Below are 47,836 nucleotides of genomic sequence, written 5' to 3'. Positions count from 1 at the left end.
CGATGGCGTTTACGGGGCAGCGGTCGTTCCGTCACGACTGAACGGGGTGGGCGTGTTCGAAACGCGGAACCCGTCCCGCGTCTTCCGCTGGGTCCGACGCGGGCGAAAGCGCAAACAGCGGGACCGTCCTCGAGTGACGACGATCGAGCACCCGGTAGAGTTGGTTCCCCGAGCGGTATCGATGGCCGATACTGCCCGGTCGATGGAGAAGAAATATTGACCAGTAGCAGTCATAATTTGATGAATGAAGGAGCGGGGAACGCACGGGCTCTCGCGGCGGACGCTGCTCGGTGTCGGCGGGGCCGCGGTTGCGACCGGGCTGGCAGGCTGTATCTACCACGGGCCGTTCAAGTACACGCGGCTCGACGTCTCAGTTCGGGAGTCGTTCGAATCCGAGCCGCCGGTATCGGTTCCGCTGACGGTCGACGTTACCGTCCAGAACGTCGACTCGAAAGACGTCGCCCTGCGAGGCGTCGAACTGGTCTGTTACGATGCGGCTCGAGAGGAACTGGCGAGCGAGACGCTGGGAGACTTCGACTGGCGGGAGACCACACCAGAGCAACGCGAGCGCACGGACCACGATACCGGCTGGACGCAGTCGACCGTGACCGCGTACAGCGCCGACTGGACCGTCGATACCTCGCTCGAGGTCGATGCCGTCCCGGAGTGGCTCTCGTTTCGGGTCGCGGAGGTATGGTTCGGCGAGGATCGCGATCCCGAACGGAGCGCGATCGTCGGGACTGCACGCGCCTCACAGCCCCCGCCGGCGCTGACCGCCACGATCAGGCGCTTCGAGGGCACCCGGCCGCCGCCATCGACAGTCGGCCCCGACCAGTATCGATCGGAACGGGTTCGAAGCCGTCGCGTCGTCGATACCCCGCTGCTCCCGCCGCCGAGTCCGGTCACGTTCTGGCACGCCCGGGACGCGGATCGGCTGGCGTCCCTCGAGGCCGACGTGGACGCGTTCGTCGAGGACTCGACGTCCGTCATCGATCCGGTAGCGGTCAGTGATCCGGGGGAAGCGACGATCGACGCGCTCGAGGACTATGACTCCGACGGCCCACACCTCGTCGAGATACCGCACCCGTTGGTGGCTGACTTCGACGACCGCGGGCACCTCTCGGATCAGACCGCCGCTCTCGAGATTCGGCGACCGGACGCGTTCATCGATCCTGCCGCCGAGGCAGGAGTGGTCAACGGACGAACCGTCGGCGTCCCGTGTACGCTCGAGACGGTCGCGCTCCTGTACGACCGGAATCGGCTCCCGGAACCGCCGGAAACGGTTGCGGAGTTGACCGCGATCGCAGAGCGGCATCGGGATACGAAGGCCGAACCGGACGGGGCCTCGTCACCCAGCGTTTCCCTCCCATCCGCCAGTGCGTGGGTACACGCGTTCGGCGGCTATTACTACGACGCGGCGTCCGACTCGCTGGGACTAACCGAACCGGAAACGATCCGCGCGGTCGAGTTCGTCGCCGAGAACCTCGCCCCGTACTCGTTTCACGCCCCGGACCGGCCCGACGAGCAGGCCGACGCCTTCGTGGCCGGACGGACACCGGTTGCCATCGGCGATCCGGCCCGCGCCGCCCGCGCAGCGGCAACCGGGATCGACGTCGGCGCGGCACCGCTTCCGAACGCCGAGGCGGCACCCGAACGGCCGAGCCCGTTCGTCACCGTCGACCTGCTCGCGTTCACGTCGCGACTGTCGGAGCCGAGCGGGCGTGACGCCGTTCCCGCAGCCACCGCGTTCGCGGCGTGGTATACGACGAACGCGGAGATCCACGTCCGTAACGCCAGCACACACGGCACGGTTCCGGCGTACACGGCCGCAGCCGACAGCGGCGATCTTCCGGCATCGGTAGCCGGGTTCGTGAAATCGGCGGCGACGGGGACGCTCGCACCGCCAGCCTCGGCGATGCGGGCGATCTCACAGCCCCTGCAAACGGCGTTCGAATCGATCCTCGCGGGCGAGCAGTCCGCAGCAACCGCCCTCGAAGCGGCGGAAACGAGGATCGAAGCCGAGCGGAACCCCTCACGGTAAAGCTCAAAGAACTGTTTGAGCTAGGGACAGTTCTTTTTCAATTGCATGAGAGTTCCGGATATGGACCGACGAACGTTCCTCGCGGCGTCGAGCGTTGGCGTCGCAGCGGCGATGGCAGGCTGTGTCGGACGTGGACTGAGCAGCGACGACGAGGCCGGGTCGACCCCGGCGAGCGATTCGGACGAAACGGAGATCACCGTCAGTGCGGACGGTGACGTCGAATCGGAACCGGACAGGGCGACCGTCCGAATCGGGGTCGACGCGGAGGGAGACACTGCCGAAGCGGTGACAAGCGAACTCGCGACCGAAGCCGAACAGCTCAGAGAAGCGTTCGACGAACTCGAGATCCCGGAGGACAACATCGAGGAAGGTCGGTATCGGGTCCATCCGAAACGAGGGGAAGACGAGGATGGGTTCCGAGGCACTCGCTCCTTCGAGGTAATAATCGACGACGTCGACCGCGTCGGCGAAGTCATCGACGGGTCGATTCAGGCAGGGGCCGATGATATCGGTCGAGTGAACTTCACACTGCAGGAGACGACCCGCGACGAACTCCGAAAGGACGCGATCGACAACGCGCTGGCAAACGCCGACGAGGAAGCACAACACGTCGCGGACAACCGTGGTGTCGAGCTCACCGGCACGAAGTCGGTTACGACCAGCGACGTCAACGTCCACTCCTCGCGATACACCGTCGCGGCGCTCGAAAACGGAGCGGAAGACGCCAGTGGGGCCACGACCGAGATCGACGCCGATCCCGTCAGCGTGAGCGCGAGCGTGACCGTCGTCTACACCTTCGAATAACCACCCAGCCCGGGTTACGACCCGAACTGTTCGGAAGCGATCCCGTTTCCTCGAGTCGCGTCGCCGAACCGAACGCCTTTTGAATTATTAGGTTGGCCTAAAAGACATGATCGTAACGCGACAGGGAGGACGAACCAGACGACAGGTCGTCGCGACGGGGCTGACGGTGAGCAGCACGAGTCTCGCGGGCTGTGTCTCCGGCGACGGACCCCATGAGGGGGTCGGGAGCGAACGAACGGATTCGTACGCGGTGACCATGGCACCGATGGGCGAAGTCGAGTTCGACGCCGTCCCGACGGATGTCTTCGTTACGTTTCCCCAGTACGCGGATATGGCGGTTGCCCTCGGGCACGGCGACGCGGTGAACTCGCTGTTCTCGCCCGAGATGGCGGGGCCGACGATGGGGGCGTTCTACGACCGACTCGAGGGCGTCGACTTCGACGGGACGGGGTTGCCGAACCCGCTCGAGGGCGGACTCGAGAAGGAAGAACTCTACGAGTTCGACAGCGACGTTCACTTCCTCGATCCGTCGTACGTGCTCCAGACCCAGAACAACTGGACCCGAGACGACGTCGCGGAGATCGAGACGACACTCGGTCCGTGGATCGGCAGCTTCCACAGCGGCGTCCACAGCGAACCGGCGGCCGCCTACGCCGACGAATACGAGTACTACACGCTCTGGGAACTCTTCGAGAACGTCGCGGCGGTTTTTCGGGAACGCAAGCGGTACGAAGCCCTCGCCGCGGTGTACGACGACGTGCGCGCGCGCATCGAAGCGGCGCTCCCGCCCGCGGACGAGCGGCCGTCCGTCGCACGGGTGACGCTGGGGGACGGCCAGTTCTACACGTACCACCTGAACACGCCCGGCTTCTGGCAGGCCGAGACGCGTCCGCTCGCGGCTCACGACGCGCTCGCCGACCACGATTGGTCGGGCGATTGGGGCGTCGTCGACTACGAGACGATGCTCGAGGCGGATCCGGACGTCATCCTCCACCTGTGGGGGATCACGCCCCAGTACGCCATCGACACCGTCCGCGATCGACTCGAGGACCACCCGATCGGGAGCGAACTGACCGCGGTTCGGAACGATCGCGTCGTCGCCGGCGGCATGCGGTATCAGGGGCCGATCATGAACCTCTTCCAACTCGAGATGACGGCCAAACAGCTCTATCCGGAGCAGTTCGGCGAGTGGCCGGGCCACGTTCCCGGAACCGCCTACCCCGAAATACCGGCCGACGAGCGGCTGTTCGATCGCCAGCGCGTCGCCGATATCGTCACCGGGGGGAGCTAGGATGGCGGGCGACGACGATCACGGCGGCGATGCCGGCGACCGATCGTTCGATACCACCGTCGCCATCGTTGGCGGCGGACCCGCCGGCTGCGCCGCCGGCGTCTTCACCGCTCGAGACGGCCTCGAGACGGTCATTTTCGACCGCGGCCCCTCCTCGCTGCGCCGATGTGCGTCCCTCGAGAACTATCTGGGCTTTCCCGTCGGTGTCGACGTCGAGACCTTCCTCGAACTGGCACACGACCACGCAACACGAGCGGGGTGTCGGCTCCGCGAGGATCTCGTCGAGTCGGTAACGGCCCTTCCCGACGGCGGATTCCGGGTCGATCCACAGGACGGCGATCCGATCAGGGCACGGTTCGTGATTGCCGCAACGAAATACGACGGCGAGTACCTCCGCGGACTCGATGACGACGACGCGTTGTTCGTTACCGACGATGAGGGTGGCGAACGGTTCGACCGCGAGTATCCCGACCGTCGGGGACGAACACCCGTCGACGGACTGTACGTCGCGGGTCCGCTTGCCGGCTGTGGCGATCAGGCGATCATCGCGGCCGGCCACGGTGCGACCGTCGCTCGAACCCTGCTCGGCGAATTACGGGAAGCGGACGGCTTCTGGGGACACTTTGCCGAACACTACGACTGGCGGCGCAAGGTCGAAAACCGCCGTGAGGAGTGGGTCGATCCGGAACGGTGGGTCGAACGGTTCGAAGCCGCCGCACCCGAGGCGGTCGATCCGGCCACCGTTCGACGCCTCGCCGAGACCTACGCCGACGAGTACGGCGGCGACTACGTCGAACCCGACGTCGCCGACCGACGAGCCGAACGCGGTCAACGCCGCCTTGCTGCGGCGCTCGAGGACGAAATCATCCTCGACACCGTCGACGAGGCGGCGATTCTCGAGCGGGCCAACGCCATCGAGACGGCCGACTCGAAAACGGAGTGAGCCGCCGGGACGTGACTCGCGGACGGTCCATCGGCCACCTCGTGGCGTCGGAAAACTGAACCGATCGAAAAGGCGGAGACAACGCAGTAGACAGCCGTCGGTGCGCGGTCAGTCGTCGGCGGGAACCGCGTGCTGATTCGCTCGGTCGTCGGCCATCTCGAGGACGCTGTCGAAGAAGTCGAGGGTGTCCTCCGGGCCGGGGTTGGCTTCGGGGTGGTACTGGCGGGTGATGACGTCGTACTCGACGCCGTCGATTCCCTCCGGCGTGTCGTCGTTGACGTTGATCTGGGTGACCTCGAGATGGTCGCCGGGGTCCGCGACGGTGTAGCCGTGGTTCTGGGTCGTCATGACGACCTGCCCGGACTCCAGATCGAGGACCGGCTGGTTGACCCCGCGGTGACCGAAGTCCATCTTTTCGGTGGTGCCGCCAAGCGCCTCGGCGACGATCTGCTGGCCGAGACAGATGCCCGCGACGGGCGTGTCCTCGACGAAGGCCTCGACGAGCGAGATCGCTTCCTCGTAGTTCGCCGGGTCGCCGGGGCCGTTGGAGAGAAACAGGACGTCCGGGTCGACGGCTTCGACGTCGGCGACCGCGGCGTCGTAGGGGAGCACGTGGACCGTCGCGTCGCGAGCGAGCAGCGAGTCGACGATCGATCCCTTCGCGCCACAGTCGACGAGTGCGACCGTCTCGCCGTCGTTGTCCGCGCCGTGGACGACCGGTTCAGCGACGCTGACCTGCGAGCCGATGTCGGTGTGGTCGCTCATGGCCGTACACTGCTCGAGTTCGGCCAGCGCGTCCTCTTCGGTGACGTCCTCGCCGACGGCGATCCCGCATTTCATCGCGCCCTCGTCGCGGATGTCGGTGACGACCTCGCGAGTGTCGAGGTGGTCGACGGCCGGGACGCCTTCGCTCTCGAGCCACTCGGCGACGTCGTCGGTCAGTTCCCGCGCGAGAACGGCCCGTGGGTGGACGCGGTCGTCCTCGAACCGTTCTTCGCGGACGCCGTAGTTCCCGATGAGCGGATACGAGAAGGTCAGCACCTGTTCCTCGTAGGAGGGGTCGGTTAGACTCTCCTCGTAGCCGGTGTATGCCGTTGTGAAAACGAGTTCGCCGCGAGCCGTTCCCGAAGCACGACCACGCCCCTCGAGTACGTGACCGCCTTCGAGCGCAACGTAGGCTGTCGTCATTACGAACTACGTATTGGATACACGGTCATAAGTGTTGTCTTCGAAGTTGAGTTACGAAATTCGTAATCGGTAAGTGACCATGCCGAGTAGTCACCCATCTCCATGGACGAACTGGACCGCGAAATCCTGGATATCCTCCGACGAGACGCCCGCACACCCTACACCGAGATCGCAGACGAGGTCGGGACCAGCGAAGGGACCGTCCGTAACCGCGTCGAGCGAATGATGGACGACGAGGTCATCGAGCGGTTTACGATCTCGACGCGGACGGGCAACGTCAAGGCGATGCTCGAGATCGGCGTCGCGGTCGACGTCGACACGAAGGCGGTCTCGGAACGGATGGCCGAATGGGAAGAGGTCGACTTCGTCTGGATGGTCTCGGGCGAACAGGACATCGTCCTCGTCGTCGACGCCGCGGACACCCGGGGCGTAAACGACCTCATCACGAAAGCCCGCGATCAGGAGGAGGTCATGAACACGAAGACCCGGCTGATTCTCGACGAACAACTCGGGTAGCCCTGCGGCGCTCCGGTCCGATGTTCGAAGCCGATCAGTCGGCGTACCGCCAGTACAGCGATCGACCGGTTTCGACCAGTTTCCAGGCCGGACTGAGTCCCCGTTCCCAGTAGAGGTTCGGTACCAACGTCCCGCCGAACCCCTCTTTGAAGCGGAACGAACCGTCCTCGAAGTCCGCCCCCGATCCCCCGAAGTCGTACGTCTCGTACCCGTTTTCGATCGCCCACTGAATCAGATAGTCGTACAGGAGTTCCGAGGCGTAATACTCGAAGTACTCTTCGGGGACCCCGGCGAAGAACCCGTGGACGGTCGATTGCTCGTCGTTGAGCAGATCGAGGTAGCCGCCCGCGTACTCCCCGTCGATACGCAACGTAACGAGCAGCACCCGCGATCGCATCTCGAGTAGCTGCTCGAAGAAGGCAAACGGGAGCGCGTCGCCGCCGGTACGTTGCATGTGGCGCTCGTACGTCGTATGAAAGCGCTCGAGTGACTCCCTCGTTACGTCCGCTTCGACGATCCGGTGGTCCGTTTCCCGGCCGCGTCTGATCGCCCGTCGCTTCGAGCCGTCCATCTCCGACAGGAGGGTATCGTAGCCTTTGGGAAGCCGAAGCAGAAACCGCCCACCCATCCGATCGGATCGGTACCCAGTCTCGTAGAGGGAGTCGTTGTACCGGAGGAAGTCGGTATTACACGCCCGAATCTCGTGGACGATCGTCCGTCCGCTACAGAGGTCCGGAACGGCGTCGATGACGAGCGAGAGGGAGTCGGCCACGTCCGTCGTCAATAGGGGGCCGCCGAACCCGGGATAAACGGACGTCAACCTGGAAAACGGGGTCTTCGGGAGATCCGCGACGAAGTTCGGAAACACGCCGATCGGGTTGGTGTCTTTCTCCACGAGGAGATGTCTCGCCGGATAGCCAAGCCCCGTCTCGATCGCATCGAGCCACTCGTATCGGTGGAAGACCGTTCCGAGATCGGAGCGTTCGACGACGCCGTTCCACCGGTCGCTGTCTACCGCCCGAATCGTATCGAGCGCTTTCACCTCCAGATCCGATCCGTCTTCGGCCAGCGTTCGGACGGTTTTTCCGGCGTCGCGTTTCGACCGTGTGCCCGCTGTGACTTCCCGCGACATTATCGCTGTTTCTGGTCGAGCCGGCGATTAAGTCATTGTCTCGTACGAAGATACCTCTCGGACGATTACGCACTGTATCGCGGCGCTAACCCCCGGGGTTTTATTCTGGAGGACGGGTCGCGGTCGTCGGGTCCGGGCGCGCCTGTGCGCGACGATGGGGATCCACGACCGATCACCCCGCCGGCGAGATCGATTGCGCGCTCCAGTCAACCGTCGGGTTCGCCGGGCGGGCTGCCCGCCCCGGGCGTCGGTTCCGATACCACCTCACCCGGATGTTTTCGGCGGTGAACCTCCCGATAGGCTCGACGAAGGAACCGATCGAAGGGCGTGGTCGCGACGCGAGGTTCGACACGGCCGTCCCTGATCGCCTCGACGACCGACTCGGGCGTGAGCGCCTCGGCGTCGATCATCGTGTACGCCCGCCCCACCTCGAACGGGTAGTGAGCGTCGCTGCCGCCGACCAGCGGGACATCGCGGTCGGCCGCGAGTTCCCGGACCAGCGACTCCGTCCGCGGATGTTTCCCGTTGATCTCGATCGCGTCGAACGAAAACGCCTCGAGATCCGCGATCGTGCTGTTGCGGTACGGGTGAGCGACGATCGCAACGCAGTCCCGTTCGTGTGCCAGTTCGACGGCTTCCGCGGGCGTTCGTTCGAACGGTTCCGTCTCGGTCGGCGGATCGGGGCCGATCACGAGCACGTGGCCGCGCGTGGTCGAGATTTCGATCCCCGGTATCGTCGCGACGCGGGACGTGGAAAACCGTCTCGAGTAGTCGTGGTTGGTCGTCGCGACGCCGTCGAGGCCGCGCCGGTCGGCCATCAGCGCCAGCAGCCGGACCCCCAGCGGATCGAACCGGTCGCCGAGCGCGCGGCGGCCGTGAAAGAACCGCGTGTGCGTGTGGAGATCGACCGCGTACATACCGGGGCAAACGCCGGGTAGACCCTTTTGCGCACGGCCGGCATCTTCGCCGGTATGGGAACCGACACTGCGAGCGACCGCGTCCTCGTTCTCAACCCCGTCAGCGGAACCGGCGATCACGTCGACGACGTCGTCGAACTCGCCGACGAACACGGGTTCGAGGTTCGAACGACCGAGGAGAGCGGCGACGCGAAGCGATTCGCCGCCGCTGCAGCCGATGCCGACCTCGTCGCCGCGGCAGGCGGCGACGGGACCGTAAACGGAGTCGTCAACGGGCTTGCGGCCGCCGAGGCGCTCGAGACGACGGCGGTCGCGGTCGTTCCCGCGGGCACCGGAAACAACTTCGCGTCGAACATCGGCGTTCGGGGTCTCGAGCATGCGTTTACGGTAATCGAGGACGGTCAACGCCGGTCGATCGACGTCGGGTGCGCGAACGACCGCCTGTTCGTCAACTCCTGTGTCGGGGGGATCACCGCCGAGGCGAGCAGCGAGACGTCTCCGGCGGACAAGTCGGAGTTGGGCGTACTCGCCTACGTCAAAAACACCGTCGAGACGCTCGGTTCGTTCGACTCGCTCCCGCTACGGGTAACGACGGCGGCGGGGCCGAACGGCGAGTCGGCACGGGCCTGGCAAGGTGAGGCCCTGTTCGTTCTCCTCGGGAACTGTCGTCGATTCGACGGGACGCGAACCGCACAGGCAAACGTCGAGGACGGCCTGCTCGAGGTGACGATCGTCGAAGACGCCGCGACGGCCGACCTGCTCGGCGGGGCGGCGCTCGAGGGGGTGTTCGGACAGGACAGCCAACACATCGTCCGGCGGCGAACGCCGTCGCTCGTGATCGAGAGCCGGGCCGACTCGATCACGTACAGCCTCGACGGCGAACTGCTCGAAACCGAAACGGTCTCGCTCGAGACGGTCCCCGATCGGCTAACACTCCCGGTCGGCGATGGCTATCAACCCGATCCAGACGAGGGACGGCTGTGGCCGCTCGAGACGAACGGGTAACACGGCACGTCTCGATTCGAAACCCCCGAGCCGAGACGATACTGGTTTCAAGAGCCGTCGTAATTGTAGGGGTATGAGCACGCCGGAGGAGGACCTCCAACACGAGAACGCCGGACAGGACGTGATCGCAGTCGACGAAGACGACAACGAACTCGAACTCGTCAATCGCCTCGAAGCCCACACCGGGGATGGCATCCGCCACCGGGCGTTTACCTCGCTCGTCTTCGACGGCGAGGGGAACGTTCTTCTCGCCCAGCGCGCCCCCGACAAACGGCTCTGGGGGACCTACTGGGACGGCACCGTCGCCTCCCACCCCGTCGAAGGACAGAGTCAGGAGGAAGCGACCCGACAGCGACTCGAGGAGGAACTGGGAATTACGCCGGATCAGTACGACGACCTGCGCCTGACCGACCGGTTCGAGTACAAACGGTACTTCGAGAACGAAGGGGTCGAACACGAGGTCTGTGCCGTCCTCAAGCTGACCCTGTCGGATCGCTCGCTCGATCCCAACGAGGAGGAGGTCGCGGGGCTGATGTGGGTCCCCTACGAGCGACTCCACTCCAACCCCGAGTGGTATCGCCAGCTCCGCCTCTGTCCGTGGTTCGAGATCGCGATGCGACGAGACGTACGGTAACGGACTGGACGGTCACTCCCACGGAACGAACGCGCTTTTCGAAGCCGACGGTCGTTACGACCAGCGACGGCAGCCTTCGAGCGGTCACCGCGCTATCGTGGCCGGTAACGCGGGCCACCGAATCGAGGTATGCTATCAGGCGACAAGGTTTATAACACCCCCACTCGTATCGTTGGCCGAGGACCGACGGAATGGTCCGTGTGACGAAATGAGTTCCCCACCACCGGAAACCGAGACGTACGACGTTGCGCTCTCCAGAAACGAGGCGTGGGTCGTCCACCACGTCCTGTCGGATCGCATTACCGCTGCGATCGACGACGACGAAACCCCACCACAGTGGACACTCGACCTCGTAGCGGAGATCGAATCCAGCGCCGACACGGAAACGATCACGGGACGTCAGGCGCGGCGACTCTCCGACGCCCTGACCGAGTACGTCGACCGTGCGGGAACACCACAGGAGGATATCGAACACGCGATGGCCGTCCGCAAGCGGCTCGAGGACGTCCTCGAGCCCGCACCGTAACGCGCCGACCACATACCTGTATTTTCCGCGTGCGGTTCTCCGTTCAGGGCCGCGTCGTCGCCCAGACGGCCGTAATCGCCAGCACCACCGCCGGTGCCATCGGGAGGATCAACAGCGCGAAAAAGTAACTCACGCTCGGCGGCCACAGGAGGATCGCCGTCGGCGAGACGATAAACGCGAAGACGATCACCCCGACGAGGACCCAACCTCGCCAGTCGAACTCCCGGTCGGCCGCCGCCGGATGGTCGGGTTCGTCGACCCAGTCGTCGTCGGACTCGTCGCCATCGCGTGGCTCCCCGTCGTCGAACGCCGCAGGGTCGTGAACGTAGCCGCCGTCGTCGCTCGAGGTCACACTCGCGTGTTTCGGGCGCGCGATGAAAGCACTCACGGTTCCGGCGACACGACGGGACGATGCCGGCCGCGACTCGGGGCCGTTACAGTTCGCTGTCGGGCCGCACGACGACTTTTCCGAACCCTTCGCGGTTCTCGATGATCTCGTGGGCACGGGGCGTCTCGCTCATCGGCAACTCCTCGCGGATCGCGGGCTCGAGGGTCCCGTCCCAGACGAGGTCCATCACCGCGTCGACCTGTCCGGGTGTGGCCATCGTCGAGCCGATGATCTCGAGTTGGTTCCAGAAGATGCGCGGGATGTCCGTCTCCGGCGCTCCGCCGCCGGTGCCCCCGCAGGTGACGAGTCGGCCGCCCTTGGTGAGGCTCTTGAGCGAGTCCCGCCACGTTGGTTCGCCGACGTGTTCGACGACGACGTCGACGCCACGGCCGTCGGTCTCCGAACGGACCCACTCCGCGAAGTTCTCCGCCTCGTAGTTACAGACGTGGTCGGCACCGTGGTCCTCGGCGTACCGGAGTTTCTCCTCGGTGCTGCCGGTCGCGTACACTTCCGCGCCGGCGTAGTCCGCGATCTGCAGGGCGGCGTGGCCGACGCCGCCGCTTGCCCCGAGCACGAGCACCGACTCGCCGGCCTGCAACTCCGCGCGTTCGATCAACATCCGCCAGGCGGTCTGGAAGACGAGACAGCTCGAGCCGGCGACCGTCCAGTCGACGTCCTCGGGGACGGGGATCAGGTTGTCCGCGGGGATCGCGGCGTACTCGGCGTGGATCCCCGGGACGTGCTCGCCGATGATGTGGTAGTTCGGATCGAGCGTCGGATCGTCCATCCGCAGATCGCCGACGCCTGCGGAGAGGGCGACGTGGTCGCCTTCCTCGAAGCGGGTGACGTCTTCGCCGATCCCTTCGACGATACCTGCCCCGTCGCTGCCCGGGACGTGGGGCATCTCGAGGTCGAGGCCGGGCATGCCCCGCCGCGTCCAGATGTCGAGGTGGTTGAGCGCCGCCGCCTTCACGTCGACCAGCACCTCGTCTCGGCCGACCTCCGGGTCCGGATGCTCGCCGTACTCGATGACGTCGGTGTCGCCGTGTTCGGTGAACGTGACTGCCTGCATACACGCGGGTCAACGGAAACTCGATCCATAACAGTTGGGCTACCAGTACCGTTCGACCGGCATCGACGCACCACCGCGTTCGTCGGCGTCGCTTCCTGACCCGTGAGTCAGTTGGGCAACGTTTTCCCGCCGGCCGGCCAACGCCCGTGTATGACCGACTCGGAACGGAATCCGACGGCGGATACCCAGCCGGGACCCGACGACGGGACGAACGCGGCTGCGAGCGATCCGGACTGCTCGGCGGACAATAGCGCCGACCCGCTCGGCACCGGCGTCGTCACGATCGCGACCGACCGCTCCCTCGAGTCCGACACGACCGGGGAAGCGATCATGACGGCGTTCAAGAAAGCCGATCACGAGATCGTCACCCGGGAACACATCGGCACCGATCACGACACGGTCCAGTCGATCGTCTCGCGGCTGATCGACCGCGACGACATCGACATCGTCGTCACCGGCGGTGCCACCGGCGTCGAACCCGACGACGTCACGATCGAAGCCGTCGAACCGCTCCTCGAGAAGGAACTCACCGCGTTCGACGAACTGTTCACCTCGCTCGCCTACGAGGCGGTCGGCACCCGCGTCATCGCAGCGCGAACGCTGGCTGGCGTCACCGAGGGGACGCCGATCTTCTGTCTCCCCGGAGACGAATCCGCAGCGCGACTCGCACTCGACGAAATCGTTCTGTCCGAAGCCCGCCATCTCGTTGAACTCGCCCGCAAGACGGACGACGAGGAAGCCCCCCGCGACGAGGACGCCGATGCCGACCGTGCCGAACCCGAAACGGAGGGGGAGTGAGATGCGAGCGAGCGACGACGCCAGCAAGGCGACCGTCCGCGAACGCGTCTGGGACGATCTCGAGGACAGCGGCGAGGCCCGTTTTCCGTTCCCGCCTCACGGCCGGATCCCGAACTACGCCGGAGCCGACGACGCCGCCGACCGACTGGCCGACCAGCCCGAATGGGAAGCGGCGACGGCGATCAAGGCAAACCCCGACGCGCCGCAACTGCCCGTCCGGCGGCGGGCGCTTCGCGAAGGGAAGACGGTCTACATGGCCGTTCCCCGGCTGGCCGACGAAGACTGTTTTCTGAAACTCGACCCCGACGAACTCGACGACTACGACGCGGCGACGACCGTCTCCGGATCCGCGGAACACGGCGAGCAAATCGGTCCCGACGCGGTCGACGAGATCGACCTGATCGTCTCCGGAAGCGTCGCTGTCACCGAATCAGGCGGTCGGATCGGCAAGGGCGAGGGCTACAGCGACCTCGAGTACGCGATCCTCAGGGACCTCGGACTCGTCGACGGATCGACGACCGTCGCGACGACGATCCACGAGCGACAACTGATCGACGGCCCCGTCGAGGTCGGCGCACACGACGTTCCGATGGACCTGATCGTCACGCCCGAGCGGGTGTTCCGCCCCGGCGATCACAGCGGCCGCGACCGACCGACCGGCGTCGACTGGGAACTGCTCGATGCCGATCGACTCGAGGAGATCCCGGTGCTGCAACGGCTCACGGAACGCTAGTGTCTCACCGCCGGGGAGGCGGTTGACGCGTTGCTCGTGGAAATCGAATCAAACTCGAGGCGCGAACAGCGCGCCTCGAGCGCCAAACCGCAGGGGTTGACGCGGGTCGGTGCAGCAGTACCCGCGCCACGACGGTGTGGCAATGGTGGGGGAAGGGTGCTGTGGTGGGATTGCTGGAAGTCACGGGAACAGGCAGTGGGTGCCTTCGGTGGAGTCAGCCCGTCGACCTCCATCGTCGACTATCGGCGGGAACCACTTCAACGGGGGCGACGGTATACCGCTCTTATTCCGAATTCAGCGGGATTTAATCCGGGTTTAAGCTCCCGAAATCGGGGCCGAGACTGTTTATATTGCTCGGGTTCGAATCGGAAATCTCCGCCCGAAACGGGAACCCGGCGGCGGCTCGGAAACCGCCACCGGCTTATCGGACGGGGACCGCGACGGCGGTCTCGCGTCGATACCGAGAACGGCGGGCGCGTCGGATCAGTCGACCAGTTCTTCCGCGACGAGGGTCGCGTCCATCAACTGCGGATCGAGCGCCAGATCGAGCTGTCCCCTGACGAACTCGGGGATCGTGTCGGTGGTGTAGACGACCGTCCGGAGGTCGTCGTTGAGGTCACAGGCGATCGGAATCGTCGTCGCCTGTCCGACGTCGGTCAGGACGTACAGGTCGGCATCGAGGATGCCCGCGTCCTCGAGTTGCGGGCGCGAGATGACGCCGTTGACGCGGGTCACCGCAACGCCCTCTCCCTCGAGCGCGGCGGCAATCCCGCCGTCGTCCGGCCCGGCGACGATCGCGTCCATGCTCGTGCTCATTCGTACTCGATAGTCGCGGGCGGTTTGTGGGTCACGTCGTAGACCACGCGGGCGACGTTCTCGTTTTGCCCGGTGATCCGCGACTGGATGCGCTGGAGCGTCTCCCAGTCGATCTCCTGTGCGCGTGCGGTCATGCCGTCGCGGGAATCGACGGAGCGAACCGAAACGACCCAGCCGTGAACGCGGTTGTCGCCTTTCACACCCGTTGCCTTGCCGATAACGGCTGCAAGCGCTTGCCAGGGCTCGTACTCCTCGAGTTCCTCCTCGACGACGTGGCAGGCATGGCGGGCGACCTCGAGTTTCTCCTCGGTAACCTCCCCGATCACGCGGACGGCGAGTCCGGGGCCGGGGAACGGCATCCGTTCGGCGACGAGCTCGTCCAGCCCGAGGTGATGGGCGACTTCGCGGACCTCGTCCTTGTAGAGGTCTCGGACGGGTTCGACGATGCCGTCGAAATCGACGACCTCGGGGAGGCCGCCCACGTTGTGGTGGGATTTGATCCCGCCCTCGCTCTCGATGCGGTCGGGGTAGATCGTCCCCTGAACGAGGTAGTCCGCGTCGGCGTCTTTCGCCTCGCGCTCGAACTCGCGGATGAACTGCTCGCCGATGATCTCCCGTTTCTCCTCGGGATCGGTGACGCCCGCAAGGGCCTCGAGGAACCGATCCTTCGCGTCGACGATCCGCAGCGACTCCATGTAGTCGAAGGTTTCGCGGATCCCCTCGGTTTCGCCTTTCCGCATCAGGCCGGTGTCGACGTAGACCGGGGTGAGCCGGTCGCCGATAGCCTCGTAGGCTAACGCGGCCGCGACCGAGGAGTCGACACCGCCCGAGAGGGCGATGACCGCGTTCGCGTCGCCGATTTCGTCGCCGATCTCTGCAACTGCTTCCGGAACGAACGTGTCAGTGTCTACCATTAGTGGGATACCTCCGTTTCGGCGTCCGTCTCGCTGTCGGTCGTGGTCTCCGTTACCGTCTCGGGCTCGTAATCGCGTTGGTCGAGGACGGCCGCGACCAGACCCACAAAGGGCGGACTCGGCTGGCCGGGACGGGACTTGTACTCGGGGTGGAACTGCGTCCCGACGAAGTAGGGGTGATCCTCGAGTTCGAGGATCTCCATTCGGTTGCCGGCGGTACCCGAGAAGACCAGCGGCTCGTCCTCGAACTGGTCGAAGTACTCGGGATTGACCTCGTAGCGGTGGCGGTGGCGCTCGCTACAGGAGGTGTCCCCGTAGAGGTCGTAGGCCAGCGTTTCGGGCTCGATGACCGTCGTGTGCTCACCCAGCCGCATCGTTCCGCCCATGTCCTCGACCTCGTACTGCTCGGGCAGAATGTCGATGACCGGATGGGGTGTGTCTTCCTCCATCTCCGCGGAATGAGCGTCCTCGAGTCCGAGGACGTTCCGGGCGTACTCGACGACGGCCATCTGGAAGCCGAGACAGAGCCCGAGGAACGGAACGTCGTTCTCGCGGGCGTACTGGACCGCCCGGATCTTGCCCTCCGTGCCGCGCATCCCGAAACCGCCGGGGACGATGATCCCGTCGACATCCTCGAGTTGATCGTCGTACTCGTCGGCCATCCCGTCGGCGTGGACCCAGTGAACGTTCACGTCGACGCCGAGTTCGAAGCCGGCGTGTTTCAGCGACTCGTGGATCGACATGTACGCGTCCTCGAGATCGTACTTGCCGACGAGCGCGATGTCGACCGCGCCGTCTTTCTCGGTGGTAACGATCTCGCGCCACTCGTTCGTACGTTCGCCCTCCGGAAGCGCCTCGTCGTCCAGGCCGAAGTGCTCCAGAACGTACTGGTCTAACCCTTCGTCCTCGACCATCAGCGGAACGTGATAGACGTCCTCGACGTCCGGGTTGGAGAACACCGCCTCGGTCGGAATGTCACAAAACAGGGCGATCTTCTCCTTGGTTTCGGGGTCGAGACGGTCCTCACAGCGCCCGACGATCACGTCGGGTTGGAGGCCGATCGATCGGACCTCTTTGACGCTGTGTTGGGTAGGTTTGGTCTTCTGTTCGCCGTTTTTCGAGTAGGGCACGAGGGTGACGTGGGCGAAGAGGATGTCGTCTTCGTCCTCCTCGTGGGCGAACTGGCGCAGCGCCTCGAGGTAGGGCATCCCCTCGATGTCGCCGACAGTACCGCCGACTTCGACGATACAGACGTCGGTTCCGTCGGCGGCTTCCCGAATGCGGCGCTTGATGTCGTCGGTGACATGTGGGATGATCTGGACGGTCTTTCCGAGGTAGTCGCCGGCGCGTTCCTTTTCGATGACGTGCTGGTAGGTCTTGCCGGTCGTGATGTTGTGATCCGAGGTCATGTCGATGTCGAGGAACCGCTCGTAGTTCCCCAGATCGAGATCGACCTCGCCGCCGTCCTTGAGGACGTACACTTCCCCGTGCTGGTAGGGGTTCATCGTCCCCGCGTCGACGTTCAGATACGGATCGATCTTGACGGCGGTGACGTCGAACCCGGCGTTTTTCAGGAGCCGGCCGGTGCTTGCGGCCGTAATTCCCTTACCGAGTCCCGACATCACGCCGCCGGTGACGAAGATAAACTTGTTCCCCAGGGTGGGGTCATAATGAGTGTCCGGTTCCGTCGGCATACCGAGTGTCCGCGTGACCGGTTGAAAACGATTTCGGGACCGCATCGCCTCCGACAGCGATTGTCATTCCAACCGGTGCGACGGTCGCTCGCGGCTGCCACACAGTGGATCGTCACCCCGAGAATCACCGCGTTCGCCGGGTTCAGGGTTCGTCGTCCATGGGTGCCTTCCCCTGCGGGTCGTCCTCCTTGGATACCGTCCCCTCGGCCTCCGGCTCCTGGGGGCCACGTCCTGAACTTCGACGATCTCGGCCCGCTCAAGGTGCTCGATGCCGCCGCCCAGACGGAACTGGATCGTCCGCCCGGGGAGATCCGGATCGTCATCGTCGGTCAGTTCCTGTGGGACACGGCAGTGACCCCGTCGATCGTGACCGAGCGGCGCTGGATCGGGTCGCCTTCGTACTCGATCGTGTCCCACGTCTCGATGTCGAAATCGTCGATGTTCTTGCCGAAGTATTCCTCCGGCTCCTTGTCGCCCGTGTCTTCGGTCTGGGACTCGCCGGTCGTCCTCTTGTCGTCGAACTGGACTTCCTCGTGTTTACTGACGGAGATGAACGAGCATCGTGTTACTGGTTACAGAGTAGCGGCTCCGGTCGGCGTCTCGATCAGCGATCGTATTTTCGAACTAACACCATCGGTTTTATTTTAACGCGGGACGAAGTACCCACACCCGTGGCATCACGAACTCAACGTATCGTCATCGACCCCGGCGAACCCGACATCGGTTTTCAGGCGGGGTTCGGGTTCTACCTCGCGATCGTCGCCGCCGGGATCGCGGCGGTCGCGGGCCTCCTGGCCGGGGCACGCACCGCGACGCTGCTGAGCGTCGTGCCGAGTATGGTGACGGTCGTTGCGATCATCGGTCACATCCTCGCGAAGCGGGCTCACGGTCTTCCCGAACGGATCGGCCAAAGCCGTCGGTGGCGCCTGGCCTGTTACCTTCCATCGGCGACGTTCGCGGCCCTGTTGCTCGTGCGCGACCATCTCCCGATCACTGGCAGCGAACGGTTTAACTTCATCACGATCGTGTTCGCCGTTCTGTCCGGCGTCTCGGCGTACGGGATCCAGCGCATGGCCCGCAACCGATACACCGAGGCACTCGTCGCCGACGAGCCCGCCGCGGCATGGCCGTGGCAGCGGCCCGGTGATTGGTCCGCCAGGCCGGTGTTCACGGCGATTATGGCACTGCTGATCGTCGACGGGCTCGCCGATATGATCGTTGGCGACTGGTTCCCGGGCCTGTTCTGGGTGATCTTCGGCGTCGTCATGCTCTACTCCTCCCGGTCCGCCGGGCTGGTGTTCACGGCGGTTATGGCACTGCTGCTCGTCGACGGGCTCGCTAACATGATCGTCGGCGACTGGTTCCCGGGTCTGTTCTGGGTGATCTTCGGCATCGTCATGCTCTACTCGTCCCGGTTCGACTTGGGCGATACCGACGAAACCGGTCGCCGAAACCCGCCGACGCTCCGTGCCCACGAGGCGGGACTGGTCATCGATCGCCCCTTCCGAAAGACGGTCGTTCCCTGGGATTCGTTCGGGGATATTCGGCTAACCGACGACGAACTCGTCCTCGAACGGTCCCAATGGTTCGACGTGCGCTGTGACAGAACGGCGATCGACGACCCCGAAGCGGTTGTCGCCGGGATCGAACGCGTTCGAAGCCCGGCCCACCCCCGCGAATCACTCGGTTAGAACGGGAATCAATCGACAAGCCCCGGTGTCGTTCGAAACGGCTTCGCCGGTTCGTGATGCCGAGACGCCGAAGGCGTCTCGAACTACTCGACCCGAGGCGGTTGACTCCGGAACCCAGTTTCCTCGAGTAAGCCGTGGTTTCTGGCGTGTATCCCGCTATTATCGGTTGAACCTATAATGGGCGGTAGGTCGAGAGAGAACTCGACCGACGGATGCAAAACCAGCGCTTGCTCGAGTCGTCGTGGGACTACTGTGTGGTGCTGGACGCGTGTCGGTACGACGCGTTCGCCGACCTCCACGATGCGTATCTCGACGGGACGCTGGAACGGCGCTGGAGTCCCGGTTCGTCGACGCCGGAATGGGCAGCACGGACGTTCACCGGGAGCCACGATATCGCGTACTTCTCGGGGAACCCGTTCATCAACGATCTCGGGATTCCGCTTGCCGACCTCGCGTGGGGTGCCAGTTGTGACTACCGGTGGACCGCAAACGAACACATCAGCAACGTCGTCGACGTCTGGGATTACGGGTGGGACGACGACATCGGAACCGTGCCCCCGGAGGGCCTCGAGCGCGCGTTCTGCAAGCACCGCGACGTCGCCGGCCGTGCCGAGCGGGTGATCCTCCACTACATGCAGCCCCACGCTCCGTATCTCACGCGCGGGACCGGACGGAAACTCAGACGCATCCAGAAGGGGATTCGAAACCAAGACGGGGCCGCAAACGCCGAGGCCGAAAGCCGCCTCCAGTCGATCGGGAACGCGGTCAGACCGAAGGTCGAGGCCGCCCTCGAAGGGAGTCGGCTCGCACAGAAAGCGGGCGTGTGGCTCGAGCTCGACCCGATGACCCTCGTTCGCAACAGCACCCGCGAAACCCTCCGGGCACGCTACCGCGAAAACCTGCATATCGTCCTCGAATCCGTCGCCGAACTGACTGCCGAACTCGACGGAACGATCGTCATCACCGCCGATCACGGGGAAGCCTTCGGTGAACACGGAGTCTGGGAGCACCACGTCGAAACGCACATTCCCCCGCTCATGGAGGTCCCATGGTTCGAACTCGAGTGACAGTCGTTCGAGCGGTAGCGCCGTACGCAAGCGATCCGGTTTCGCGGTACCGTTAACCCAGCCGCAGGTGCGGTTGGTGTGGCTGTCCGGAGCGGGCGCGTAAGTCGCCCAAAATCGTGTTACAGCACGGCTGAGGGAACCAACAAAGCTCCGGGCCACCGTGCCGAGGTTGTTTACTACCACAAAGTGTTTACTGTCTTATACTATATGTAGCGGTATGGTCGAAATAAATATCCAAAAGATAACGTCATCTTCGTTTCTCGTAACCGGCGTGATTTTAATATCTAGTGGTATTTGGGGAATTCCTCAGATTCCTCGTGAGGAAGTGGTCGTAATGATGTTTGGTCTCCTCTTCGTTATTTCCGGAGTCTACTATACTGTCCACGGGTAGGAGGGGCGAGTGTGAGAATATCCAATAAAGTGGTAATTGTGGCAACAATTACTATCTACGGGATAACGTTCCGCTCATCCGTGTTGGGAGATTCGCTTGTCACTGTCGTCTGTTAATAGTGATCTATTTTGATCTATGCTATCTCAATTGCTTGGTTAAACCCTTCAACAGAGTCTCACCTACTTTGTGACGGGCTGGAGCGTCTTGTACTGGTGGGTCGATCGACGCGATGCGCCCGCAACGAACGGCATTCAGTATCCCCCTCGTGACCGTCACGGACAGGCAGTCGATGACCGAATCCCTCCATTCCACGAAGCGGTGTCCTTGAGGATGATATGAATGAACGTCGGCTTCTTTACCGACAGCTTCTTTCCCGAGATCGACGGCGTCACGTACACGATCGACCTCTGGCGGCGGGAGCTGGAACGGCGCGGCTACGAGGTGTCCGTCGTCTACCCGGACGGCGAGTACGAACCCGGCGTGCGGGAGTTTCCGGTCCCGTCCGTCCCGAACCCGTTCTACGCCGGCTACCGGATCCCGCTGGTCCGTCGTCCGTCGACGCTTCCCGAGTTCGACATCGTCCACTGTCACGGGCCGGCAGCGGTCGGCCTCCTCGGCCGATACTACGCCCGGAAGCACGATGTGCCGGCGATTTACACACACCACACCCCGATCGAGGAGTACTTCCACCAGAGCGTGAAATCGAAGGCGGTCGCGTCCCTCCTCCGGACCCTCTACGTGCCGGCCGAAACCGAGTTCTTGCGGAGCTTCGACGTCGTGACCGCATCAACGAACCGGATCAGTCGCGATGTCGAACACGTTCCCCTCCCCGTCGGAATCGACATCGAGTTCTTCCGGCCGACCGGGGCGGACTGGTATCCCGACCGGACCGTCCTCGGGTACAGCGGTCGACTCAGCATGGAGAAAAACGTCGATGAGATCCTCCACCTCGCGGCGACCCGTCCCGACTACGAGTTCGTCATCGTCGGCAACGGTCCGTTCCGGGACCGACTCGAGCGAGCGCAGCCGGCGAACGTGACGATCCGGGATTTCCTCCCGAGAGAAGCGCTGCCGCACTTCTATTCCTCGATCGACGTCTTCGTGACGGCCTCGACGGCGGATACGCTCGGGCTGTCGACGCTCGAGGCAAACGCCTGCGGGACGCCGGTCGTCGCTCCGGACGTCCCGCCGTTCGATCGGACGATCGGCCCCGAAAACGGCGAGCGCTTCGTCGATGGGGACCGCGAGGCGATGGCCGCGGCCATCGAGTCGTGTCTTGAAACGGATCGAAACACGCGATCGGCAGTCGAGCAGTACGCCGTCTACCGGACGATGGAAGCCCTCGAGCGACTGTACCGTCGCGTCTCACCCGCGACGGCTGACTCCCCGAGAGACGTCGTCACCACGGACCAGTAGCAGTAGCCACACCGAACGGTCGGCTCCAACGCGAGGGATTACTTGCCCCAGAACGGATCCCGGTTGCGCTGTTTGTCGAGGTACATGTTCAGCGCCTCGAGTTCGTCGCCGGGGATTTCGCTCGCGAGTTCCTGTTCGAGGATCTTCGCGTGTTTCTCGGGAATCTCGGTCCAGAGTCGGTCTCCCTCCTCGATGTCGCGGCCGACGGTCGGCCCGTCGATGGCGACCGAGACGCGGTCCCCGTTGCGGGCCGCGTCGATGTCTTCGCCCTGTTCCTGAATCCCCTTGATCTGGCCGACCCGCTCGGGCTCGTTCCCCTCGAATGTCACGACGTTCGAGTTGTTCTGTAAGGTGCCGGCATCGACCTCGACGCCGACGACCGCGGGATCGTTCTGGCGGAAGGTGTGATCCGGCAGGATGCGGAATCGAGCGGGTCGGGTGATGTTCTCGAGGATCGTGTCCTGCTGGGCCTGCTCGATCTCCTCGACGTACTCGTCGTACTCCTCGACGAGCTGGTAGATGACCTCGTCGGTAAACACCGCCACGTCCTCGGTGTCGGCACGATGTTCGGCGTCGGCGAGGATGTCGACGTTGAACCCGAGGATCGCCTGCTGTTTCGGATCCTCGGCCGTCGAAGCGACCGCGATGTCACGCGGCGCGACGTCGCCGACCTCCGCGCGGACGATCGGAACCTCCGCCTCGTCTAGGGCGTCGGCCATCGCTTCGAGGCTGCCCAGCGTGTCGGCCTTGACGACGACCCCTTCCTCGGCGGTATCGACGGCGATATCCGCGAGTTCGGCTTCGACTTCGCGGACGACCTCGTCCCGGTCGCGGTCGCGAACGACACGGACCGGCGCGCCGGCCATCGCGTCCTCGAGTTCGGGGGCGGCGACCTTGATACCGGCCGCAGCGCCGACCTCGTCGACCGTTTCGAACCGACTCTCGGTTCGGATCTCCGCCAGCGGCCGGGGCTGGAGCAACGCACGAACGTCGGTGACGATCGGATCGTTCTGGCCGCCGACGACGATCGTATCGTCTTCCTTGATCGTCCCGTCGTAGAGGACGATGTCGATCGTCTTCCCGAAGCCCTTCTCCTCTTTGACCTCGAGGACGGTCCCGACGCCCGGTCCGGCGACGTCGATCTCCATCTCCCCTTTCATATACCGCTGTGACAGCCCCATCATGACCGTCAGCAGGTCCGGCACGCCCTCGCCGGTCATCGCGGAGACGGGGACGACGCCGACGTTGCGCTGGAAGTTCTGGACGCGCCAGTACAGGTCAGCGGAAAAGCCCTCGTCGGAGAGGTTGCCGATGATCTCGTAGAGTTGCTCGTCGAGGCGCGATCGCACGCGGTCGGACTGGGACTCGTAGGTGTCGTTGATCGGCGAGTCCTCGTTTGCGTTCCAGCCCGGGACGGTGTCGATCTTGTTGGCAGCGACGATAAACGGCGTCTGGGAGCGTTTGAGGATGTCGAGCGCCTCGAGCGTCTGGGGCTGGAACCCGTCGTTGACGTCGACGACGAGGATGGCGATGTCCGCGAGCGCGCCACCGCGCGAACGAAGCGTGGTAAAGGAGTGGTGTCCCGGCGTGTCGATAAACAGCAGCCCGGGCAGATCGAAGTCGTCGGGGTCGACGAGGTCGCCCGCGATCGAGGAGATGATATCCAGCGGAACGGCGGTCGCGCCGATGTGTTGCGTAATCGCGCCCGCCTCGCCCTCGATGACTGCGGAGCCGCGAATCTTGTCCAGGAGACTGGTCTTGCCGTGATCGACGTGTCCGAGGACGGCGACGATCGGTGTTCTGAGAGATGTGGGGTCGCGCGTATCCGTATTCGACATGGTGAACCACCCGAGAAGGTCTTATCTAAGGCGTCGGCAGAGCGGTAGTTAAACCCATCGTCATCAGCATCGGTTCCGGCGGGTTCGACCACTCCGAACGCTGCCGGGTCGTGAGTATCGATCGACCCCGCAAGACCGGGATCGAGAATTCCGCTCCCCCACCGTTTAATACCGATTAGTAAGTACGGGTATGCATGAGCGATATACTCGCTGAAAACCTCTCGGGCAAATCGGTCATGGGTTCCGACGGGACGGAACTGGGACTGCTCTACAACATCACGATGGAACTCAAGTCGGGGACGCTTCGTAACCTCGTCATCGAACCCGACGAAGAGCTCTCGACCCGGTCGGTCGACTTCGACGTCGACGACGACGGCCGGTTTCTCGTCCCCGTCAGCCGCGTTCAGGCGGTGAAAGACTACATTGTCGTCCAGCGCTAACGGTATGTACGTCCTCGACTCCTCGGCTTTTATTCACGATTTCCACACGACAGAACAGACTGCAACCATCCCCCTCGTCCGCGAAGAACTCGAGGACGAGAGCGCCTATCGCTACGACGCGATGGAAGGGTCGGGAATGCACATCCACATTCCGAACGACGACACCACGGAGAAGGTCCGGCGCGCGGCCAAGGAATCCGGCGACCTCGGAGTGCTGTCCGACACCGACGTGCGTCTCGTCGCGGCGAGTTTCGAACTCGACGGCACGCTCGTGACCGACGATTACGCGATGCAAAACGTCGCGGAGAAGTTAAACGTCGCCGTCGAGGTGATCGCCCGGGAGGGAATCGAAGAACAGCGCCACTGGCACTACCAGTGTCAGGGCTGTGGGCGCGAGTTCGACGAAGAGAAGGACCGCTGTCCGATCTGCGGTTCGGAGCTTGCACGAAAGAACCCCTCGTAACCCGCCGGTCCGTGCGGTCCGGTGATCGGCGTCTTCGTCGACCGCGAGTGAATTGCCGATTTTCAGACGTACGTGAGATAGAGGTTCGCAAAGAGCACCGCGTTGTAGATGCCGTGGACGAGCGCCGGGACGAACAGGTTATCGGTCCGCTCGTAGATCCCCCCGAGGACGAGCGAGAGACCGAAGATCACGGCCAGACTGGCGATGATCTGTCCCGCACCGGCAGTCCCGTATGCGAGAACGTGAACGAACGCGAAGATGACGCTGCCCACGAGGACGGCCCCGACGCGGGAGAACGTCTCGTACAGTGATTTCTGGATCACGTTCCGGTAGAGCAGTTCCTCGAACGGTCCGATGACGAGAATCGATGCCGGGACCAGTACCAACAGGATCTCGGGCGTCTGCTGGGCTTGCTGGGCCGTACCGTGCTCCGCGCTCTCGACGCCGGTCGCTCGAAAGAGCAGCGAGATTACAGCGAGCGCCCCAAAGAGGACGACGATGCCGGCCACGATCCAGAGCACGTCCCGCGTGCTCGGAACGCGGAGGTCGATGTACGACAGGTCGTACTCACGGAAGGCGAGATAGCCGGCGGCGACGGCACCCGTTCCAAGCGCCATCCCGAGCTGTCCGATCACGACGAGTTGCGTCCGGGTTAGCTCCCCGAGGGCGGCCATCGCCGGAACCGCAAGCAGAGTCATCACGAACTGGGAGACGAACAAGACGCTGACGCCGAATACTCCGAGTACCAGCGTCGTTCGACTTCGCGTTTTGAGCCCGGCAGTATCGATACCGAAGTAGTCAGCGACCCCGACTCCGGCGGCGATCCCCGCCGCAAGGAAGCCGACGAAGAGCAACGGAACCGACCACGAAACCGCTGGAAGCGCGACCGGAGCGTCGATTCCCTGGTTCAAGGCGTATCCCGATAGCACCACGACCGCGAGACTCGAGCAAACGCCGCCCGCGGCGGCCACGCGGCGCTCGAGGGCACCGTGACGGCTGGCGAGGAACGCGAGGACGGCTGCGACGGCAAACGCCGCGGTCATCCAGACGAGGGGGTCGTCGACGCCGCGACGAACGGGGACGAGCGCGGTGGCCATCGCCACCGCGGAAAAAACGGTACCGATCCCGGGAACGGTACCGGAGACGGCCGGGCCGGCGTCGGCCCGTGCAGTTTCGCTCATACGTGTCGTTTCGGGCGGACCACCATAGGGTCACCGCAACCGGACGGTCACGCGCGCGCTCGATCACTCGTTGCCGCCGGAGACGGCCGCAACGAGACTCGAGGCGGCGACTCGAAATCAGGGAGCCGATCGCGTTATTCGGTAAGCGGGAGCAAAATACCGAACCCGAAGACCGCGGAGAAGCCGACGGCGATTCCGACGAGCATCATGTCGATCGCGAGCGTACGTTCCCACGCGGGGATCGAACCGAACACGTACGTGCCGAGTCCGGCGAGCGCGGCCCCGATGATAACCATCGAGAGACCGAGGAAGAACCCGTTTTTCGTCCACCGGCCGTAGTCGAGACCCATACTGTGTCCCATACGCCGACGTACTCCGGACATCGATTAGGGCTTTTCGATCGTGTCACCGTTGTGAAACACTGAGACACGGGAACGCGTGACATTTTGTCGTATATGACCGAGCCCACCGGGACGACCACACCCCGTCGTTGGACGGACGATCGCGTCCCGGCCCGATCGTTATCGCTCGACGCGAAGCTCCGTCTTCTCGGCGACGGCCTCGGCCTCGTCGAACTCGCCGCCCCCGAGCAGTCCGCGGGTCGCCCGCTTTGCCCACTCGACGGCCGGCTGTTCGAAGGTGTTCACTCCGTAGAGTTCCCCCGCGAGAACACAGGCGGCTTCCATACCGTAGAGCAGCCCGCCGATCTCGTACTCGTCGACGCGCTCGAGTTCCACGCGCACGTTGGGTCGGTCGGCCGCGGCGAGGCTGGCTTCGGTGGCTTCGAACTCGGCCTCGAGCAGGCCCCCGAGCGACGCGTCGCCGAGGTACGCGAGGTCCGCGATGTCCGTTTCGGGGATCGGTCGGTCCTCGCTCTCTTGGGGCGTGACGAACGTGACGAGTTTGTCACGCGGTCCGGCGCGATAGAGTTGCAGTTGCGAGTGCTGGTCGGTCACGCCGAGTGCGCGTACCGGCGTCTGTCCGAGGTCGTCCTTGCCGAGGCTCTCGGCCCACAGCTGGGCGAACCACTCGGCGTAGGTCTCGAGCGACTCGGCGTACGGGACCATCGCGTTCGTCCCGGCACCGCGAGCATCAAGCGCGTAGGCCGTCGCGCCGTAGGCGTAGGCCGGACAGTCGAACAGCGACCCCGCAAGCGCCTCGGCCTCGGCGGCAGCGCCCTCGAGCAGCGCCTCGAGATCGTGCCCGCAGACGGCCGCGGCGACCATCCCGACCGGCGAAAGGGCGGAGAACCGACCGGGGACGCCGTCGGGAACCCGCAGCGAGGGGAGGTCGTGACGCTCCGCGAGGTCTCGCAACGGACCGGACTCGCCGGTCGTGACGATCGTTCGCTCGGTCCAGTCGACGCCCGCCGACTCGAAGGCCTCCCGGACGACCAGAAAGTTCGCCAGCGTCTCCGCGGTCGTCCCCGAGCGCGAGACGACGTTGATCGCCGCGTCCTCGAGCGACAGGCGCTCGAGGTGACTCGAGACCCACTCGGGGTCGACGTTGTCGAGAAAGACGGTTTCGGTGTCGCTTTCATCCGCGAGCGCGTTCGTGATCGTCGCCGCGCCCAGCGCGCTCCCGCCGATACCGACGGTTATCAGCGCGTCGGCGTCGGCGACGGGTTCGACGGCAGTCCGAATCTCGTCCGGATCGGTCCGCTGGGGGAGATTCAACGCTTCGTAGCCGTGCTCTCCGTTTGTCATTCCGCGTTCGATACGCTCGTGTGCGTCCGCGACCTGCTCGTCCAGGCGCTCGAGGGCCGCTCTCGAAACGCCCGGCGACGCGACCGACGCGAGCGCGTTACCGATGTCGACGTCCATGGGAAAGCACGTGACCGCCGGCGTCAAAGGCGTTCCGTAACGGGTTTCGAACTGCTCGAGCGGCTGAAGCAGTCGGGGCGCTCATTCGAACGCCGGTTCCGAGCCGGTCCACAGCCGCTGGAAGTGCCGCTCGAACTCCGCGACGATATCGGCGTCGTTGATGCCGACGATCCCGAGTCGATCGTCGCCGGCGATCGGATGGGGAATGTCGACGGTCGTCTCCGTCCGATCGATCACGTCGAACGAGAGACCGACGTCCGCAACCGTTCTGACGGAGACGTCGACCGATCTCTCGGCGAGCAACCGCGGGAAGGTCTCGGGGAGGACGTCGAGTACCGCGTGGCTGACGAGGAGATCGACGCTGAGATCCGTGTTTGCGCCGTCGAAAAACGCCGCAAACTCCGCTTGGAGCGTCTCCCACGCCGCGTTCTCGTAGGGCGGCCCGACGACAGCCTGCACGCTGTCCGTCGCCGTCCGTACGTGTTGGGACAGCGCCGTTCGCATGTCGTCACCGCCGAGGGTTCCGGGCCAGAAACTACTCTCCGTCGGCGGCCGGGGAAGCCGATCCGCTCGAGCGGCTTCGGCGAGTTCACGGTAGCGCCGCCACTCCCGTGTCAGTTCGGAGCCACGTTCCGCGAGAAGCCTGTCGACGACCGTCTCGGGATCGACCGGGGCGTACGTTTTCGGGCCGTCCGACTGCGTTCGAACGAAGCCGCGCGACTCGAGTCCGTTGAGCACGTCGTAAATCCGCCCTCTGGGGACGCCGCTCGCGTTCGAGAGTTCGGTTGCGGTTACCGCCCCCGTCACGAGCAACGTCCGATACACCGTTTCTTCGTAACTCGAGAGCCCGAGTTCGCCTAACGCCGTCATACGTGGTGGTTTCCGTCCGCAACTAAATACGTACGGCAAACCGGGGCGGAGTCGCTGCAACGGATCGAAAGTGGCAGTTCGTTCCACTGCGTATATCCATGAACAGATCGAGGATACCGGTATGAACCCGTCCGTACTGCTCGCCGGCGCGATCGCCTCGGAAATCGTCGGAACGACCGCCTTGAAGCTCTCGAACGGGTTCTCGGAACCCCTGCCGAGTCTGGGCGTCGTCGTCGGCTACGGCCTCGCGTTCTATCTGCTCTCGCTGACGCTTACCGACGTACCGATCGGCGTCGTGTACGGAACGTGGGCCGCGCTTGGCATCGTCGGCGTCGCAGCCGTTGGCGTCGTCGTGTTCGGCGAACCGATCGACGGCGTCGGGTTCGTCGGCATCCTCCTCATCATCGCCGGCGTCTACTGCGTCAACGTCGTCTCCGAGATGTCCGCACACTGATTCGGACGACGGCCCGTATGCCCGAAGACGAAACCCCGAAAACGATCCCGCGCCTACGCCCTCCCATGGCAGAAAAGACGGGCACGTTCGTCGTTACCCACGCCGAACCCGAGTCGGCCGTCGTCCGCGACGTCGAAACCGCACAGGTTCACACCCTCGCCTCGAACCCCGACCTCGAGGTCCACGACGTCGTCGAGGCGACCGTCGCGCCGGACCCGCCGCTGGAGGTCACCTGGCAAGTCATCGCGATCGAGGACAGACGTTCGATCGAACTCGTCGACAGCGACCTCGAGCCGACCCAACGCGCCACGGAGTTGGCCGCCGACGCCGACGTCGGCGATCTCGTCCAGACGGAACGCGCCGGCACCGGGGAGATCCACGTCTTCCGGGTCCCCGAAGACGAGGTCGAGTCCGCCGCCGCCGACGTTCTCGAGGACGAGGAGACGATCGCTCGAGCGGCCCGGCTCGAGGCGGTCCGCGTGGAGGTGCGTCGTTCGCCCGCCGACGGCGTGTTGAGCGTTCGCTACCTGCCCGATTGAGCGGGGTCAGGCCCGGTTGGGTCCGTCTTCGCTTTGGACCCGCCAGCTACCCTCGATCCCGCAGGCCTCGCGGACCTCGTAGCTGATGTCGGTCTCCTCGCCGACGTAGCTCCCGCCCTCGACGCGTTCGACGCGCAGCGGGACGTCGAGCGTGTTGCCACAGCAGCCGACGCCGACGAACTCCTCCCAGCGGTCGCCCTCGCGGACCCGGTCGCGGGTCTTCCGCAGGAACGCGCGAAACGACGGCTTCTCCACCTGAAATCGTCCCCACTCCGAGAGATCCGCGGGATACGATATCACGACCCGATCGGCCGCGTCCGTCCCGGTTCGGTCGGACCGGCGTTCTGACTCGGCGGTCATGGCCGGATCTACGGGCTCGAGACGTTTCAGGCCTCCGTATTGCCCGGTACTGTTCGGTACGAAACATGCTGTAGAAATTGAGAAGGCTTACTTCGGCTGACTTCCAGATATCCGGTACATGGGGTATTTCGACGTACCGGAGATCGATTACACCCGGTACAGTAACCGCCAACTCGTGGCGGTTCCGCTCGCAGTTCTTGCGGTCGCATTGATCGTCCTCAGCGGGTCGTTTCTGGTGTACGGAACACCGGTTCAGCTGGGGATGGACTTCGCAGGTGGGACGGAACTGACCGTCCAGACGACGACGCAGAAAGCGGATATTCCGGGTGCGTTCGACGAAGAGCCCGAATCGGTCCGGTCGACACAGGCCGACAACCAGTATATCGTCCAGTTCGCCTCGACCGATCAGGAGGAGTTGAGCGATCAGGCCGAGGCCAATCTCGGTCAGGACGGGGACGCCGCTATCATTCAGCAGGTCTCCTCGACCTCGGCGAGTTTCGGACAGCAGACCCAGCAGACGGCATTGCTCGGTCTCGTCGTCGCGTTCGTCGGGATGAGCGCTATCGCGTTCTTGCTGTTTCGGACGTTCGTCCCGTCGATCGCGATCGTCGCCTCGGCGTTTTCGGATCTCGTGATCCCGCTTGCGTTCATGGCGATCACCGGCATTCCGCTCTCGCTCGGGACGGTCGCCGCGCTGTTGATGTTGATCGGTTACTCGGTCGACTCGGACATCCTGTTGAACAACCACGTCCTGCGTCGCAGCGGGGACTTCTACGAGAGTACCTACCGCGCGATGCGGACCGGCGTGACGATGACGATCACGTCGATGTCCGCGATGCTCGTGATGGGGATCGCCGCGTGGCTGTTCGGCGTCCAGTTGCTCGCATCGATCGGGATCATCCTCTTTGTCGGCCTCGCGGCTGACCTGATGAACACGTACATGCTGAACCTGAGCCTGCTTCGCTGGTACAAGTTCCACGGGGTGAGATCATGAATCCGATCGCGTTCGTCAAGGAACACTGGCGAAACCTGCTGCTCGTGGTTTTCGTCAGCTTCGCGCTCGTCGCGCTGTTTATCCCCGGCGGTCTCATGGCCGACGACAGCTACGTCGGGGACAACGAGAGCGTCGACGACAACCCGACCAACCTCGAGTACGGCCTCAACCTCGACGGCGGAACCCGTATCAGCGCCCCGCCGGTCGGTATGACGGCCTCCGACCTCGATATCGAATCCGACGGGGTCTCCGAGGTCGAATCGGCGCTGATAGAGTACGACTACGAGAACGCCGATCTCGAGCCGGTCGACGTGGAGGTTCGGTACCACGAGTCCGAGAACAGCTTTACCGCCGAACTGTTCTCCGACGAGGTAACCCACGCGGAGTTCGCCGCCGCCCTGCAGGAAGCCGGCCTCGACGTCACCGAGGACGACATCGAGGACGGCGTCACCCAGGAAACGCGCGACGAGATCATCCGGACGATCGAGTTGCGGATCAACAAGGGCGGGCTCAGCGGCGGTACAGCCTACCAGCAGGCGACCGCCGGCGGCGAGTACTACATCGTTACCGAAGTGCCCGGGATGAGCCCCGGCGAACTCCGGCAGGTGTTGACCGAACGCGGCAACGTCCAGATCGTCGCGTACTACCCGGACGAAAGCGGTAACCAGACCAACGAGACGGTGCTCCGGGGCGATCAGTTCCGCAAGATCGGATCGGCGTCGTTCGACAACCCACCGGGACGACTGGAGCGCCACTACGTTCCGGTCACCGTCGACGACACCGCGGGGCCGGACGGAACCAGCCCCGCCGAGGAGTACCAGACGGCGATGAACGAGTACGGCTTTACCTCCGAAGGGGTCGGTGAGTGCTCGATTCACGACCGGGAAGCCGGCGAGTTCAACTTCGACCACGATCAACCGCAGTGGTGTCTGCTCACCGTGGTCGACGGCGAGGTCATCGACGCACACAGCATGGGTAGTGGTCTCGCTCCGGGCCTCCGGTCCGGGGACTGGACGAACGATCCCAGCTTCGAGATGACCGTTCCGAGCCAGCAGGCCGCCCACTCGCTGTCGGTCAACCTGAAATCGGGCGCGCTGACCGCGCCGCTGGATTTCGATCGCCAGCAGACGTACTCGATCGAGCCGGCGCTGGCCGACCAGTTCAAGCTGTACTCGCTGATCATCGGCGTGATCTCGGTGCTGACCGTCAGCGGGACGGTCTTCGTGCGGTACCGTGACCCCCGGGTCGCCATACCGATGATCCTCACCGCGCTGGCGGAGGTGGTCATCCTGCTCGGCTTCGTGGCGGCGATCCGCATGCCGCTGGATCTCTCCCACGTCGCCGGGTTCATCGCGGTCGTCGGTACGGGGGTCGACGACCTGGTCATCATCGCCGACGAGGTGAGAGATCAGGGCGACGTCAGCTCCCAGCGGGTGTTCGAGTCGCGATTCCGCAAGGCGTTCTGGGTGATCGGCGCCGCCGCCGCGACGACGATCGTCGCCATGTCGCCGCTGGCCGTGTTGAGCCTCGGCGACCTGCGCGGGTTCGCGATCATCACGATCCTCGGCGTCCTCGTCGGCGTGCTCATCACCCGTCCCGCCTACGGGGACATCCTCCAGCGGCTGCTGACCGACAGGTAGTCGCTCCAGTTCCGCTTTTTCAGGCGTCGTCGCGACACCGCGGACACCAGTCGACGGTGTCGTCGTCGCCGTACGCACGCACGAAGTCGAACGAGACCGGACTATCGCAGTTAGTGCAGCGAGCCATCGCGGCGGGAGCTGGCGGCCGCGACGGGCAAAAGCCGTTACCCTGTGACTGCAACCGGTTCACTGCCGAGCGTCCCAGTGACCCGTCGGAGGCGGCGGGTTCAGGTCGGGACGACGTCCGTCGCGCCGACGCTCTCGAGCACCAGCCACGCGGCGAAAAAGCCGTACAGCACGAGCAGCATCCAGCCCTCCCGTTCGGTCAGGAGCATGTCGGTCCGGACGATCGTAAAGAAGACGATCGTCGCGAGGATCAGAAATCCCATCATCGGGACGATGTGTGCGAAGGTGATAGCCAGCGTCCCGGCGACCAACACGCCGACGGGAACCGCCACGAGCAGATCGAAGATGTTGCTGCCGAGCACGTTCGCGAGACTGACCGAGGGTCGGCCCGAGCGGGCGGCGGCGACGCTGACGAACGCGTCGGGGATGCTCGAGCCGGCGGCGACGACGGTCATCCCCCACAGGAACGCGGGCGTCCCGAAGGCCTCACCGAGGCCGATCGCGGCCCGGACGAGTCCCTCGACGCCGACGATGATCAGCACCAGTCCGAGCAGGAACCACAGCCAGGCTCGAGGGAGATCGACGCTGCCGTCGGTCTCGCCGTCGTGCTCGGCAGTATCGAGGTACTGCGTGAACACGTAAAGCCCGTACAGGACCAGCGGGAACAGCGCGAGCGGCCGCGTGACGGTCCCCTGAATGCCCGTCCCGGCCTGAGGGTTGTAGATGACTGCGAGCGAGAACGTCAACAGGAGGGCGGCGACCGAGAGCATGTAAAACAGCGCCTCCTTGTACACCAGATCCCGCCCTGTCGACATCTCGCCGTCGCCCGCGAGGACGGCGGCGGCCGGGACGACAAGCAGGTTGAACACCGCGGAGCCGACGATCGCACCGACCCCGATCTCGAACTCCTCGTGCAACAGCGTCGAAAGCAATACGCTCACCAGTTCCGGCATGCTCGAGCCCGCGGCGGCGATGATCGCCCCCTGTACGACCGCCGGCACGCCGTAGCCGACCGCGATCCGATCGGCGGACGTCTCGAGCCACGTACTGCCCTTCCAGACGACAGCCGTCGCGACCGCAGCGAGCGCGAGAAGCGAGAGCACGTCGAGCATGCTCGGTCCTGTGCACGCGGAGCGTATAAAACGGTCGACAGGTACCGACGACTACCAGTCGATCAGGTAGTAACCGAACGCCGCCAATCCGGCGATGCTGCCGATCGTGGCCAACGCGGCGGTGATCGTCCCGGCTACGTTTCTGGAAAGTCCGAGAGAGATGAGCACCTCCGTCCCGCCGGCCAACAGGAAGCTAACGGCCAGCACCGGCACCACCAGTACGACGGTCACGAGCAACCGTCCGAGCAAGACGTCCATAATCGCACCGCCGATCGATTTGATCATACTATTGATGTAGAAGTCCAAAATATAACATCTCCGAACGTGATCGGGCGTGAACACTTTCGGGTGCTTCCGACGATGCGACCCATCGTGACCCGGTTACTCCGTCGGCGATCGATCCAACGCGGACGGCCGTAGCGGGCGCTGGCACCGAACGGGTCGGATCACCCGGGCGTCCCTCAAAACTGCTCGAGTCCGGTCTGTTGAGCCGCCGCGAGGACGTCCTCGCAGGTCGACCACGATTCCCGCGCGAACGGCGGGAGGGTGCCGTGTTCGTCGACGTAGGTCTCGAGGAACTCGCGGGTCGTCGGATCGCTCGGATAGCCGCTGCCGACCGGACCGTACTCCGCGGCGAGGGCGTCGACGTGGGCGTCGCGTTCGACCTTGGCGACGATGCTGGCCGCACCGACGACGGCCGAGTCGTCGTCCGCGCCGTGGCGCGCTTCGATCTCGAGGCCGGCCGCAGTCGGGTCCGCGCAGGCGTCGGCGACCCGGCGGGCGAACCGATCGGCGTCGGTGTCGCAGGCGTCACAGAGCCCGGAAACCGGGTCGGTCTCGAGTCGGGCGGGGTCACAGCCCTCGAGCGCCGACTCGATCGCTTCGGCGTGGGCGTCGACGGTCAGCGAGTTCATGTCCGTCGCCGGCTCGTCGATCCGTGCCGGCGGGACCTCGGTGACGCCGACGTGAACGCGATCGTCCGCGCGGATCGCCGCGGCCAGTTCCTCGCGTCGATCGGGTTCGAGGCGCTTCGAATCCGCGATTCCCTCGGGAAGGACGTCCCGGTCGTCGCAGTAAACCGCCGCGGCGAACATCGATCCCAGAGCCGGGCCTTTTCCCGCTTCGTCGACGCCAAAGGGCATACACGCCCGATCGAAGGGCGAACGCAAAACGGTTGTGACTCGGCCGATTGGCCGGCCACGACGCTTCAGTATCGCGTTCGCTCGTCTCGTCGTCGGCCGCGGTTAGTCGTCTTCGATGACGTCCTCGATGTCATCCCAGTCGAACGCCGAGACCGAACGATCGGCGTGAACCGCGAAGAACGCACCCTCGGAGAACGGCCCGAACTCGCGTTGCGTGAGCCAGACACCGTCCGTGTCCGCGGTTCGTTCGCCGCGGAACGTGGCCTGATAGTCGAACGAGGCGCGGTCGAAGACGTGGAACCGGCTGCGCTCGTCGATCTGATCGGTACAGACCCAGTAGCCCTCGGTATCGTCGTCAGTGTACAGATCGAGCCCCTCCGGATCGTCGTCGAACATCGTCGGGCCGACGGAAACGAAGTTCCCCGAGAGATCGTACAGCTTGATCGCCGTCGCCTGTTCGTCCGAAATCACGAGCCGGTCGTATTCCGGATCGGCGTAGATCGTCTCGACCTCGGAAAGGGCCCCCGGTTTCTCGGTCTCGCCGAACGTCTTGACGTGGTGTGCGTCGACGCCGTTTTCCGTCATCATGAACCGGTAATGCTTGACGCGCTCGTCCAGTTCCGAGGCGTCGGCGGCGTCGTAATCGTCAGTCACGAACAGTTCGTAGCCGAAGTAGCTTCGGAAGACCGTACAGCCGTAGGGTTTGCGCAGTCGGTCCGCTCCGAACGTTCCGAGCGGTTTGCGATCGGGCAGCCGAATCACCTGAATCCGCCGATTATCCCGTTCGACGACGAGGGCGTGGTCGTCGATGACGAACACCTCGTTCGGGCGCTGAAACTCGCCGAGATCGGTCCCCTCGGATCCGATGCTCCCTCGGTACTCCCCGTCGCTTGCGTCGAACACCACGAGTTCGTCGCTCTCCTTTGCCGTGACCAATACCAGGTCTTCGTCGTCTCCGTGCCAGACCGCCGGCGTATCGATATTGGTCCCTTTTTCGGGCGTGAAAAACTCCTCTTCGATGATTTCGTTTTCCCCTTCGGCTCGAGAGAGCGTCGAGTACGGGATCGAACTGCTTGCTGCACCCATCCCGGTTACCGCCAGGAATTTTCGTCTGTTCATCGTGAATGCGTTTTTATTCCGTTATTCAAGGATGAAGAATTAATATAATAGCTATATGGGTGTCTATATGACAGCTGTTACTGATCGGTATTCCTCCGTTGCAACGACAGTCGATCGTAACCCCCGTGATCGAAGCGTACCGTACTGGCCGATCTAGGTGCTCTCGTACCCGGATCGGCCGGCGATAGCGACCCGCTTTGCGGACTATCCCGGCCCGCGAGTTCCGCGAACCGAACGAACGGCAGCGTTTGCCCGGATCATCGCTGACGCATTTTGCGTTGTTCCGTCGCTCGAGGCACCCGCGACGACGAATGACTAGGCGGAATATATGCCAACAGTCCACACCCACACGCAATAAATATTATATTGGATTGAGAGGTACGGAACGTGAACGACCGGACCGAAATCCCGCTCGAGGCGTTTTACGATCTCACGCGGATCACGGATCTCGCGATCGCACCGGACGGCGAGCGACTCGCGTTTACCGCGACCGAATACGACGAAACGGACGACGAGGCACTCTCATCGCTTTTCGTCGTTCCCACCGACGGCTCCCGTGAGCCACACCGGTTGACGACGGTCGCGGGTGCGTCGGACCCAGCTTGGGGTCCATCGGGGGAGCGACTCGCGTTTCTCGCTGCCCGTGAGACCGACGTCGATCGTCGCGTTGGCCGGCGTCGCCGCTCGGGCGACGACTCGAGCGAAGCGGATGCGGAGACGGACGAAAACGACACGACGGCCGACGAGCCGAACCGGCAGGTATGGCTGTTCGACCTCGATCGTGGCGGCGACGCCAGACAGGTAACCGACCGGGAGGACGGCGTCGCGGAGTTCGACTGGTCGCCCGCCGGCGATCGGCTCGTCGTCGCCGCTCGCGATCCGACCGACGAGCAACGCGCGGCCCTCGAGCGCCGGCGCGAGGGCGGCCCGATCGAGACCACGCGGCTCCAGCACAAGGTCGACGGCTCCGGCTGGACGGACGAGGTGAACACCTCCCTCTTCGTCGTCGATCTCGAGGGCGACGGGATCGAACGCCTCGACGACGCCTTCGGCGGCGGTGCCTTTCAGGATATGGCCGGACTGACACCGCGCTGGGGACCGACCGGCCGGATCGCCTTTACCTCCTGTCGCCTCGAGCGGCCCGACGACACGCTGATCCGGGACGTCTACACGATCGATCCCGACGGCGAGGGACTCGAGCGACTCACCGACGGCGAGCTGTGGTGTCACGCCCCGCGCTGGCGAGCGGACGGAACCCTCGGGTACGTCGGCAAGGACACGGAAGACTGGTACCGCCCTGCCGTGATCTACTTCCACGACGGGGAGGACTCTCACGCGTTGACGGCGTCGCTCGATCGAACGGTCGCGTTCGAGTCCGGCCTCGCGTGGATCGACGACGCGGCGTACGCGCTCGTCGGCGACGAGGCACGAACGCGGCTCGTGCGTGCGGATCTCGAGGGGACCGTCGAACGGCTCTTCGAGGCACAGGGCAACGACCGCGCGCTCGCTCACTTCGACGTCTCGGCGGACGGAACGACGGCCGCGCTCGTGTTCTCGCATCCGCAAGCGGGCGCGGACGTCCACAGCGTCGCGGTCGACGACCTGACGGCGGACGACGAGCCGACGTCGCTCCGGCGGCTCTCGCGGGTCAACGCCGAACTTACCGACGAGTATCCCATGCCCGAGGTCCGACGCGTCGAGTGGGAGTCCGACGACTGGACGATCGACGGCCTCGTCTACCGTCCTCCCGACACCGATCTCGAGGACGACGGCCCACACCCCGTCGTCGTCGCGATCCACGGCGGGCCGCTGTCCTACGACGAACCCGAGTTCCGGTTCGACCACGCCGCACTGACGAGTCGCGGCTACGTGGTGTTCCGACCGAACTATCGCGGCGGCTCCTCCCGCGGGGCGGCGTTCGCCGAGGTGCTCGACGGGCAGCGGGGGACCGCCGAAGTCGACGACATCGTCGCCGGGGTCGAGTCGCTCGTCGACCGGGGCTGGGCCGATCCGGACCGCGTCTTCGGCTACGGGTTTTCGTACGGTGGGATCGCCCAGGGGCATCTCGTCACGCAGACGGACCTGCTGGCGGCCGCGGCACCCGAACACGGCATCTACGACCTGCGGTCGTCGTTCGGCACCGCCGACACCCACAACCTGACGGAAGCCGAGTTCGGGCTCCCGTGGGAGAACCCCGACGCCTACGACGACGCCTCGGCCGTTCTCGATGCCGACGCGATCGAGACGCCGCTTTTGGTGATGGCCGGCGGCGAGGACTGGCGCTGTCCGCCCTCCCAGTCCGAACAGCTCTACGTCGCGGTTCGCAAGCAAGGCGTCGACGCGAAGCTCGTCGTCTACCCCGACGAACACCACACCATCGGCGATCCGGATCGCGCGATCCACCGGCTCGAGCAACTCCTCAAGTGGTACGAAACGCACGATCCCGCGAGGGAGTAGTCGCCGAGAGGCTACTCGGAACCGTCGCCTGCTCGCGGTTCGTCCCGGAAGTACGGCTCGCGTTCGAACGGTTCGTCTTCCCCTTCGACGCCGGTGACGTCCAGTGCCGTCACCTCGGCCTCGGTGCCGAGCAAGCCCGCGAGGCTCGGTTCCGTCCGGCCGTCGTCGCTGCTGATGAGTTCCTTGACGTAGAGGCCACCCTCGCCGTGAAGCCGGACCTCGGCCTCGGTCGGCTCGAGCAACTCGCCGTCGATCTCGTAGACCGTTCGTTCGCGCGTAAGGCTCGCTCGCCGGTGATCGACCCGCTGGGGCGTCTCCTGCTCGACGGTCGTCCCGGACAGTTCCTCGAGCGCGGTCCCGAAGGCGTCTTCCTCGACCGAGTCCGCAAACTCGACGTCCGCCCGGTAGTGCTTGCTGGCGTCGTGTTCCTTGACGCGCTCGACCATCTCGTAGGTCGCCAGCCGCAACCCTTCGACCTCGACCGCGCCGTCGGCGGCGTCGTTGATCTCCCGTTCGAGCGCCTCCACGTCGGGATCGCGCTTGCGAGGCCGTTTCACCTCGAGGACGAACGGCCGCCCTTCCCCGAGCATCCGGGCGTCGACGTCCTCGCGGCCCGCGCCGTGGAACGTCCCCTCGTCGCCGTCCATCGCCTCGACGACGTACGGTCTGACGGTCTGCTCGACGCTGGTCTCGTACATGTATCCCGACCCGCCACAGTAGTCACAGGGTTCCTCGCCGCCGTCGCCCAGTTGGACGCCGCTCCCGCCACACTCCCGACAGGGCCACTCCGTCTGGGGGATGTCCCGCTCGAGTTTGCGGTACCGGCCGTAGACGAAGGCGGGATTCACCTGCACGTCGACCGCGTGTCCCGTCACGGAATCATCGATCGCGTCGAGCGGATCGAACGCCTCGAGATCGACCACCGCGAGGACGTCCGGGCGATCGAAATCGACCTCGGCTCCCGTCTTCGCGCCGACGCGACGACCAACCTCCCGGTTGACCTCCCGTTTGAGGGATTCGCCGGCGTCGGGCTCGAGTCCGGCGTCTTCCCGGAGGAGTCGCTCGTTTTCCTCGACCAGCGGCGGGACGCGAGTCCCGACCTGATAGGTCCCGAAATCGGTCCCCTCGAGCGCGTCGACGATCGTCGTCGCGACGGCGTCGAAGCTGCCACAGTACCCCTCACAGACCCAGCAGTCGGCGGGGTCGACGGGCTCGAAAGGGTCGTCGTCGGCGATCGCGATCGTCGTTCGCAGCGCGCGACCGCGCTCGGCGTTTGTCAGTCCGAAACTCCGCTCGGCGAACGGCCGGCCGAGACAGGAGTCACAGACGACCCCCGTTTCGAGCAACGCCCGGGCGTCTTCGATACTCATGTCCCGAGGATCGGAGTGCCGCGGGTAACACGTTTTCCCTTCGATCGTCGTGCGTGCCCGGCGACGGATCACCGTCTGCGAGTCCGAACCGTCCCGCCCTCTCGAGTACGCCACTCGACGGAAAACGAACATATTCGATCACCACTCCGACAGCCGAACATCACCGGGATGATCCCCCCGTGCTTGAAATGGATGGGGTTCTATCCGTCGGACATGAACGATTCTCGACTGAACCGGCGACGGTTTCTCGCAGCCGCGAGCGCCGGACTCGTCGGTACCGTCGCCGGCTGTTCGGAACCCCGGAACATCGATCCAATGGAGGGGAGCACCTCCCACGAGATCGACCGGGAGAACCTCGCGGACGGCTCTACCTTTACTGACGTCTACGAGGCGACGATCGATTCGGTCACACAGGTCCGCGTCTTCGGCGTCGACGACCCCCGAACCGGTGACGAGGGCCGGGGACAGGGGTCCGGTTTCCTCTACGACGACAGTCACATCGTCACGAACGACCACGTCGTCGCCGGCGGCACCGACGTCGACCTCCAGTACATCAACGGTGACTGGACGGGTACCCGACTCGTCGGCACCGATTACTACAGCGATCTGGCCGTTCTCGAGGTCGACCACGTCCCCGACTCGGCGACGCCGCTGTCGCTGACCGACCGCCGTCCCGTCGTCGGCCAGCAGGTACTCGCGATCGGCAACCCCTTCGGTCTCGAGGGCTCGATGACGGACGGAATCGTCAGCGGCGTCAACCGGACGCTCGATGCACCCAACAGACGGTTTTCGTACCCGAACGTCATCCAGACTGACGCCGCCGTCAACCCCGGCAACAGCGGCGGTCCGCTGGTCGATCTCGACGGCAACGTTATCGGCGTCGTCAACGCCGCGGGCGGGGACAACATCGGGTTCGCGATCTCGGCCGCGCTGACCCGCCGCGTCGTCCCGTCACTCATCGAGAACGGAGAGTACGGACACTCTTACATGGGGATCCGTCTCCGGACGGTCGACCGGCTCATCGCCGAGGAGAACGACCTCCCCAGCGCGACCGGCGTCGCTGTCGTCGATGTCAACGACGGGCCGGCCGAAGGAGCCCTCGAAGGGGCCGACAGGTTCGTCCGTCGGCGAAACGAGCCGATCCCCGTCGGCGGCGACGTCATCCTCGAGATGGACGGCGAGCCGATCCCGGATCGCCACGCGCTCTCGTCGCATCTCGCCCTCGAAACCAGCCCCGGCGACGACCTCGAACTTCGGCTCTGGCGAAACGGCCGGGAGACGACGACGGAGTTCTCGCTCGGAGCGCGACCCGAAGTCGAGTAACGAGCCGTTTGCTCGCGGACCGGGAACCGACGATCCGACCGAAAGCTCTCGTTTCCAAGCCCGGTAGTCGATGATCCGGGCCGAGCAGCGACTATAACGAGGACGTACACGTCATCGCCTGTGGTGTTCTTTTTCACCCGATTACGGCGTCTGAAAACGGATCGAAGCGCCGTTCCAGACTCGATTGACCGCGTTAGCGAACCGATAACAATGGGGGTGTGCCGCGAACGTCGACACGGCGCGACCGCCGCCTGTTGCCAATGACTAACGACATCGACACCCAGCGCACAGGGCCCGAGGAGACGGCAGCCGCCATCGCACTCGATCACGTTACTATCGAAAACGAAAACGCCCCGGACGAATGTGCCCTCTTTCCGCGCGAAGCGAGCGAGGAGGAACTGATGACCAACTGGATCACAGCACACGACGAGTCGTTCGTCGCTCTCGAATCGATGCGGTAAGGTCATGCACCCCGGAAGTTCCATCACTACCGTCGGCTTCTGGCTTGGAACACTGTTGCCGGTCATCTACCTCCCCGTCGTCGCCGCCGGAATCGACTCGATAACCCGTCTCTCGCTGTTTCTCGGACTTATCACGGTCAACGTGGTCGCGCTCGTCGTCGGCCACGAGTACCCGGGGTCGCGGTCGCGGTGATCCGCTTCGTTATTTCACTGCCGGATATCCCGTCGAAAACCGTGAAAGCGCTAAATGGCTAACCATGAGAGTTACGAACATGCACGCACGGTGTCCACTCTGCGGACGAACGATACCCAACGACCGACAACACTGGTGTGAGTGCGGCAAAACGATGGATCCCGGCTGTTTCGACGCTCACGGAACGTGGTGTTCGGTCCACGGCGACGACGCCTGGATCGGAGCGCTCGAGCGCTGATCCGGCGCGTCCGTGGTCACGAGGACCGAACGGGTGCGGGATGCCATACCTGCACCCGCGGCGTTCCGCAGGTATCACAGACCACCGCCCGCTTGTCCTTGTAGACGCCGCGTTCGAGTTCGCCGTCCGAACAGGCCGGACACGTCCGCCCCTCGAGCAACGAAAGCAACTGTCCTTCTGACTCGTCCGATCGCGATGGCTGTGAACTCGCCATGTCGTCACTCCACATCGAAGCCCCCGGAAACGGTTCGCCTTGGCTATGCAACCGGAGTCGAAGCGATTATCTCGCTCTCCGACGAATCGAAACGCGATGTGGCCATGGGGACACTTCGCCGTCGCATACCTGCTGTATACCGCCTATACGTACCGCACGCTCGATCGACCGCCGCGTGCGCTTCCGGCGGTCGCCGTCGCCGTCGGATCACAGTTCCCCGACCTGATCGACAAACCGCTCGCGTGGTCGTTCGGCGTGCTGCCGGGCGGCCGGACGTTCACACACTCGCTTTTCGTCGCCGCGCTCCTGGTTCCGGCCGTGTACACGGTCACAACCCGGCTCGGACGCCGCCAGATCGGGCTTGCGTTTCTCGTCGGTCACCTCTCGCATCTCGTCGCGGACCTCCCGCTGTCCGCGCTTCGAGGTGACGTTTCGGGCGCTGCGTACCTCCTCTGGCCCGCGGTCGAACAACCTTCCGAGACGTCAGTCGACGGGATCATCGACGCGATTCTTCACTACTACTCGATGGGGCCATACGAAACGTTCCAGTTCGGACTGTTCGCCGCCGCTGTACTGCTGTGGATCCGACACGGCATGCCCGGATTGCGGGTTCCGTACACCGTCCTCGAGCATCGCCTCAACCCGCGTCACTGATAGCGTATCCAGCCGGGAAGTGCAGTCGATCGAAACCGTGGCGGCTATCCCGGCGCTTGACGTCGGTTCGGTATGCGCCAGTTCGTACTCATCGGCCACGACGTTCCGACCGAGCCGGACTTCTCGCTCGACGACCTCGCGAGCGGTGCCGGTCGGCTCGACGCGCTCTGTCGGTCGATCACGTCCGCGTTCGTCACCTCCCACGGCATCCGCGAGGACGTTCGCGTCCACCTAATCGCTCAGGACGAACTCACCATCAGCTTCGACGGCGGCGACCTTCGGAACCTCCACCCCGACGAGCGCAGCACCGCCGCACTGGTTCGAACCGCCCTCGAGCACCGCGACGAGGCCATCGGTGCCTTGCCCGCGGAACCGAGTCCCGGCATCGCCGTGTATCGACGAGGTCTCGAGGGGACGCTGACCGAACTCGCCGGCGACGGCCCCGTCGTCCAGCTTCACGAGGACGGGGATGCGGTCGTTGACGTCGACCCCGCCGCCCTCGCGGACCCCGTCTTTGTCCTCTCGGACCACCGCGATTTCACGGCCGCGGAAACGACCCTACTCGAGGACGCCACCGACCGACGACTCCGGTTAAGCCCCACGCTGTTACACGCCGACCAGGCGATCACCGTCGCCCACCACTTCCTCGATACGGACGGCTACGACCGCTTTTAGGACTTGCTCGAGGGAACAAACCGCACGCCGGCGGCCCGACGGTAGTTTTCGGAAGCGTTAAACGAACGGACGCTCACAATCCGAATGCGGGCCGGTGGGGTAGCTTGGTATCCTTCGGCCTTCGGGTGGCCGTAACCGCAGTTCGAATCTGCGCCGGCCCATTCTACTCCCGCACTCAACACCGCCGAGCGGCGCGTAGCGACGCGAGGCAATTCGAGTGCGGGTCCACTGCGGTGCATACGTCACCGACCGGTTCCGTCGGGTCTTCGGTGACGCCGATCGCGTCCACTGGTGTAGCGAGTGCGATACCTCCGCTCGATTGAGCCGCAGGTCCGCCATCGGCGTCGCAGTTTCGGACCCGGAGACGTCGCCGGGTCAGCACTGCGGTAAAGCGGATGCGTGACTGGTTCGTTCCGACGAGTCGCCGAGTCCTTTCCATTCCGGGAGTGGCTCGCGAAGAACGGTGTCGACCTCGAGTTCAACGGGAGTTACACGTCGATGCTGACTCTCATGGGCTCCGAACGGAGCTATCGACCGAGGACGTGTTCGTATCGATCGACGATTCCCTCTGACCTCAGTCGCGAGAGACAACCGCTACAACAGCCGTGGACTCCATCCGCCGTTTTCACACGGTATCGTGCCGGCTGATCGCCATCACAGGTTCGCTTGTACCAGCATCGATTTTGAACGACGGACGGAATCCCGGTCGCAGACATAGTTCCGGGTAACAAACCATACTTTTTCTATGTTTTGGTCGGAATACTTGTATGAACGGGCGCACGGCTACGCGTCCGAACCGTCACCACAGCCGTCGCGGCGGCGGGGAGTGGAAGTTTCCGCTCCGTTCGACGTGTCTCGGCACCGCTCGAGCGCCGCCGCGGACTCGGCGGGACGAACAGCTATACCATCTCCGAGCCTACTACTACCATGCTACTGTATAACGCCCTCTCGCCGATCGAAGATATCGAGTTCCTCGCGCGGTCGGAACACCGCAGTGCCGTGCTGGCTGCGCTCTCTCGGGGGCCACAGCGTCGGGCCGACCTCCGGGAGTCGATCGGCGTTTCGCAGTCGACAATCGGGCGCACGCTGCGCGCGTTCGACGAACGCCACTGGATCAGCAGGAACGAGGGGTACTACGAGGCGACGCCGCTTGGGGCGTTCGTCTCGGAGGGGATGCAGGACCTCCTCGAGCGCTTCGAAACGGAACAGGCCCTCCGTCACGTCTGGCAGTATCTGCCGGACGAATCGAGCGGGTTCACCGTCGACCTGGTGGCCGATGGAGTCGTGACGGTCGCCGCGGCCGACGATCCGTACGGTCCGGTGAACCGCTTTCAGTCCTTGCTCGACGGGGCGGATCGGGTTCGGTTCGTGGGCTGTGACGTGGCCCTGCTCGAGCCCTGCACGGACGAACTTCGACGGCGGATCGCCGACGGCAGGCACACGGAGCTCATCGGCCCGCCCAACATGGGCGACGCCATCCGTTCGGCGTGTCCGGAGGAATTTGCCGACGCCATAGAGAGCGGTACGCTCACCGTCCACGTCAACGAGGAGTTACCGCCGTACGGCGTCGGACACTTCGACGAGCGGGTCGCGATCAGCGGCTCCGACCCGAACAGCGGGACGGTGCGGGTGGTGATCGACATCGACACACCGGAGGCCCGCGAGTGGGCGAACGCGATCTGCACGACCGTCCGAAACCAGTGTCGAGCGCTCGCCGTCGAACCGGCCGTGAACTGACACCGGAGCCGTTCGGAACCCACGGGACCGGCGGCTCGCTCGAGACGGTGGCCGCCCGCATCCGGTCGATCCACCGATTGCAGTCAGTGGCAACCGCGCAGTCGGTGCAAGAGGGCCAGCGGCTGCGCGAACACCACGAGATGCCTACACGTGGCTCCGTCCCGTACTGTCCATCGGTGATACGATGAGCGTAGATCACACGTCGGTAGACCGACACGGGACCGGGTACGAACACGGACGAGGGGTACGGCTCGGCGCACTCCTCATGGCGCTTTCGGGTGTCGCCTTCGTTGGCTACGGGGTAGCCTTCCTGCTCAGGGCCTTCTACGGTACCGGCTTCGAACTCGGCGTTACGACCTTGAACGGGGTCACCCGGTCGGACCTCAACGCGGTCGACCCCGCCGTCGTTCAGTACATCACGCACCTCCACGTCGCCACCGCGGCGTTTATCATCTCGACGGGTATCGCCCTCGCGGCGTTGGCGTGGTACGGCGTGCGAAGCGGACAGCTGTGGGCGTGGACGACCGCGGTCGTCGCCGCCGTCGTCGGTCTGGGACTCGCTCTCCCGATGCACTACATGGACCTCTTTACCCACGATTGGGTGACCCACCTCGGCCCGATCTACCTCGTAACGATCGTGTTCGTAGTCGGGGCCGCCCTCTCCTACAGGGGCATCCGGTCCGAATCGCAGCCGGCGGAGGCCAGTGTCCGACGCTGACACTGCTTTTGACCGCTTCCCACGCGATGAGTGTCCCCGCAGCCAGTGACCGGCTTGCACCGGATGGGCCGGAACCGGTACGTGACGGACTGTCGCTCGATAGCTATCTATCCCCGGAACCCGTCCCTTTCGTTGCGGAGGCGAACATGGTAACCAATCAGACTCGAGAGGAAATACGGGAGTATCTCGGGCAGGTGCCCGACTGGATCGCGGTCCTCGCGGAGCCGGCGAGCGACCACAGCTGGGGTCTCGTTCGGGACCTCGAGTTGGGCGAAACCGAACTGTCCGCACGGGAGAAAGCGCTCGTCGGAGCGGGTGTAGCTGCTGCGATCAGGTGCCCGTACTGCAGTCACTTCCACAAAGAAGAGGCGCGAATGGAAGGTGTCACGGAGGACGAACTCGAGGAGGCCATCACCCTGGCCAGTGCAACACAGTACTTCTCGACGGTACTCCACGGGAACGAAATCGATATCGACGACTTCGTCGCCGAAACAGCGGAGATCGTCGAACATATCGAAGAACAGGAGGCGACAGCGGACGACTGACTCGCCGTCTCTTCCCGATCGTTTTCATCGCCGTTCTCGGTAGTGTAGCGGCCACGGGTCCGGGACCCGTCCGGAGACGTGCGGTCACACGGGTGGTCCGACGAGCGACGTTCGACGCTCGATTCGCCGTAACCTACACGAGCGCGACTGCCCCCCGGAAGGCCACGCATCAACCTCGAATGAGTAATCAGAAAATGTCGGTTTCATTATGGTATGAAACCCGCTTACTGCTCTGCGTTCAGTCGCCGATCCAAAGAGCCAAGAACAGCTATTCAGGTATGTCGTATATGATCGCTGACGGACTCGACGAAATCGACTACGGCATCCTTCATCTCCTCCAGCAGAACGCCCGTGAGACGACGCCGGTCGATATGGCCGACCGATTGCCGGTCACCGATACCACCGTCCGCAACCGGATCGAAAAGCTGGAAGAACACGGGGTCATCGAGGGCTACGTTCCCATTATCGATTACGAGAAGGCGGGGTTTCCCCTTCGGCTTCAGTTTTCCTGTACGGCACCGTCACAGAACCGCGGGGAAATCGTCGACCGACTTCTCGAGGTGCCCAACGTCGTCGCCGTCGACGAAATGCTGAGCGCCCGCGAGAACGTCCGGCCGCTGGCCGTGGCATCGAATCCCGAGGCGATCAACGAGGTCACGACTCGGATAGACGGCCTCCCGGTGACGGTCGAACGAGAACGACTGCTTCGCCGGCGACACAGTCGGCCGTTCGATCGTTTTACCGAGCCGGTCGGGAAAGACGAGTGACTCCTGAATTCGAGATACTATTCGAGAATAGAAGGTAGAATGTTACACCAGTAATAAAGGGCGATTTAGCCCCAAATAGATTGGGCGGAAATATTTTTGCGTGAACGAACAAGACGGGGGTGATGACCTCGTCGACGAATCGCGTACTGATCGGTTACGAATCGGACGGTGCAACTCCGGGATCAGTCTCGGGATGGAGAACCAGTGGTGACGAGACAACGGACCGTGAGAGACCTGAGGGAGCGAGTCGATCGACGACGACTCGTGCCGTTCGAGACCGGAAGCGAACCGATGAGTGACAGAGTCTATCGGTGTGTCTGTTATACCTGCGAAAGGGAGACGGTCATGGAGGGGCTTGCGAACGCACAGCAGTTTTTCGACGAGCACGCCGATCGCTCCCACGAGG

The 47,836-nt window shown here is 64.4% G+C and carries 54 protein-coding genes, 1 tRNA gene and 1 pseudogene (1 of these 56 cut by a window edge); 34 read left to right on the top strand and 22 right to left on the bottom strand.

Going from position 1 to position 47,836, the window contains the following annotated elements; translation table 11 throughout:
• The 5 genes from TX80_RS19735 to TX80_RS08735 all read left to right on the top strand — a co-directional run.
• Positions 1 to 220: hypothetical protein (locus TX80_RS19735; RefSeq protein WP_230198698.1), on the top strand; the 220-nt coding region annotated here is incomplete at its 5' end.
• A 24-nt stretch (positions 221 to 244) separates the two neighbouring features.
• The gene (locus TX80_RS08750; RefSeq protein WP_049922723.1) at positions 245 to 2,041 is read left to right on the top strand and encodes an extracellular solute-binding protein; all 1,797 of its coding nucleotides are present in this window, start codon (positions 245 to 247) and stop codon (positions 2,039 to 2,041) included.
• A 60-nt stretch (positions 2,042 to 2,101) separates the two neighbouring features.
• A complete protein-coding gene (locus tag TX80_RS08745) occupies positions 2,102 to 2,845 on the top strand; it encodes an SIMPL domain-containing protein (RefSeq protein WP_049922722.1) in 744 nt (247 codons plus the stop codon).
• A 106-nt stretch (positions 2,846 to 2,951) separates the two neighbouring features.
• A complete protein-coding gene (locus tag TX80_RS08740) occupies positions 2,952 to 4,136 on the top strand; it encodes an ABC transporter substrate-binding protein (protein WP_049922721.1) in 1,185 nt (394 codons plus the stop codon).
• 1 nt (position 4,137) lies between these two features.
• A complete protein-coding gene (locus TX80_RS08735) occupies positions 4,138 to 5,079 on the top strand; it encodes an NAD(P)-binding protein (RefSeq protein ID WP_049922720.1) in 942 nt (313 codons plus the stop codon).
• 108 nt (positions 5,080 to 5,187) lie between these two features.
• Here TX80_RS08735 and carA read toward each other — a convergent pair whose 3' ends face one another.
• Positions 5,188 to 6,267, bottom strand: coding sequence for a glutamine-hydrolyzing carbamoyl-phosphate synthase small subunit (carA, locus tag TX80_RS08730; protein WP_049922719.1), 1,080 nt, complete (start codon positions 6,265 to 6,267; stop codon positions 5,188 to 5,190).
• Positions 6,268 to 6,369: 102 nt separating this feature from the next.
• Here carA and TX80_RS08725 point away from each other — a divergent pair, with 102 nt between their 5' ends.
• A complete protein-coding gene (locus tag TX80_RS08725; RefSeq protein WP_049922718.1) occupies positions 6,370 to 6,783 on the top strand; it encodes an Lrp/AsnC family transcriptional regulator in 414 nt (137 codons plus the stop codon).
• Between the two features lie 34 nt (positions 6,784 to 6,817).
• Here the strand turns inward: TX80_RS08725 and TX80_RS08720 are convergent, their stop codons facing one another.
• Both TX80_RS08720 and TX80_RS08715 read right to left on the bottom strand, forming a co-directional pair.
• Entirely contained in the window at positions 6,818 to 7,915 is a 1,098-nt protein-coding gene (locus TX80_RS08720; protein WP_049922717.1) for a GNAT family N-acetyltransferase, read from the bottom strand.
• 206 nt (positions 7,916 to 8,121) lie between these two features.
• Entirely contained in the window at positions 8,122 to 8,832 is a 711-nt protein-coding gene (locus tag TX80_RS08715) for a CehA/McbA family metallohydrolase (protein WP_049922716.1), read from the bottom strand.
• Positions 8,833 to 8,886: 54 nt separating this feature from the next.
• Here TX80_RS08715 and TX80_RS08710 point away from each other — a divergent pair, with 54 nt between their 5' ends.
• From TX80_RS08710 to TX80_RS08700, 3 genes are all read left to right on the top strand, one after another.
• Positions 8,887 to 9,837 (top strand): diacylglycerol/lipid kinase family protein, encoded by a 951-nt coding sequence (locus tag TX80_RS08710; protein ID WP_049922715.1) that lies wholly within the window; start codon positions 8,887 to 8,889, stop codon positions 9,835 to 9,837.
• 73 nt (positions 9,838 to 9,910) lie between these two features.
• Entirely contained in the window at positions 9,911 to 10,471 is a 561-nt protein-coding gene (locus tag TX80_RS08705) for an NUDIX hydrolase (RefSeq protein WP_049922714.1), read from the top strand.
• Positions 10,472 to 10,679: 208 nt separating this feature from the next.
• On the top strand, positions 10,680 to 10,997 hold the full coding sequence (locus tag TX80_RS08700; protein WP_049922713.1) for a DUF7853 family protein: 318 nt from the start codon (positions 10,680 to 10,682) through the stop codon (positions 10,995 to 10,997).
• A 43-nt stretch (positions 10,998 to 11,040) separates the two neighbouring features.
• On the opposite strand, the gene TX80_RS08695 is transcribed toward TX80_RS08700, so the two are convergent.
• Entirely contained in the window at positions 11,041 to 11,349 is a 309-nt protein-coding gene (locus TX80_RS08695; RefSeq protein ID WP_049922712.1) for a hypothetical protein, read from the bottom strand.
• 82 nt (positions 11,350 to 11,431) lie between these two features.
• Positions 11,432 to 12,457: a zinc-binding dehydrogenase gene (locus tag TX80_RS08690; RefSeq protein ID WP_049922711.1), complete on the bottom strand. Its 1,026-nt coding sequence runs from the start codon at positions 12,455 to 12,457 to the stop codon at positions 11,432 to 11,434.
• A 150-nt stretch (positions 12,458 to 12,607) separates the two neighbouring features.
• Here TX80_RS08690 and TX80_RS08685 point away from each other — a divergent pair, with 150 nt between their 5' ends.
• Together TX80_RS08685 and TX80_RS08680 are read left to right on the top strand one after the other, a co-directional pair.
• Complete coding sequence (locus TX80_RS08685; protein WP_049922710.1) at positions 12,608 to 13,255, top strand: MogA/MoaB family molybdenum cofactor biosynthesis protein; 648 nt, start codon at positions 12,608 to 12,610, stop codon at positions 13,253 to 13,255.
• Position 13,256: 1 nt separating this feature from the next.
• Positions 13,257 to 13,988, top strand: coding sequence for a 5-formyltetrahydrofolate cyclo-ligase (locus TX80_RS08680; RefSeq protein ID WP_154658614.1), 732 nt, complete (start codon positions 13,257 to 13,259; stop codon positions 13,986 to 13,988).
• Positions 13,989 to 14,471: 483 nt separating this feature from the next.
• Here the strand turns inward: TX80_RS08680 and TX80_RS08675 are convergent, their stop codons facing one another.
• From TX80_RS08675 to TX80_RS19730, 4 genes and pseudogenes are all read right to left on the bottom strand, one after another.
• Complete coding sequence (locus TX80_RS08675) at positions 14,472 to 14,804, bottom strand: DUF7126 family protein (protein WP_049922708.1); 333 nt, start codon at positions 14,802 to 14,804, stop codon at positions 14,472 to 14,474.
• Positions 14,801 to 15,718: a glutamine-hydrolyzing GMP synthase gene (gene guaA / locus TX80_RS08670; protein ID WP_049922707.1), complete on the bottom strand. Its 918-nt coding sequence runs from the start codon at positions 15,716 to 15,718 to the stop codon at positions 14,801 to 14,803. The genes TX80_RS08675 and guaA overlap by 4 nt, the downstream gene beginning before the upstream one ends.
• Complete coding sequence (gene pyrG / locus TX80_RS08665; RefSeq protein WP_049922706.1) at positions 15,718 to 17,412, bottom strand: glutamine hydrolyzing CTP synthase; 1,695 nt, start codon at positions 17,410 to 17,412, stop codon at positions 15,718 to 15,720. Before pyrG ends, guaA begins: the two co-directional genes overlap by 1 nt.
• Before the next feature lie 142 nt (positions 17,413 to 17,554).
• Positions 17,555 to 17,973, bottom strand: a pseudogene (locus TX80_RS19730) (hypothetical protein).
• A gap of 110 nt (positions 17,974 to 18,083) precedes the next feature.
• Between TX80_RS19730 and TX80_RS08655 the strand changes: the two are divergent.
• The 3 genes from TX80_RS08655 to TX80_RS08645 all read left to right on the top strand — a co-directional run bounded on the left by TX80_RS08655 (position 18,084) and on the right by TX80_RS08645 (position 21,977).
• Entirely contained in the window at positions 18,084 to 19,103 is a 1,020-nt protein-coding gene (locus tag TX80_RS08655; protein ID WP_049922704.1) for a PH domain-containing protein, read from the top strand.
• A 212-nt stretch (positions 19,104 to 19,315) separates the two neighbouring features.
• On the top strand, positions 19,316 to 20,170 hold the full coding sequence (locus TX80_RS08650) for a hypothetical protein (protein ID WP_049922703.1): 855 nt from the start codon (positions 19,316 to 19,318) through the stop codon (positions 20,168 to 20,170).
• 730 nt (positions 20,171 to 20,900) lie between these two features.
• Positions 20,901 to 21,977: a glycosyltransferase gene (locus tag TX80_RS08645; protein ID WP_049922702.1), complete on the top strand. Its 1,077-nt coding sequence runs from the start codon at positions 20,901 to 20,903 to the stop codon at positions 21,975 to 21,977.
• Positions 21,978 to 22,015: 38 nt separating this feature from the next.
• Here the strand turns inward: TX80_RS08645 and infB are convergent, their stop codons facing one another.
• Positions 22,016 to 23,815 carry a translation initiation factor IF-2 gene (gene infB / locus TX80_RS08640; RefSeq protein ID WP_049922701.1) on the bottom strand — a complete coding sequence of 600 codons (1,800 nt, stop codon included), beginning with the start codon at positions 23,813 to 23,815 and terminating at the stop codon, positions 22,016 to 22,018.
• Between the two features lie 194 nt (positions 23,816 to 24,009).
• On the opposite strand from infB, the gene TX80_RS08635 reads away from it, so the two are divergent.
• Positions 24,010 to 24,255: a PRC-barrel domain-containing protein gene (locus tag TX80_RS08635; RefSeq protein WP_049922700.1), complete on the top strand. Its 246-nt coding sequence runs from the start codon at positions 24,010 to 24,012 to the stop codon at positions 24,253 to 24,255.
• Between the two features lie 4 nt (positions 24,256 to 24,259).
• Entirely contained in the window at positions 24,260 to 24,718 is a 459-nt protein-coding gene (locus TX80_RS08630; protein ID WP_049922699.1) for an NOB1 family endonuclease, read from the top strand.
• A 62-nt stretch (positions 24,719 to 24,780) separates the two neighbouring features.
• On the opposite strand, the gene TX80_RS08625 is transcribed toward TX80_RS08630, so the two are convergent.
• The 4 genes from TX80_RS08625 to TX80_RS08610 form a co-directional block, all read right to left on the bottom strand.
• A complete protein-coding gene (locus tag TX80_RS08625; RefSeq protein WP_049922698.1) occupies positions 24,781 to 25,899 on the bottom strand; it encodes a CPBP family intramembrane glutamic endopeptidase in 1,119 nt (372 codons plus the stop codon).
• Between the two features lie 134 nt (positions 25,900 to 26,033).
• Positions 26,034 to 26,261, bottom strand: a complete 228-nt coding sequence (locus TX80_RS08620; protein ID WP_049922697.1) for a DUF7860 family protein — start codon at positions 26,259 to 26,261, stop codon at positions 26,034 to 26,036.
• Between the two features lie 159 nt (positions 26,262 to 26,420).
• Positions 26,421 to 27,722 (bottom strand): hypothetical protein, encoded by a 1,302-nt coding sequence (locus TX80_RS08615; protein ID WP_049922696.1) that lies wholly within the window; start codon positions 27,720 to 27,722, stop codon positions 26,421 to 26,423.
• An 81-nt stretch (positions 27,723 to 27,803) separates the two neighbouring features.
• Positions 27,804 to 28,592 (bottom strand): TrmB family transcriptional regulator, encoded by a 789-nt coding sequence (locus TX80_RS08610; RefSeq protein WP_049922695.1) that lies wholly within the window; start codon positions 28,590 to 28,592, stop codon positions 27,804 to 27,806.
• A 121-nt stretch (positions 28,593 to 28,713) separates the two neighbouring features.
• Between TX80_RS08610 and TX80_RS08605 the strand changes: the two genes are divergently transcribed.
• Both TX80_RS08605 and TX80_RS08600 read left to right on the top strand, forming a co-directional pair.
• Entirely contained in the window at positions 28,714 to 29,046 is a 333-nt protein-coding gene (locus TX80_RS08605) for a DMT family transporter (protein ID WP_049922694.1), read from the top strand.
• A gap of 65 nt (positions 29,047 to 29,111) precedes the next feature.
• Complete coding sequence (locus TX80_RS08600; RefSeq protein ID WP_049922693.1) at positions 29,112 to 29,585, top strand: DUF5812 family protein; 474 nt, start codon at positions 29,112 to 29,114, stop codon at positions 29,583 to 29,585.
• Positions 29,586 to 29,591: 6 nt separating this feature from the next.
• Here the strand turns inward: TX80_RS08600 and TX80_RS08595 are convergent, their stop codons facing one another.
• Entirely contained in the window at positions 29,592 to 29,945 is a 354-nt protein-coding gene (locus tag TX80_RS08595) for a hypothetical protein (RefSeq protein ID WP_049922692.1), read from the bottom strand.
• A gap of 118 nt (positions 29,946 to 30,063) precedes the next feature.
• Here TX80_RS08595 and secF point away from each other — a divergent pair, with 118 nt between their 5' ends.
• Complete coding sequence (gene secF, locus TX80_RS08590) at positions 30,064 to 30,939, top strand: protein translocase subunit SecF (protein WP_049922691.1); 876 nt, start codon at positions 30,064 to 30,066, stop codon at positions 30,937 to 30,939.
• A complete protein-coding gene (locus TX80_RS08585) occupies positions 30,936 to 32,579 on the top strand; it encodes a preprotein translocase subunit SecD (protein ID WP_049922690.1) in 1,644 nt (547 codons plus the stop codon). The genes secF and TX80_RS08585 overlap by 4 nt, the downstream gene beginning before the upstream one ends.
• Positions 32,580 to 32,598: 19 nt before the next feature.
• Here TX80_RS08585 and TX80_RS20145 read toward each other — a convergent pair whose 3' ends face one another.
• The 5 genes from TX80_RS20145 to TX80_RS08565 form a co-directional block, all read right to left on the bottom strand.
• Positions 32,599 to 32,706 (bottom strand): DUF7563 family protein, encoded by a 108-nt coding sequence (locus TX80_RS20145; protein ID WP_449271531.1) that lies wholly within the window; start codon positions 32,704 to 32,706, stop codon positions 32,599 to 32,601.
• Positions 32,707 to 32,806: 100 nt separating this feature from the next.
• Positions 32,807 to 33,817, bottom strand: coding sequence for a sodium:calcium antiporter (locus TX80_RS08580; protein ID WP_049922689.1), 1,011 nt, complete (start codon positions 33,815 to 33,817; stop codon positions 32,807 to 32,809).
• Positions 33,818 to 33,868: 51 nt separating this feature from the next.
• On the bottom strand, positions 33,869 to 34,102 hold the full coding sequence (locus TX80_RS08575; protein ID WP_049922688.1) for a hypothetical protein: 234 nt from the start codon (positions 34,100 to 34,102) through the stop codon (positions 33,869 to 33,871).
• Between the two features lie 176 nt (positions 34,103 to 34,278).
• Positions 34,279 to 34,959, bottom strand: coding sequence for a ribonuclease HII (gene rnhB, locus TX80_RS08570; protein ID WP_049922687.1), 681 nt, complete (start codon positions 34,957 to 34,959; stop codon positions 34,279 to 34,281).
• Positions 34,960 to 35,061: 102 nt separating this feature from the next.
• A complete protein-coding gene (locus tag TX80_RS08565; RefSeq protein WP_154658613.1) occupies positions 35,062 to 36,078 on the bottom strand; it encodes a phytase in 1,017 nt (338 codons plus the stop codon).
• Positions 36,079 to 36,465: 387 nt separating this feature from the next.
• Here TX80_RS08565 and TX80_RS08560 point away from each other — a divergent pair, with 387 nt between their 5' ends.
• On the top strand, positions 36,466 to 38,535 hold the full coding sequence (locus tag TX80_RS08560; RefSeq protein ID WP_049922685.1) for a S9 family peptidase: 2,070 nt from the start codon (positions 36,466 to 36,468) through the stop codon (positions 38,533 to 38,535).
• A gap of 11 nt (positions 38,536 to 38,546) precedes the next feature.
• On the opposite strand, the gene TX80_RS08555 is transcribed toward TX80_RS08560, so the two are convergent.
• Positions 38,547 to 39,905, bottom strand: coding sequence for a tRNA pseudouridine(54/55) synthase Pus10 (locus TX80_RS08555; RefSeq protein ID WP_049923203.1), 1,359 nt, complete (start codon positions 39,903 to 39,905; stop codon positions 38,547 to 38,549).
• Positions 39,906 to 40,118: 213 nt separating this feature from the next.
• Here TX80_RS08555 and TX80_RS08550 point away from each other — a divergent pair, with 213 nt between their 5' ends.
• The 4 genes from TX80_RS08550 to TX80_RS18975 all read left to right on the top strand — a co-directional run bounded on the left by TX80_RS08550 (position 40,119) and on the right by TX80_RS18975 (position 42,120).
• Positions 40,119 to 41,228: a S1C family serine protease gene (locus TX80_RS08550; RefSeq protein ID WP_049923202.1), complete on the top strand. Its 1,110-nt coding sequence runs from the start codon at positions 40,119 to 40,121 to the stop codon at positions 41,226 to 41,228.
• 260 nt (positions 41,229 to 41,488) lie between these two features.
• Positions 41,489 to 41,689, top strand: coding sequence for a DUF7511 domain-containing protein (locus TX80_RS08545; protein ID WP_049922684.1), 201 nt, complete (start codon positions 41,489 to 41,491; stop codon positions 41,687 to 41,689).
• 4 nt (positions 41,690 to 41,693) lie between these two features.
• Positions 41,694 to 41,882 (top strand): hypothetical protein, encoded by a 189-nt coding sequence (locus tag TX80_RS08540; protein WP_049922683.1) that lies wholly within the window; start codon positions 41,694 to 41,696, stop codon positions 41,880 to 41,882.
• 79 nt (positions 41,883 to 41,961) lie between these two features.
• Positions 41,962 to 42,120, top strand: coding sequence for a hypothetical protein (locus tag TX80_RS18975; RefSeq protein WP_154658612.1), 159 nt, complete (start codon positions 41,962 to 41,964; stop codon positions 42,118 to 42,120).
• 16 nt (positions 42,121 to 42,136) lie between these two features.
• Here the strand turns inward: TX80_RS18975 and TX80_RS08535 are convergent, their stop codons facing one another.
• Positions 42,137 to 42,334, bottom strand: coding sequence for an HVO_A0556 family zinc finger protein (locus TX80_RS08535; RefSeq protein WP_049922682.1), 198 nt, complete (start codon positions 42,332 to 42,334; stop codon positions 42,137 to 42,139).
• Between the two features lie 96 nt (positions 42,335 to 42,430).
• Between TX80_RS08535 and TX80_RS08530 the strand changes: the two genes are divergently transcribed.
• The 9 genes from TX80_RS08530 to TX80_RS08495 form a co-directional block, all read left to right on the top strand.
• Complete coding sequence (locus TX80_RS08530; RefSeq protein WP_049922681.1) at positions 42,431 to 42,988, top strand: metal-dependent hydrolase; 558 nt, start codon at positions 42,431 to 42,433, stop codon at positions 42,986 to 42,988.
• 72 nt (positions 42,989 to 43,060) lie between these two features.
• Complete coding sequence (gene trmY / locus TX80_RS08525) at positions 43,061 to 43,663, top strand: tRNA (pseudouridine(54)-N(1))-methyltransferase TrmY (protein WP_049922680.1); 603 nt, start codon at positions 43,061 to 43,063, stop codon at positions 43,661 to 43,663.
• Between the two features lie 88 nt (positions 43,664 to 43,751).
• A tRNA-Pro gene (locus tag TX80_RS08520) sits at positions 43,752 to 43,824 on the top strand.
• 50 nt (positions 43,825 to 43,874) lie between these two features.
• Positions 43,875 to 44,066 carry a DUF7563 family protein gene (locus TX80_RS19725; RefSeq protein WP_081661520.1) on the top strand — a complete coding sequence of 64 codons (192 nt, stop codon included), beginning with the start codon at positions 43,875 to 43,877 and terminating at the stop codon, positions 44,064 to 44,066.
• A gap of 524 nt (positions 44,067 to 44,590) precedes the next feature.
• A complete protein-coding gene (locus TX80_RS08515; RefSeq protein WP_049922679.1) occupies positions 44,591 to 45,400 on the top strand; it encodes a helix-turn-helix transcriptional regulator in 810 nt (269 codons plus the stop codon).
• Between the two features lie 184 nt (positions 45,401 to 45,584).
• Positions 45,585 to 46,118, top strand: a complete 534-nt coding sequence (locus TX80_RS08510; protein ID WP_049922678.1) for a hypothetical protein — start codon at positions 45,585 to 45,587, stop codon at positions 46,116 to 46,118.
• Positions 46,119 to 46,264: 146 nt separating this feature from the next.
• Complete coding sequence (locus TX80_RS08505) at positions 46,265 to 46,663, top strand: carboxymuconolactone decarboxylase family protein (protein WP_049922677.1); 399 nt, start codon at positions 46,265 to 46,267, stop codon at positions 46,661 to 46,663.
• A 287-nt stretch (positions 46,664 to 46,950) separates the two neighbouring features.
• Positions 46,951 to 47,430, top strand: coding sequence for an Lrp/AsnC family transcriptional regulator (locus TX80_RS08500; RefSeq protein ID WP_049923201.1), 480 nt, complete (start codon positions 46,951 to 46,953; stop codon positions 47,428 to 47,430).
• Between the two features lie 291 nt (positions 47,431 to 47,721).
• Positions 47,722 to 47,836, top strand: partial view of a hypothetical protein gene (locus TX80_RS08495; protein ID WP_049923200.1) — the 5' portion only. The gene runs 83 nt beyond the window's last position; 115 of the gene's 198 nt are visible here — the first part of the coding sequence; it begins with the start codon at positions 47,722 to 47,724; its stop codon lies beyond the right edge, outside the window.

Source organism: Halopiger djelfimassiliensis, assembly GCF_000455365.1.
Classification (GTDB): domain Archaea; phylum Halobacteriota; class Halobacteria; order Halobacteriales; family Natrialbaceae; genus Halopiger_B; species Halopiger_B djelfimassiliensis.
This window is presented reverse-complemented; position numbering and strand designations above follow the sequence as displayed.

Excerpts from the sequence above, each read along its gene's own strand:
- carA (WP_049922719.1), bottom strand. The coding sequence starts at position 6,267 with ATGACGACAGCCTACGTTGCGCTCGAAGGCGGTCACGTACTCGAGGGG.
- TX80_RS08700 (WP_049922713.1), top strand. The coding sequence starts at position 10,680 with ATGAGTTCCCCACCACCGGAAACCGAGACGTACGACGTTGCGCTCTCC.
- TX80_RS08545 (WP_049922684.1), top strand. The coding sequence starts at position 41,489 with ATGACTAACGACATCGACACCCAGCGCACAGGGCCCGAGGAGACGGCA.
- TX80_RS08690 (WP_049922711.1), bottom strand. The coding sequence starts at position 12,457 with ATGCAGGCAGTCACGTTCACCGAACACGGCGACACCGACGTCATCGAG.
- TX80_RS08550 (WP_049923202.1), top strand. The coding sequence starts at position 40,119 with ATGAACGATTCTCGACTGAACCGGCGACGGTTTCTCGCAGCCGCGAGC.
- TX80_RS08585 (WP_049922690.1), top strand. The coding sequence starts at position 30,936 with ATGAATCCGATCGCGTTCGTCAAGGAACACTGGCGAAACCTGCTGCTC.
- trmY (WP_049922680.1), top strand. The coding sequence starts at position 43,061 with ATGCGCCAGTTCGTACTCATCGGCCACGACGTTCCGACCGAGCCGGAC.
- TX80_RS08740 (WP_049922721.1), top strand. The coding sequence starts at position 2,952 with ATGATCGTAACGCGACAGGGAGGACGAACCAGACGACAGGTCGTCGCG.
- TX80_RS08620 (WP_049922697.1), bottom strand. The coding sequence starts at position 26,261 with ATGGGACACAGTATGGGTCTCGACTACGGCCGGTGGACGAAAAACGGG.
- TX80_RS08605 (WP_049922694.1), top strand. The coding sequence starts at position 28,714 with ATGAACCCGTCCGTACTGCTCGCCGGCGCGATCGCCTCGGAAATCGTC.
- TX80_RS08580 (WP_049922689.1), bottom strand. The coding sequence starts at position 33,817 with ATGCTCGACGTGCTCTCGCTTCTCGCGCTCGCTGCGGTCGCGACGGCT.
- TX80_RS08540 (WP_049922683.1), top strand. The coding sequence starts at position 41,694 with ATGCACCCCGGAAGTTCCATCACTACCGTCGGCTTCTGGCTTGGAACA.
- TX80_RS08555 (WP_049923203.1), bottom strand. The coding sequence starts at position 39,905 with ATGAGTATCGAAGACGCCCGGGCGTTGCTCGAAACGGGGGTCGTCTGT.
- TX80_RS20145 (WP_449271531.1), bottom strand. The coding sequence starts at position 32,706 with ATGGCTCGCTGCACTAACTGCGATAGTCCGGTCTCGTTCGACTTCGTG.
- TX80_RS08705 (WP_049922714.1), top strand. The coding sequence starts at position 9,911 with ATGAGCACGCCGGAGGAGGACCTCCAACACGAGAACGCCGGACAGGAC.
- TX80_RS08720 (WP_049922717.1), bottom strand. The coding sequence starts at position 7,915 with ATGTCGCGGGAAGTCACAGCGGGCACACGGTCGAAACGCGACGCCGGA.
- TX80_RS08510 (WP_049922678.1), top strand. The coding sequence starts at position 45,585 with ATGAGCGTAGATCACACGTCGGTAGACCGACACGGGACCGGGTACGAA.
- TX80_RS08630 (WP_049922699.1), top strand. The coding sequence starts at position 24,260 with ATGTACGTCCTCGACTCCTCGGCTTTTATTCACGATTTCCACACGACA.
- TX80_RS18975 (WP_154658612.1), top strand. The coding sequence starts at position 41,962 with ATGCACGCACGGTGTCCACTCTGCGGACGAACGATACCCAACGACCGA.
- infB (WP_049922701.1), bottom strand. The coding sequence starts at position 23,815 with ATGTCGAATACGGATACGCGCGACCCCACATCTCTCAGAACACCGATC.
- TX80_RS08675 (WP_049922708.1), bottom strand. The coding sequence starts at position 14,804 with ATGAGCACGAGCATGGACGCGATCGTCGCCGGGCCGGACGACGGCGGG.
- guaA (WP_049922707.1), bottom strand. The coding sequence starts at position 15,718 with ATGGTAGACACTGACACGTTCGTTCCGGAAGCAGTTGCAGAGATCGGC.
- pyrG (WP_049922706.1), bottom strand. The coding sequence starts at position 17,412 with ATGCCGACGGAACCGGACACTCATTATGACCCCACCCTGGGGAACAAG.
- TX80_RS08680 (WP_154658614.1), top strand. The coding sequence starts at position 13,257 with ATGCGAGCGAGCGACGACGCCAGCAAGGCGACCGTCCGCGAACGCGTC.
- TX80_RS08745 (WP_049922722.1), top strand. The coding sequence starts at position 2,102 with ATGGACCGACGAACGTTCCTCGCGGCGTCGAGCGTTGGCGTCGCAGCG.
- TX80_RS08595 (WP_049922692.1), bottom strand. The coding sequence starts at position 29,945 with ATGACCGCCGAGTCAGAACGCCGGTCCGACCGAACCGGGACGGACGCG.
- TX80_RS08750 (WP_049922723.1), top strand. The coding sequence starts at position 245 with ATGAAGGAGCGGGGAACGCACGGGCTCTCGCGGCGGACGCTGCTCGGT.
- TX80_RS08625 (WP_049922698.1), bottom strand. The coding sequence starts at position 25,899 with ATGAGCGAAACTGCACGGGCCGACGCCGGCCCGGCCGTCTCCGGTACC.
- TX80_RS08645 (WP_049922702.1), top strand. The coding sequence starts at position 20,901 with ATGAACGTCGGCTTCTTTACCGACAGCTTCTTTCCCGAGATCGACGGC.
- TX80_RS08565 (WP_154658613.1), bottom strand. The coding sequence starts at position 36,078 with ATGAACAGACGAAAATTCCTGGCGGTAACCGGGATGGGTGCAGCAAGC.
- TX80_RS08715 (WP_049922716.1), bottom strand. The coding sequence starts at position 8,832 with ATGTACGCGGTCGATCTCCACACGCACACGCGGTTCTTTCACGGCCGC.
- TX80_RS08600 (WP_049922693.1), top strand. The coding sequence starts at position 29,112 with ATGGCAGAAAAGACGGGCACGTTCGTCGTTACCCACGCCGAACCCGAG.
- TX80_RS08685 (WP_049922710.1), top strand. The coding sequence starts at position 12,608 with ATGACCGACTCGGAACGGAATCCGACGGCGGATACCCAGCCGGGACCC.
- TX80_RS08500 (WP_049923201.1), top strand. The coding sequence starts at position 46,951 with ATGATCGCTGACGGACTCGACGAAATCGACTACGGCATCCTTCATCTC.
- TX80_RS08575 (WP_049922688.1), bottom strand. The coding sequence starts at position 34,102 with ATGATCAAATCGATCGGCGGTGCGATTATGGACGTCTTGCTCGGACGG.
- TX80_RS08530 (WP_049922681.1), top strand. The coding sequence starts at position 42,431 with ATGTGGCCATGGGGACACTTCGCCGTCGCATACCTGCTGTATACCGCC.
- secF (WP_049922691.1), top strand. The coding sequence starts at position 30,064 with ATGGGGTATTTCGACGTACCGGAGATCGATTACACCCGGTACAGTAAC.
- TX80_RS08710 (WP_049922715.1), top strand. The coding sequence starts at position 8,887 with ATGGGAACCGACACTGCGAGCGACCGCGTCCTCGTTCTCAACCCCGTC.
- TX80_RS08735 (WP_049922720.1), top strand. The coding sequence starts at position 4,138 with ATGGCGGGCGACGACGATCACGGCGGCGATGCCGGCGACCGATCGTTC.
- TX80_RS08515 (WP_049922679.1), top strand. The coding sequence starts at position 44,591 with ATGCTACTGTATAACGCCCTCTCGCCGATCGAAGATATCGAGTTCCTC.
- TX80_RS08615 (WP_049922696.1), bottom strand. The coding sequence starts at position 27,722 with ATGGACGTCGACATCGGTAACGCGCTCGCGTCGGTCGCGTCGCCGGGC.
- TX80_RS08505 (WP_049922677.1), top strand. The coding sequence starts at position 46,265 with ATGGTAACCAATCAGACTCGAGAGGAAATACGGGAGTATCTCGGGCAG.
- TX80_RS08725 (WP_049922718.1), top strand. The coding sequence starts at position 6,370 with ATGGACGAACTGGACCGCGAAATCCTGGATATCCTCCGACGAGACGCC.
- TX80_RS08535 (WP_049922682.1), bottom strand. The coding sequence starts at position 42,334 with ATGGCGAGTTCACAGCCATCGCGATCGGACGAGTCAGAAGGACAGTTG.
- TX80_RS08610 (WP_049922695.1), bottom strand. The coding sequence starts at position 28,592 with ATGACGGCGTTAGGCGAACTCGGGCTCTCGAGTTACGAAGAAACGGTG.
- TX80_RS08650 (WP_049922703.1), top strand. The coding sequence starts at position 19,316 with ATGCAAAACCAGCGCTTGCTCGAGTCGTCGTGGGACTACTGTGTGGTG.
- rnhB (WP_049922687.1), bottom strand. The coding sequence starts at position 34,959 with ATGCCCTTTGGCGTCGACGAAGCGGGAAAAGGCCCGGCTCTGGGATCG.
- TX80_RS08635 (WP_049922700.1), top strand. The coding sequence starts at position 24,010 with ATGAGCGATATACTCGCTGAAAACCTCTCGGGCAAATCGGTCATGGGT.